Raw genomic sequence first — 57,671 nt, forward strand, 5'->3', positions numbered from 1 at the left:
CTTCACCACACCCGACCCCATCGGTCTGGCCGGCGGCCTGAATCTCTATCAATATGCGCCCAACCCGCTGAGCTGGATTGACCCGCTGGGCCTGATGAAATGCTCCAGCCCACCCAAGGGGCGCAAGGTCAGTCGCACCGTGTATCGGTTCGAGGAACCGGGGCGCATCGGGACCACTTGGCAGGCGCACAAGTGGAATGTGGAGTCCACACACCGCTACACCACCAAAGGCGTCGGCGGGGTGTATGGCGCGAACTCACGGAAAACCGCGCTGGGCGAGGTCACGCACTGGAAGGTCGACCTGTCCAAACGGGTGTTGGTCAGCAAGAAAGTGCAGCTCAATAATGTCTTGGACCTGACCCGCGCCGATGTGCGCAAACAGGTAGGGGTCAGCCTTAAAAGCATCACCGGCTCGAAGTACACCGAGACCCATCAGATCGGCAACTGGGCCAAGGCCAACGGCTATGATGGAATCCTGGCGCCATCGGCACGCAACCCGACCGGCAGCAACTTGATCTCCTTTGCAGGTTTTTGAACATGGAACGACTGGAAAACGAATACCCGGGTGACGCGGACTGGCAGAGCACAGTGGCCTTGTATAAAGAAGACTACCTTGACGACGATGCGCGTGAACTGGCCAAGGCCTTGGGCGGCCATCTCGACATGGCAGTGATACTGCGCGGGAAACGGGGCCTTGAGGAGGGGTTGTGGTGGATCGGGCAAAAGGTTCCGGCACTGGACAACATCACCCCACTGGCATGCCTGGAAAGTCCCACCCTGATAAAACGGTTGAAGACAGCACTGATGCGTATGCCATGACACTCAAGGACACGGCGACTATGGAAAGTTGTGCGTTCAATTCAATCAGGCACGGAAGTGCAGTCCTTGTCTGATGCACTCTGGGCTGCCCGGATGGGCGATGCGCTCTCCCACACCTCGATGATGGCGGACATCCTTGGCGGGGTGCTGGAGGTAGCGGCCAATATCGCGATCACCGCCGTGGCAACCGCTGCGGTGGTTGCCGCCACTGGCATTACCGTTGCGACCGGTGGGCTTGGCTGTTTCCTGCTGGGTGCCGTGGTGGGCACGATTGTCGGCCTGGCCATGAGCAAGACCGGGGCCGACAAAGGCCTGACGAATTTATGCGACACGTTCGCCAACGCGCTGTTTCCGCCCACGGTGCAGGCCAATATTCTTACCGGCTCCACCAACACCCTGACCAACAACATCCCCGCCGCCCGCGCCGCCGGGGCGATCAGTTCCCATGTCGCGCCAGCTGGGACCGAGTTAGAAGAGCCCGCGCCCGAGCCAGAAGCCAGTTACCTGGACATGGCCGGGAGCTTCTTCTCGCAGATGTGGCGCCCTACGGTTGCGACTCCCGCGCCCGGCGCCGTGCCCAAGCCGCTCGACCTGGTGGTGTGCATGAAGCACCCACCGATGCCGCCGCAGTTTCTTGCCGAAGGGTCGGACAAGGTCACGGTCAACGGCCAGCCGGCGGTGCGCAGCGGTGATCGCAGTACCTGCGATGCAACCGTGGTGTCGTCGGGCCTGATTTCTTCCAACGTGACCATTGGCGGTGGTTCGGTGGTGGTGCGGGAAATTCGCAGCGGCAAGACCCCGGGGGTGGGGTTGGCGGTCACGGCGTTGTTGATGCTCAAGGGTGGCAAGGGCAAGTTCTTCAGCAAGTTGCCGTGCATGCTGATCGGCGGAGCCACTTCGATGGCGGTCAGCAGTGCGATGGGGGCGATGGCCAACGCGGCGATGGGTTCGTCGAATCCGGTACATGCGGCGACAGGCGCGAAGGTACTGGGCGACGTCGAAGAGCTGGACTTCGTCTTACCCGGCATCCTGCCGATCGACTGGCAACGCTTCTACAACAGCCGCGACGAACGCTCGGGCAGCCTGTTTGGCGCTGGCTGGAGCGTGCCCTATGAAGTGTGCGTAGAGATCCGTCCGCATCCCGAAGGCGGCGAGACGCTGATCTATACCGACGAGCAGGGACGCCCGATTGACATGGGTTCGATCCCGTTGGGCGGCGCGGTATTCAGCCCCGGTGAAGGGCTCGCCGTGCGGCGACACCTCAATGGGCAGTTGTTGATTGAAAGCGACGACGGCCTCTACCGCTTGTTCGAACCCACTCCGGCCAATCCCTCACTGCTGCGTCTGAGCCAACTGGGCGATCGCAACGACAACCGCATCCATATTGACTATGACGAAGTAGGGCGCCTGGTACGTCTGCGCGATACTTTCGACTTGGTGCAGGTTGAGCTGATACGTGACCAAGACCATCTGACCCAGATTGAGCGCCTGTACCCCGACCAACGCCGCGAAGTGCTCGTCAGTTACGGCTACGACGCGGCCGGCAATCTGGCTGAGGTGCGTGACGCAACCGGCCAGGTGCAACGGCGTTTTGCCTACGACATCGGTCAGCGAATGGTGGAGCATCAATTGCCCACCGGGTTGCGCTGCTTCTATGAATGGGCCTTGATTGAGGATTTGGAATGGCGCGTGGTTCGGCACTGGACCGATGAGGGTGACACTTACCAGTTCGACTATGACTTGAAGGCTGGCCTCACTCGCATCACCGATGGTTTGCAGCGCGTCAGCACTCGCCATTGGAACACTCAGCACCAGATCATTCAGTACCGCGATAACCTCGGTCAGACCTGGCTGTTCGAGTGGAACGACGAACGCCAATTGCTCAGCGCCACCGACCCCCTGGGTGGGCGCTATGAGTACAGCTACGATGAAAGCGGCAACCTGATAGACGAGACCGACCCGCTGGGCCGCAGCGACTCGACTTTGTGGCTGGAACACTGGGCGCTGCCGCTGGTAGAAACCGACGCCGCCGATAACAGTTGGCAGTATCGCTACGACCCGCGCGGCAATTGCATTGCCGAAACCGATCCGCTGGGCAACGTCACGCGCTACCGCTATGACGCTCATGGCCAGCCCGTGGAAATTATTGACGCCACCGGCAAAAGCAAAAAACTGCGCTGGAATCCGTTCGGGCAACTGGCCGAGCACATCGACTGCTCAGGTTATCCAACGCGCTTCAGCTACGACGAGCGGGGGTATTTGCAGGTCATCACCGACGCCCTTGGCGAGCGCACTCAATTTATCTACGACGCTCAGGGGCGCTTGCTCAGTACCCAACTGCCGGACGGCCGCACCGAGCACTATCAGCGCGATGTCAGCGGTCAGTTGGTGGGTTACACCGACCCGGCCGGACACACCACGCTTTACCAACACAACCGCCGTGGCCAAGTGCGCCAACGCACCGACGCACATGGGCGGCAGGTGCAGTTCGGCTATGACAGCTATGGACGGCTGCAAGCGCTAATCAACGAGAACGGCGAACGCTATCGTTTTGCGTGGGACGCCGGGGATCGGCTGACTGAACAGCAAGACCTCGACGGCAGCGCCAAGCACTACAGCTATGACCCGCTGGATAATGTCACGGCGGTGACTGCTGTGCCGGCGCCTTACGGAAACGGGCTGGCCCTGGTGCCCGAAACGCCGCCCGCACCCATCATTCATCGGCTGGAACGTGATGCGGTTGGCCGGCTCATCGCCAAAACCACCGACGATGGCCGTACCGATTACAGCTACGATGCGGTGGACCAGCTCACGGCTGTCACCTTCACCGATTCGCAGGGCAACGCCCAAGCCCTGGGCTTTGCCTACGACGCCCTCGGCCAACTGCTTTGCGAGCAGAGTTCGGCAGGCAACCTGCAACACCACTACGACGAACTTGGCAACCTGATCCAAACCCAACTGCCGGACGGCCGCTGGCTCAACCGCCTGTACTACGGCAGCGGCCACCTGCACCAGGTCAACCTGGACGGCCAGGTCATCAGCGACTTCGAGCGTGACCGCCTGCACCGCGAAGTGCTGCGCACCCAGGGCCAGCTCAGCACCCGCAGCGAATACGACCGCAGCGGCCGCCTGCGTTCACGCCAGCGCCGTCACGCCAGTCAGTCAACCTTGCTGCCCGCTGCGGCGCAAAAACAGTTTGAATACGACCCCGCCGACAACCTGATCGGCAAACTCGACCAACAACCCGCTGCGCAACACCGCCAGTTGCTGCACTACGACGCCACCGGCCGCATCATCGCCAGCCAGGACAGCCTGCACGGCCAGCGTGAAACCTTCGCCTACGACGCCGCAGCCAACTTGCTAGACGGTCCCCAGGCCGGTGCCGGGTTGGTGGTGCATAACAAGCTGCTGACTTATCAGGACAAGCGTTATCGCTACGATGCGTTTGGACGGATGATTGAAAAGCGCAGTGCCAAGCGCGGGTTGCAACGTTTTGCCTACGATGCCGAAAGCCGACTGATCGAAGTGCGTAATGAAAACGGCAGCGTGGTCAGGATGACCTATGACCCGCTGGGTCGACGCATCGAGAAAACTGAGCATGGCAGTGATGGTTATCCGCTGGGAGAAACTCGATTCACCTGGGACGGACTGCGGTTATTGCAGGAGCATAAGCACAGTCAGACCAGTCTTTATGTTTACGACAATGACGGCTATGAACCCCTTGCCCGCGTCGACGGTACTGGTCCGTTGCAGAAGATTCGCTACTACCACAACGACCTGAACGGGTTGCCCGAACAACTGACCGAGGCCGATGGGCACAGCGTCTGGCAGGCGACTTATCGGGTGTGGGGCAACACGCTGGAGGAAGTGCGCGAGCCTTATTACATTGAAGAGCAGAACCTGCGGTTTCAGGGGCAGTATCTGGACCGGGAGACGGGGCTGCATTTCAACACGTTCCGGTTTTATGATCCGGATGTGGGGCGGTTTACAACGCCGGATCCGATAGGTTTACACGGAGGTTTGAATTTCTATGCGTACGCGTCCAATCCGTTCGGTTGGATCGACCCACTCGGCTTGTCCTGCCGTCTGAACTCCGTGGGTAGAACACCAGGCAAAGCCAGCCGTACAGGGAAAGCGGTGATAGCGCGGATGAGAGCCGAAGGGAAAATAGTTGGCTCCGGAAAAAACATGCGGTTCCAGAGCACTGATAAAAAGTGGTACTCGATCAAAGATGCTGATATGGCTCATAAAACCGATGCTGTTAAATATTGGAACAGCAAAGGTGGTTACCACGGAGCTAAAACCAAGGAGGTGAGAGGTTGGATGCGCGATCCTGACAACTATGAGCTGGAATACTATTCCCACAACCGATCAAAAGGCGCACTGCTGACGGACCGGTACAAAGACCCCGGCGACTTTATCGGCCCGGCAGAAAAGCCTAAATATTAGTAAGGATTATGTATGAAAGACTTGGCAGACGAAAATCCAACACTGGCAGACAAAATCATGGCTGTCATGGCGATGGGCAATGATCTCGATGAGCAAAACAAAAAAACTGAAGCGCAGGTCCTGTACCAACAGGCATGGGATTTACTGCCTGAGCCAAAGCTTGAGTGGGCGCCCTTATCCTCGTGGGTTACAGGTTCTTTCTTCAACCTTCACTTCGACAGCGGCGATTTCCAAGCAGCTGAGTCATGGGCACAAAAGACGCTTGATGGCCGAGAGTCAGATATTGATACCGGCCCACTGATAAACGTCGGAATGGTATTTCTCGAATTGGGAAAAAAGGCCGAGGCTTACAAAGCCTTTGATGAGGCTTATGGGTTCGGTCAGGCACGGGCCTTTCAAGAAAGACCAAAGAAATATCTGAATTTCTATTTGGATGAAAAGAAAAAGAGCCATTGATTGCTAGCCTAAACAAAAAATGGGCACCCGATCCAGTCGGCGTGCCCATTTTTCCTACCACCCCGCCCCCTTCGAGACGGCAACGCCATTACGCGTTAACAGTGTCTTTCAGCGATTTGCCCGGCTTGAACGCGACAGTGTTGCTCGCCTTGATTTTCACCGGCTCACCGGTTTGCGGGTTTTTGCCGGTGCGGGCGCCGCGATGGCGTTGCAGGAAGGTGCCGAAGCCAACCAGGGTGACGCTGTCCTTGCGGTGCAGGGCGCCAGTGATTTCTTCGAGAACGGCGTTGAGGACGCGGTTGGCCTGTTCTTTGGTGAGATCCGCTTTTTCAGCGATGGCGGCTGCGAGTTCTGGTTTACGCATAAGTGAAGCCTCTTTGACGGTTTTTTGTTGTTATGTCCGTGCTGCTCATCGTTGGAGCAACGCCCAAAGCGCCGCAGGCTCTACTCTGCGGCAGACGGGAGTGAGGATGGCATGCCCTCGCACGCTCCGCCAGTCTCGCGGCGACCTTTCTAGGGTGAAAAACGTGCTTATTCCGACAGAACGACCGGTATTTACGCCAGCAGTGGCGGAAGTTCTTTGTTGAGGGCAAGTTTTTCCATCACGGCGGTGCCGGTCAGTGCGTAACCCAGCAGGCGACCGCTGGCGTCGCGGCACAGGGCCTTGATGTCGGCACCCTCGCCGTCAACGCTCCACACGCCTTCGGTGCCCCGTGGTGGGGGTGAAACCACCAGCGGGCAGACCGGCGTCTTGACGGTCACTGGCATCGGGCCGTAGCTGACGGCCGTGGCATTGCCGGCCAAGGTCTGGGCCAGGGCGCGGGCGCAACTCATCAGCGGCATCACGTACAGCAGGTTCAAGCCGTCGACTTCGGCGCAGTCGCCCAGAGCGTAGATGTTGGCGTGGGAGGTCTTGAGGTGGCGGTCCACCATGATCCCGCGATTGGTCTGCAAGCCGGCAGCAGCGGCCAAGTCGACACGTGGGCGCAGGCCGATGGCGGAGACCACCAGGTCGCAGGCGATCACTTCACCGTCCGAGAGGTGCGCTTCCAGGCCGCCTGCGGTACGCAGCAGGCGATTGAGCACCGGGCCCAGGTGGAAGCGTGCACCAAGGCCTTCCAGCCCGGCTTGCACCGCCGCGGCCGCTGCCGGGTGCAGCAGGGTCGGCATGACTTGTTCGCACGGCGCCACCAAGTCGATTTCATAACCGCCAAGGATCAGGTCGTTGGCGAATTCGCAGCCGATCAGGCCTGCGCCGAGCAGCAGCACGCGGCGTTTGCCGGCAGCGGCAGCGCGGAAGCGTGCGTAGTCTTCGAGGTCGTTGATCGGGAAAATCAGTTCAGCCGCATCGCCTTCAACCGGTACGCGCACGGTTTCTGCGCCCCAAGCCAGGATCAGGTCGCGGTAGGCCACCGCTTCCTCGCCGATCCACAGGCGCTTGTGGCCGGGGTCGATGCCGCTGACGCGGGTGTGGGTGCGCACTTCGGCCTTGAGTTGCTCGGCCATGGCGCCCGGTTCGGCCATGCTCAGGCCATCGGCTTCCTTGTTCTTGCCAAAGCCGGTGGAGAGCATGGGTTTGGAGTAGGAGCGCCCGTCATCCGCGGTGATCAGCAGCAATGGGGTCTCGCTGTCGAGCTTGCGAAACTCCCGGGCCACGTTGTAACCGGCCAATCCTGTGCCGATGATCACGACAGGTGCGTTCATTCCTTTCTCCTTGTAGTACGGTTCTTAAATTTGCAGATCAGCCGATTTCGATCATTTCGAAATCCATTTTGCCCACGCCGCAGTCCGGGCACAGCCAGTCTTCCGGGACGTCCTGCCACAGGGTGCCCGGAGCGATTCCGTCATCCGGCCAGCCGTCTTTCTCGTCATAGATCAGGCCGCAGACTACACATTGCCACTTCTTCATTACTTGCTTCCTCAGGGTCCAGGCAGTTTGGCCGACGGTCGATGGATCCAGCGTTGCCGTGCGGCTCAGGGCGTTTTGTACTGATCGGGGCAGGCAGATGCAAGCACGATCGACGCAAGGCACCGGTTCAGCGCGGCAAAAGTCCAAGGTGCCATGGTAAGCTCGCCGCCTCTTTTGCTGCCAATACTGACTCACCGTGCCGCACTCAATCGACCTTCCCGATGCTTGCCAGTGGCTGACCCAGAGCCGTTTGATCCCTGCGCCCGCGCCCTTGACCCTCAACTGGCTGTTCAACGAAGACTCGCTCACCCGGCGGCTGACATGGCTGTCGGACGACGGCTTCAGCGTGACGCCACTGTTCGAAGGCTGGCAGCCACTGCGCGATGATGAATGTGCTGCCCTGGCGCTGGCGCCGGCCAGTATCGGCTGGGTGCGTGAAGTGTATTTGCGTGGGCAGGGCCAGCCGTGGGTGTTCGCGCGCAGTGTGGCGGCGCGCAGTGCCTTGCAGGGCGACGGCTTGCACATGGATGAGTTGGGCAGCCGATCACTGGGCGAATTGCTGTTTTGCGACCAGGCCTTCACCCGCCAGGCGATCGAGGTGTGCCATTACCCGCGGCAGTGGTTGCCCACGGCGGACCAGGCCGACGGGCTGTGGGCACGCCGCTCACGCTTTGATCGCGGTGCGCTGAGCGTGCTGGTGGCGGAGATCTTTTTGCCGAGCTTCTGGCACGCGCTGCATGCCCATCCGGAGAACTGCTGATGTATCAACGCCTGCTCAAATCCCTGAACCGCCTTAACCCGAGGGCCTGGGATTTCATTCAGTTGACCCGGATGGACAAACCCATTGGCATCTACCTGCTGCTGTGGCCAACGCTGTGGGCGCTGTGGATTGCCGGCAAGGGTTCGCCGTCCTTTATCAACATCGTGATTTTCGTGTTGGGCGTGGTGCTGACCCGGGCAGGCGGCTGCGTGATCAATGATTGGGCCGACCGCAAGGTCGACGGCCATGTGAAGCGCACCGAGCAGCGCCCGCTGGTGAGCGGCAAGATCAGTTCCAAGGAAGCGCTGGTGTTTTTTGCAGTGCTGATGGGCATCAGTTTCCTGCTGGTGCTGTTGACTAACGCCACCACTATCCTGCTGTCCCTCGGTGGTTTGGCGTTGGCGGCGAGCTACCCGTTCATGAAGCGTTACACCTATTACCCTCAAGTGGTGCTGGGCGCGGCGTTTTCGTGGGGCATGCCGATGGCGTTTACCGCCGAGACCGGCAGCTTGCCCGCCGCTGCCTGGCTGCTGTACATCGCGAACCTGCTCTGGACGGTGGGCTATGACACTTATTACGCGATGACCGACCGTGACGACGACTTGAAGATCGGCGTGAAATCCACCGCCATTCTGTTCGGTGATGCCGATCGCGTGATTATCCTTACCCTGCAGGGCCTGGCGTTGGTGTGCCTGTTGCTGGCCGGTACACGGTTTGAGCTGGGCGGCTGGTTCCACCTGGGGTTGCTGGCGGCGGCTGGATGTTTTGCCTGGGAGTTCTGGTACACCCGCGACAAGGATCGGATGAAGTGCTTCAAAGCGTTTTTGCACAACCACTGGGCGGGGTTGGCGATTTTTGTCGGAATTGTGGCGGACTACGCGTTTCGCTGAGCGCCGTTTTTCGTGGTGATCGAACTGACGCCCTCGACTTGCTCGCGAAGGCGTCAGAAGCACCGCGTGGTCAGGGCTTGATCACATGCCACGCCCCACCCTTGCCATCACCGGTCTTGTCACCGGCCTTTTTATCATCCTTGTAGGTGTAGACCGGCTTGCCGTCATAAGCCCACTGGCTGGTCTGGTCGTCGCGGGTGATCACGGTCCATTTGCCCATGGAGGTATCGGTGGACTCAGCCTTCAGCGGCGGCCAGTTGGTCGCGCACTGGTCCTTGCACACTGACTTGCCGTCAGCATCCTTGTCGAAGGTGTAGAGGGTCATGCCCTTGTGGTCGACCAGCATCCCATCTTTAGTCATCGCCGGCTCCGCCGCGAACGCCAGGGTCGGCAGCGTTAACACGGCCGTTACCAGCAGGGCTTTCCAGGAAATCGTGCTGTAAGTCATCGGAACCTTCCTATTTTGGTTGTCAGGATTCGGACCCACAGCGTAGTCCACAGAGGCGAGAATTGCCCGAGCGACTAAATTACTGTCACACGACTGCAATAATTCCGTTATCTAATGCGGCGCAAGACAGTTAAATGACAAGAGGATTTTTGAGCATGGTTGGCAGGAGCATTCTGATTGTTGACGACGAAGCGCCCATCCGCGAGATGATCGCCGTTGCGTTGGAAATGGCCGGCTATGACTGCCTGGAGGCGGAGAACTCCCAGCAGGCCCATGCCATTATCGTCGACCGCAAGCCGGACTTGATCCTGCTGGACTGGATGCTGCCCGGCACCTCCGGCATCGAGCTGGCCCGCCGTCTCAAGCGTGACGAGCTGACCGGAGACATCCCGATCATCATGCTCACCGCCAAGGGCGAAGAGGACAACAAGATTCAGGGCCTGGAAGTCGGCGCGGATGACTACATCACCAAGCCGTTTTCCCCACGCGAACTGGTCGCTCGTCTGAAAGCCGTATTGCGCCGCGCCGGCCCCACCGATGGCGAAGCGCCGATTGAAGTCGGCGGCCTGTTGCTGGACCCGATCAGCCACCGCGTGACCATCGACGGTACGCCGGCCGAGATGGGCCCTACCGAATATCGCCTGCTGCAGTTTTTCATGACCCACCAGGAGCGCGCCTACACCCGTGGCCAGTTGCTCGACCAAGTGTGGGGCGGCAACGTGTATGTGGAGGAGCGCACCGTGGATGTGCATATCCGCCGCCTGCGCAAGGCCTTGGGCGAAGCCTACGAGAATCTGGTACAAACCGTGCGCGGTACTGGCTATCGGTTTTCCACCAAGGGCTGAGCCTGCCATCTTTTTTAAGAGCCCGACTTAACAGCTGACAAGGACGCATGTTCAAGTGAATCAAAACTGGCATGGCACCCTGATCCGCCACATGCTTTTGCTGATCACCGGCTGCCTGTTGGTAGGCCTGGTCAGTGGTTATTACGGCTGGAGCCTGGCCGTCGGCATCGCCTTGTACCTGGGCTGGACCCTCAAGCAATTGCTGCGTCTGCACGAATGGCTGCGCCAGCACAAACCCGACGAAGCACCACCCGATGGCTACGGTCTATGGGGTGAGGTGTTCGACAGCATCTACCACCTGCAACGCCGCGACCAACGGGTGCGCGGGCGCCTGCAGGCGGTGATCGACCGGGTGCAGGAATCCACCGCCGCGCTCAAAGACGCGGTGATCATGCTCGACAGCGACGGCAACCTGGAATGGTGGAACCGCGCGGCCGAAACCCTGCTGGGCCTCAAGACGCCCCAGGACAGCGGCCAGCCGGTCACCAACTTGGTGCGCCACCCGCGCTTCAAGGAGTACTTCGAACAGGAGAACTACGAAGAAGCTTTGGAAATCCCCTCGCCCACCAATGACCGCGTACGCATCCAGCTGTACCTGACGCGCTACGGCAACAACGAACACCTGATGCTGGTGCGCGACGTGACCCGCATTCACCAGTTGGAACAGATGCGCAAAGACTTCGTCGCCAACGTCTCCCACGAGCTGCGCACGCCTCTGACCGTGATCTGCGGTTACCTGGAGACGCTGCTGGACAACGTCGACGAGATCAACCCGCGCTGGAGCCGGGCCCTGCAGCAGATGCAGCAGCAAGGTTCGCGCATGCAGACGCTGCTCAACGACCTACTCTTGCTGGCTAAGCTTGAGGCAACTGACTACCCGTCGGATAACCATCCGGTGGCGGTGCAAAGCCTGTTGCAGACCATCAAGAACGACGCCCAGGCCCTCTCCGGTCAACGCGGGCAGCAGATCACCCTGGAAGCCGACCCCACCGTGCTGCTCAAAGGCAGCGAAGGCGAGTTGCGCAGCGCGTTTTCCAACCTGGTGTTCAACGCCGTGAAGTACACCCAGGACAAAGGCAATATCCGCATCCGCTGGTGGGCCGACGAACAGGGTGCACACTTGAGCGTGCAGGACTCCGGCATCGGCATCGACGCCAAGCACCTGCCGCGCCTGACTGAGCGTTTCTACCGCGTCGACTCCAGCCGCAACTCCAACACCGGCGGCACCGGGCTCGGCCTGGCGATCGTCAAGCACGTGCTCTTGCGCCACCGCGCCCGCCTGGAAATCAGTAGCGTGCTGGGGCATGGCAGTACGTTTACCTGCCATTTTCCGCCGACGCAGATGACGCGTTCGCGGGTGGTTGGCACAGACGAGTAACTCGAAAACGACGCTGGACTAACTGTGGGAGCGGGCTTGCTCGCGAATGCGGTGGGTCAGCTACGAATGAGTTGACTGAGCCACCGCTTTCGCGAGCAAGCCCGCTCCCACAGGGATATGAGTTGTTTTGGAGATTGTATTCCTTGCCCCGCCCGGCAGTGGGCACTAGGCAAGCGCCCCGTCAGCCGCTACATTGGCCGACTTGCGCCTGCCCTTCAGGCTCACCTGCCACCCTTTATTGAACACGGAACCTGCAAAACCCCATCATGGACCCTTCCCCTGGTATCACCCTCGCTACGCTCTTCGCCGACTTCGGCATGATTCTTTTTGCACTGGTCCTGGTACTGCTCAACGGTTTCTTCGTTGCGGCGGAATTTGCCATGGTCAAACTGCGCTCCACTCGGGTCGAGGCCATCGCCCACACCAACGGCTGGCGCGGGCAGATCCTGCGCACCGTACACAGCCAGCTCGACGCCTACTTGTCGGCCTGCCAGCTGGGTATCACCCTCGCCTCCCTGGGCCTGGGCTGGGTCGGTGAGCCGGCCTTCGCACACATCCTCGAGCCGCTGCTGGGCGCGATGGGCGTCGAGTCCCCGGAAGTCATCAAAGGCGTGTCGTTCTTTGCCGCCTTCTTCGTGATTTCCTACCTGCACATCGTGGTTGGCGAACTGGCGCCCAAGTCCTGGGCAATTCGCAAGCCCGAGCTGCTGTCGCTGTGGACTGCGGTGCCGCTGTACCTGTTCTACTGGGCCATGTACCCGGCGATTTACCTGCTCAACGCCAGCGCCAACGCCATCCTGCGCATCGCCGGCCAAGGCGAGCCTGGCCCGCACCACGAACACCATTACAGCCGCGAAGAACTCAAACTGATCCTGCACTCCAGCCGTGGCCAGGACCCGAGCGACCAAGGCATGCGCGTACTCGCCTCCGCCGTGGAAATGGGCGAGCTGGAAGTGGTGGACTGGGCCAACTCCCGGGAAGACCTGGTGACCCTGGACTTCAACGCCCCGCTCAAGGAAATCCTCGCGCTGTTCCGTCGTCACAAATTCAGCCGTTACCCGGTATATGACGCGGTGCGCAACGAGTTCGTGGGCCTGTTGCACATCAAGGATTTGCTGCTGGAGCTGGCCGCCCTGGACCACATCCCCGAATCCTTCAACCTGGCCGAGCTGACCCGCCCGCTGGAGCGTGTGTCGCGGCATATGCCGTTGTCGCAGTTGCTGGAGCAGTTCCGCAAAGGCGGCGCGCACTTCGCCCTGGTGGAGGAAGCCGATGGCAACATCATCGGCTACCTCACCATGGAGGACGTGCTGGAAGTACTGGTTGGCGATATCCAGGACGAACACCGTAAGGCCGAGCGCGGCATCCTGGCCTATCAACCGGGCAAGCTACTGGTACGCGGCGATACCCCGCTGTTCAAGGTGGAGCGCCTGCTGGGTGTCGACCTGGACCACATCGAAGCCGAAACCCTGGCCGGGCTGATCTACGACACCCTCAAGCGGGTGCCGGAAGAGGAAGAAGTGCTGGAGGTGGAAGGCTTGCGCATCATCATCAAGAAGATGAAAGGGCCGAAAATCGTGTTGGCCAAGGTGCTGCTGCTGGATTGAACCCTCAATTGCCCAACGCGAAGTTGGGCAATGCACCCACTGGCTGGTTGAACTCGTACGGGATCGACACCAGCCCCGCCTCGCTGGCGCGCTGCACCACAAAATGCAGATGCGGCCCGCTGCTGTTGCCGGTATTGCCCGACAACGCCAGCGGGCTTCCCACCGCTACACGCTGCCCTGCCCTGACACTCACCGAACCTTGCTTGAGGTGCAGGTACACGCCCTCGGTGCCGTCATCGTGACGCACCCGCACGAAATTGCCTGAGGCATCACTGCCACGCCCCTCCTGCTCAGTCTCGGTCTTCACCACCACACCGCTGCGCGCCGCAATGATCGGCGTGCCTTCCGGCATGGCGATGTCCATGGCGTAGCGGCTCTTGGCGTCGGTGTGGCTGAAGCTACCGTTGGGGCCTTGGCTCAGGCGGAACGGGCCGCCGCGCCAGGGCAAGGGATAGCGGTAGGCTTGTTGTGAATAACGCGGTTGGGGCGCCAGGGGCATCAGCGGTTTCACGCGTTCGACCCTACGCTCCTGGATCACAAACGCCTGGGCACCCGGGGTTTGCCGGTCACTGAAAAACACCTCGCCATTGGCATCGGTGGATTTGTAGAGGGTCATGGCCTGGGTCGAAGTGACGACCGCTGCCAGCCCGCAGCACAGTAGTAAGCGCATGAGCATGGCGTGAACCTGCCGATATGACTGCACGGGAGATTAGCTAGCGATCGTTACAGTCTGTAGTGAGCGGGCTTGTCCCGCGCTGGGTGGCGAAGCCGCCCTAATGCAGCCACCGCATTTTTTCAGATGAAACGCGTCGTCTGGTTTTGGGGCGGCTTCGCCACCCAGCGCGGGACAAGCCCGCTCACTACAAATCACGCACCCGGCACAAAATGCTTCTGCGCCGTACCGCGTGCAATCAGGCGGGAGATGTAGTCGAGCTTCTGCGCGTCCTGGTCGATAAACCGGAAGGTCAGTTGCAGCCAGTCGCTATCAGGCTTGGGTTCGAAGGCGACGATGGCATGCAGGTAGCCGTTGAGGCGCGCCACTTCAGCGTTGTCGCCTTGTTCCAGGTCGAGCACGGCGCTTTCCAGTACCTGAGGCAGGACTTCGCCGCGACGGACCACCAACAGCGCTTCCTTTATGCTCAACGCCTTGATCACGCATTGTTGGGTGCCACTGGACAGGCGCAACTGACCTTGACCACGACCGCCGGCCGGGGATGCCGCGGCAGGCGCTTGAGCCGCTGGGCTGTTGAGCAGGCCTCGGCTCGGAGCAGGAGCAGCAGCCACTGGTGCCGACTTGACCGCTTCGGGTTTGCCGCCGGTCAGGGCGCTCAGGGAGTCGTTGCCGAAGGCCGAGTTCATCTTGGTGGGTGCGCTGGCGACCAGGGCGTCGAGGCGGCCAACCTTATGCAGCGCCTGCTTGACCTTGCTCAGCAGCTGTTCGTTGGTGAACGGCTTGCTGACGTAGCCGGAAACCCCGGCCTGGATGGCCTGGACCACGTTTTCCTTGTCGCCACGGCTGGTCACCATCACAAATGGCATGGCCTTGAGGTGAGGTTGCTCACGGCACCAGGTCAACAGCTCAAGCCCGGACATCTCCGGCATTTCCCAGTCGCACAGCACCAGGTCGAAGGATTCGCGCATCAGGATGGCCTGGGCCTTTTTACCGTTCACCGCGTCTTCAAGCTTGATCCCGGGGAAGTAGTTGCGCAGGCACTTCTTCACCAGGTCGCGGATAAACGAGGCGTCATCCACCACCAATACACTGACTTTACTCATCGACCCTTCATCCTATAAAAACTTCGGCACGCAAGACGCCTGACTGATGGCATTTTGCCAAAACTCTGCAGTCACGTTCGGACTATCTTTCATCCGAAACGTAATAAATTCAGCTGCCGCAAACGAAAACGCCCGACCAAAGGCCGGGCGTTAATTTCTCGGGCAACCTTACTTATCGTCAGTTACGCCCGGAACATTAGGGATTTGATCGACTGAACCTTCAACTTCGGCCTTCATGCGCTTGAGGCCCATGTGCCGTACGTCGGTGCCGCGCACCAGGTAGATCACCAATTCCGAGATATTGCGCGCGTGGTCGCCGATCCGCTCCAGGGAGCGCAGTACCCAGATAATGCTCAAGACCCGCGAGATAGAGCGCGGGTCTTCCATCATGTAGGTCGCCAGCTCGCGCAGCGCGGTCTTGTACTCGCGGTCAATGACCTTGTCGTACTGGGCCACCGACAGGGCCAGGTCAGCGTCGAAGCGCGCAAACGCGTCGAGTGCATCACGCACCATGTTGCGCACCTGGTCGCCGATATGACGCACTTCCACGTAACCACGCGGTGCTTCGCCTTCTTCGCACAGCTGGATGGCACGGCGGGCGATCTTGGTGGCTTCGTCGCCGATGCGCTCCAGGTCGATCACCGACTTGGAGATGCTGATGATCAAACGCAGGTCGGACGCTGCCGGTTGGCGACGGGCGAGAATGCGCAGGCATTCTTCGTCGATGTTGCGTTCCATCTGGTTGATCTGGTCATCGATCTCCCGCACTTGCTGGGCCAGGCCCGAGTCGGCCTCGATCAGCGCAGTGACGGCGTCGTTGACTTGCTTTTCCACCAGCCCGCCCATCGCCAGGAGGTGGCTGCGCACTTCCTCGAGCTCGGCGTTGAACTGCGCGGAGATGTGGTGGGTAAGGCCTTCTTTGCTAATCATGTTGGCGTCCTTGGAGCGTCCGGTAAGGTGCGGAGAACCGCAGCGTCAGTGCGATGAGAACCACAGCGTCCTAGCCGTAGCGACCGGTGATGTAGTCTTCGGTCTGCTTCTTCGCCGGATTGGTGAACAGGGTATCGGTATCGCCGAATTCCACCAACTTGCCCATGTACATGAACGCGGTGTAGTCGGAAACCCGCGCCGCCTGTTGCATGTTGTGGGTCACGATGACGATGGTGAACTTGGACTTGAGCTCGTAGATCAGCTCTTCAACCTTCAGCGTCGAAATCGGGTCGAGTGCCGAGCAAGGTTCGTCGAGCAGCAGCACTTCCGGTTCCACCGCGATGGTGCGCGCGATCACCAAACGTTGCTGCTGGCCGCCGGACAAGCCGAGTGCCGACTCGTGCAGGCGGTCTTTGACCTCGTCCCACAGCGCCGCGCCCTTGAGTGCCCACTCAACCGCTTCGTCGAGAATGCGCTTCTTGTTGATGCCCTGGATGCGCAGGCCGTAGACCACATTTTCGTAGATGGTCTTGGGGAACGGGTTGGGCTTCTGGAACACCATGCCCACGCGACGACGCAGCTCGGCCACGTCTTCGCCCTTGCGGTAGATGTTGGTGCCGTAGAGGTTGATGGCACCTTCCACGCGGCAACCGTCGACCAGGTCGTTCATGCGGTTGAAGGTGCGCAGCAGCGTCGACTTGCCGCAGCCCGACGGGCCAATGAAGGCGGTCACACGCTGCTTGGGGATGTTCATGCTGACGTCGAACAGCGCCTGCTTTTCACCGTAGTACAGGCTCAGGCCCGGCACTTCGATGGCCACGGTTTCCTGGGCCAGGCTCAGGCTCTGCTTGTCGCGACCCAGGGCAGACATGTTGATGCCGTGGGAATGGGTGTCTTGTTGCATGGGATGCTCCCTGTGCTACCAATTCGTTTCGTTGAACCGCCGGGGCGGTTTACTCAAAAATCTGTGTCTGGCGCTGGCCCCTGTGGGAGCTGGCTTGCCTGCGATGGCATCACCGCGGTGTACCTGCTAAACCCAGTCGCCTGCATCGCAGGCAAGCCAGCTCCCACATTGACCGTGTCCGGCCCGCTTAGCTGTCCAACGCCTTGTATTTTTCGCGCAGGTGGTTACGGATCCACACCGCCGACAAGTTGAGCGTGGCGATCACCAGCACCAGCAACAAGGCGGTGGCGTACACCAGTGGCCGTGCCGCCTCGACGTTAGGGCTCTGGAAGCCGACGTCATAAATATGGAAGCCCAGGTGCATGATCTTCTGGTCCAGGTGCAGGTACGGATAGTTGCCGTCCAGCGGCAGCGACGGGGCCAGCTTCACTACACCGACCAACATCAGCGGCGCCACTTCACCGGCGGCGCGGGCCACGGCGAGGATCATGCCGGTCATCATCGCCGGGCTGGCCATCGGCAGCACGATCTTCCACAGCGTTTCCGCCTTGGTCGCGCCGAGTGCCAAGGAACCTTCACGTACGGTGCGAGGAATCCGCGCAAGGCCTTCTTCGGTGGCCACGATCACCACCGGCACCGCCAGCAGCGCGAGGGTCAACGAAGCCCAAAGCAGGCCCGGCGTACCGAAGGTCGGCGCCGGCAGGGCTTCGGCGAAGAACAGGCGGTCAACCGAGCCACCCAATACATACACGAAGAAGCCCAGGCCGAACACGCCGTAGACGATGGCCGGTACGCCGGCCAGGTTGTTCACAGCGATACGGATGATGCGCGTCAACGTGTTCTGCTTGGCGTATTCACGCAGGTACACCGCCGCCAGCACGCCGAACGGCGTCACGATCATTGCCATGATCAGGGTCATCATCACGGTGCCGAAGATGGCCGGGAAGATCCCGCCTTCGGTGTTGGCCTCCCGCGGGTCATCGCTGAGGAATTCCCAGACCTTGCTGAAGTAGAAGCCGATCTTGGTCATCGTGCCCATGGCGTTAGGCTGGTAGGCGTGCACCACTTTGCCGATGCCGATTTCCACTTCCTTGCCGTTGCCGTCACGGGCGGTCAGCGAGTCGCGGTTGAACTGGGCATGCAGGTCGGCCAAGCGTGCTTCGATGTCTTGGTAACGGGCATTCAGTTCGGCGCGGTCAGCGTCCATGTCGGCTTGGGCGGCGGCGTCGAGCTTGCCTTCCAGCTCCAGTTTGCGACCGTGCAGGCGGATGCGTTCAAGGCCGGCGTTGATCGCGCCAATGTCGGACTTCTCCAGGGTCTTGAGCTGGGCAGCCAGCTTGTTGACGCGGTCGACACGGGCCTGCAGCTCTGGCCACGCAGCTTCGCCTTCGGCGATGACCTTGCCATCCTGTTTGACGTTGACCAGCGTGCCGTAGAAGTTGCCCCACTCACGCCGCTCGATGGTCATCAGGTTCGCAGGCGTGGTCTGGTCCTTGAGCCACTCGCCGACGATCCAGGTGAAGTCGTTGCCGTTCAGGTCGCGGTTGCCGACCTTGATCAGCTCGCGGGTCATGAATTCCGGGCCTTGGTCCGGCACGGGCAGGCCAGCGCTTTTCAGGCGCTCACGCGGTACTTCTTCTTTCTGCACCACTTCGCCGATGACGATGTGATTGGCCTGGCCCGGTACGGTGTAGTTGGCCTGGATCAGGTCGGCTGGCCAGAAGTGGCCCAAACCACGCACCGCAATCACAGCCAGCAAACCAATGGTCATGATGACCGCGATGGACACCGCGCCACCGCTGATCCAGACGCCCGGGGCGCCGCTCTTGAACCATCCATTCAGGGAGTTCTGTTTCACAGACTTCTACCTTTCTTAAAGCGACGAGTATTTCTTGCGCAGACGCTGACGGATCAGCTCGGCGAGGGTGTTCATGATGAAGGTGAACAACAGCAGCACCAGCGCCGAGAGGAACAGCACGCGGTAGTGACTGCCGCCGACTTCCGACTCGGGCATTTCCACCGCGACGTTGGCCGCGAGCGTGCGCAGGCCTTCGAACAGGTTCATTTCCATCACCGGGGTGTTACCGGTGGCCATCAACACGATCATGGTCTCGCCGACAGCGCGGCCCATGCCGATCATCAGCGCCGAGAAGATGCCCGGGCTGGCGGTCAGAATCACCACGCGCGTCATGGTCTGCCACGGGGTGGCGCCCAGGGCCAGGGAGCCCAGGGTCAGGCCGCGCGGCACGCTGAACACAGCGTCTTCGGCGATGGAGTAAATGTTCGGGATCACCGCGAAGCCCATGGCCAAACCGACCACCAGGGCGTTGCGCTGGTCGTAGGTGATGCCTAGGTCGTGAGAGATCCACATACGCATGTCACCGCCAAAGAACCAGGTCTCCAGGTAGGGGCTCATGTACAGCGAGAGCCAACCCACAAACAGGATCACCGGGATCAGGATCGCACTTTCCCAACCATCGGGAACGCGCAGGCGGATCGACTCAGGCAGGCGGCTGAACACGAAGCCGGCGACCAGGATGCCAATCGGCAACAGCATCAGCAGGCTGAAAATCCCCGGTAGATGCCCTTCCACATACGGCGCCAGGAACAGGCCGGCGAAGAAGCCGAGGATCACCGTCGGCATGGCTTCCATCAGCTCGATCACCGGCTTGACCTTGCGGCGCAGGCTCGGAGCCATGAAGTAAGCGGTGTAGATCGCCGCGGCAACGGCGAGCGGCGCAGCCAGCAGCATGGCGTAGAACGCAGCCTTCAAGGTGCCGAAGGTCAGCGGGGCCAGGCTCATCTTGGGTTCGAAGTCGGTGTTGGCGGCGGTCGATTGCCAGACGTATTTAGGCTCGTCGTAGTTTTCGTACCAGACCTTGCTCCACAACGCGCTCCAGGAGACTTCCGGGTGCGGGTTGTCCAGCATCAACGGCTGCAACTTACCGCCGGCTTCCACGATCACGCGGTTGGCGCGGGGCGACAGGCCATACACGCCTTGTCCGTCGACGACCGGGTCAACCAGCAGCGTGCGGTGCGCGGTGCTGTGGAACACGCCAAACTTGCCGGAGGCATCGAGGGCAGTGAAGCCTTTGCGACGCTCTTCAGCGGAAATTTCAACGATAGGCGTGGTGCCCATCTGGAAGGTGCGGATCTGCTTGAGGTGCTGCTCGCCATCCGGGTCACGGGCCATGAACCACTGGGCCAGGCCGCCCTTGGAGTTACCGATGATCAGCGAGATACCACCCACCAACTGAGTGCTGGCGGTGACTTCAGCGTTGCCGTCTTCCAGCAGCTTGTAGCGACCGTTGAGGCTGTTGTCGCGCAGGCTGAATACATCGGCGAGGGCACGGCCGTTAATCACATAGAGCCACTGCTGGCGTGGGTCGATGAAGATCGCCTTCACGGGCTCAGTCATTTGCGGCAGCTCGATACGCTTCTGCTCACTGGTGACTTCGCCGGTCATCATGTTTTCTTCGCGGCTCAGGGACAGCACGTTCAAGTGCGAACCGGCCGAACCGGCGACTACCAAGGTGGAGTCCGTGGCATTGAGGGCGACGTGCTCCAACGGACGGCCGGCGTCATCCAGCACGATCGGGGTTTCACCGTAGGGGTATTCGATTGCAGGCGAAATGGTTTTGTTGCCGTCCGGGTAGGACACCTTATAGGTGTGGCGGAACACCAGGGATTGGCCGTTGGACAAACCCAGGATCACCAGCGGGCTGCCGGGTTGGTCTTCACCGATGGACGCAACGCTGGTGCCGGCGGGCAGCGGCAGGTCGACACGCTTGAGTTCGGCGCCCGTCGCCACATCAAAGAACAGCGCCTGGCCCTTGTCGGAAACCCGCATGGCAACTTGGTTCTGTTCTTCGAGGGAGATCATCAGCGGCTTGCCGGCGTCCTGGATCCAGGCCGGGGTCAGTGCGTCTTCCTTGGTCAATGAGGCGCCCTGGAACAAGGGCGCGACGACATAAGCAAGAAAGAAGAAAATCAGGGTGATGGCGCCGAGGACAGCGAGGCCGCCGACCAGTACATACCAACGGGTCAGTCGGTCCTTGAGCGCGCGAATGCGGCGTTTGCGTTGCAGCTCAGGCGTATTGAAATCAATGCGCTTGGGGGGAGAAGTCGTCGTCATGGTGGAATTGGCCAGATCATTCATGCGCACACCCTAGCGATCCTGTATGACAGAAAGATGACAGTGCAGTGACGCAACAAATCCGCCGCGAAGCATAGCTGGCAGCGGATTGGAAAATTCGGAGGCGGAGCCGGCAGGCCGGCCCCGCAGAGGCAATCAGTTGCCTTCTTTCAGACCCAGGTCAGCCAGTGCCTTGGCGGCGACTTTGGCTGGCAGTGGGATGTAGCCGTCTTTCACTACAACTTCCTGGCCCTGTTTGGACAGCACCAGCTTCACGAACTCAGCTTCCAGCGGAGCCAGAGGCTTGTTCGGGGCTTTGTTGACGTAAACGTAGAGGAAGCGCGACAGCGGGTATTTGCCGTTCAGGGCGTTTTCTTCGCTGTCTTCGATGAACTCAGTGCTGCCTTTCTTGGCCAGGGCCACTGTTTTCACGCTGGCGGTCTTGTAGCCGATGCCCGAGTAACCGATGCCGTTCAGCGAGGAGCTGATCGACTGCACGACCGAAGCCGAGCCTGGTTGTTCGTTCACGTTTGGCTTGTAGTCGCCTTTGCACAGGGCTTCTTCTTTGAAGTAGCCGTAGGTGCCGGACACCGAGTTACGACCGAACAGTTGTACTGGCTTGTTGGCCAGGTCGCCGGTCACGCCCAGGTCACCCCAGGTTTTCACGTCGGCTTTGCCACCGCACAGGCGAGTCGAGGAGAAGATGGCGTCGACTTGTTCCATGGTCAGGTGCTGGATCGGGTTGTCCTTGTGCACGAATACAGCCAAGGCATCCACGGCAACCGGGATAGCGGTTGGCTTGTAGCCGTACTTCTGCTCGAAGGCGGCCAGTTCGGTGTCCTTCATCTTGCGGCTCATCGGGCCCAGGTTGGAGGTGCCTTCAGTCAGCGCAGGTGGCGCAGTAGCGGAGCCGGCAGCTTGAATCTGAATGTTGACGTTCGGGTATTCCTTCTTGTAACCCTCGGCCCACAGGGTCATCAGGTTAGCCAGGGTATCGGAACCAACGCTGGACAAGTTGCCCGACACACCAGTGGTCTTAACGTAAGCCGGGATTGCCGGATCAACACCAGCGGCCACCGCGTTGGCGGTCGCAACGCCAGCAGCGACAAAAGTCATTGCCGCCATCAAACGTTTCAGTTTCATGCCTTGCTCCTAGCAGATAGGGATAATTGGATCGGGGCCAAGTATCAGGAGGCCGTGTGAACACTCTATGTCGGGAATGTGACAGTTAGATGAAAGGCCACTATTGGCAAGGGAGGGGATAAAGCGAGGAACGGCCATCACTCCCACGCAGGCCGTGGGAGCGATCGTTATCAAACAATCAGCGGGCGCGCTTCCACAGATACCCACCCACTACCATCCCCATCACACACAGCGCGGCAACGTAGTAGGCCGGGCCCATCGGGCTTTCTTTCATCAACAGCGATACGGCCAGCGGCGTCAGCCCGCCGAACACGGCGTAGGCCACGTTATAGGAGAACGACAACCCGCTGAAGCGCACCACGGGCGGGAAGGCTTTGACCATCACGTATGGCACCACGCCGATGGTGCCTACGAACAGGCCGGTCAAGGCGTACAGCGGGAACAGCCAGTCCGGGTGGGCCATCAGGCTGTGATACAGCGTCCAGGAAGTCGCCAGTAACAGCGCACATCCGCTGATCAGCACGCGGCCAGCGCCGAAGCGGTCGGCCAGGGCGCCCGAGGCGATGCAGCCCAGGCTCAGGGTGACGATGGCCAGGCTGTTGGCCTGCAGCGCCACGGTCGGGCTGAAGTGATAGACGGTTTGCAGCACGGTCGGGGTCATCAGGATGACCACCACGACGCCGGCGGACAGCAGCCAGGTCAGCAGCATCGACAGCACGATGGCGCCACGGTGGTCGCGCAGCACGGCGCGCAATGGCAGCTCGGCGGCCAGGGTCTTGCGTTGCTGCATCTCCGCGAAAATCGGTGTTTCATGCAGCCACCGGCGCAGGTACACCGACAGCAGGCCGAACACACCGCCGAGCAGGAACGGGATCCGCCAGGCGTAATCCGAGACCTGCTCCGGGCTATAAAGCGTGTTGATGGCGGTGGCCACCAGCGAACCCAGCAAAATGCCGGCGGTCAGGCCGCTGGTCAGGGTGCCGCAGGCATAGCCGATATGGCGTGGTGGTACGTGCTCGGAGACAAACACCCAAGCGCCTGGTACTTCGCCACCAATGGCTGCGCCCTGGATGATGCGCATCAGCAGCAGCAGGACCGGCGCCCACAGGCCGATCTGCGCGTAAGTCGGCAGCAAGCCCATGATCAGGGTCGGCACGGCCATCATGAAGATGCTCAGGGTGAACATCTTCTTGCGGCCCAGCAGGTCACCGAAGTGCGCCATGATGATGCCGCCCAACGGGCGCGCCAGGTAGCCCGCGGCAAAGATGCCGAAGGTTTGCATCATGCGCAGCCATTCAGGCATGTCGACAGGGAAGAAGAGTTTTCCGACCACGGTGGCGAAAAACACGAAAATGATGAAATCATAAAACTCCAACGCCCCGCCCAAGGCAGACAGCGACAGGGTTTTGTAGTCGTTGCGGGTCAGCGGGCGCGAAGGTTGCGCACTGCTTGCGGGCACGGAGGACATGGCAAGGCTTCTCTTATTAGTCAGAACGGCAAGCCCGAGGTGTTGGCAGGGCCGGAGCAGGTTCGGCAAGATAGCAAATCGCCCGGAAAAGCACACCAGAAGCACAGTTGCCACAAAAAGCCCCCATACAGCCGCGAATTGCCGACCAAATGAGCCCCCAGAGGTCGTCGTGGCGCCAGGGTCCCGATATACTCGGCCCTTGCAGGCGCAAGAACCGCAGTCTTGAGGGGCTGCTGTGCCAAAACGTTGTTGGGTGCCGTCCAGCCGATTTGGCAGAGTTTCCCTTTAGTACGCCTTACGAGAAACGCATCACGCGGTGTATGTTGGTGCTGAAACGTTTTTCCATAAGACGGCTATCCACTTGAAATACCCATGAAGCGTCACGGGTCAGAGGCCCTCGGCATGATCGAACTCGAACAAGAAGATCCAATCCCGCAAGGCGATCTCGCCCTGCAAATCACCGCCCTCCCACGTGAAACCAACGGTTTCGGCGATATCTTCGGCGGCTGGCTGGTCGCGCAGATGGACCTGGCCGGTACGGCCATGGCCAGCAAGGTCGCGGGCGGGCGTGTCGCTACCGTGGCGATTGATCGCATGGCGTTCCTTGTGCCGGTTGCGGTGGGCGCGCAGCTTTCCTTCTATACCCAGGCCTTGGAAATCGGCCGCAGCTCGATCCAGATGATGGTCGAAGTGTGGAGCGACGACCCGCTGTCCAGCGAATGGCGCAAGGTCACCGAGGCCGTATTCGTGTTTGTCGCCATCGATGGCAGCGGCCGTACGCGTTCGGTACCGTCACGCGCGCGTTAAACCTCACACGGTTTTGACGGTCAATTGCCCCATTGCCTGCCATTGAAGAGTGTTGCTATGCCTACGCCCCACGTTGAGACCGCGAAAATCGACGAGCTGGATTGCTGGCGCATCCGCCACAACGGCGCCGAACTGATGGTGGCCCAACAGGGTGCACATATCTTCAGTTACGGACGCGACGGCGAGCAGCCGCTGATCTGGCCGAACCCTGACGCGGTGTTCAAGCAAGGCAAAGGCATTCGTACCGGTGTGCCAGTGTGCTGGCCGTGGTTTGGCGTATTCGACCGCAACCCCCAGAGCGTCAAGGCGATGCGTCAAGGCGATCAGCCTGCCGGCGCGCACGGTTTTGCGCGCACGGCACGCTGGGAATTGGCCGGCACCGAGCTTGAAGGCGAGGCATTGCGTGTTGACCTGGTGCTGCCAGTACCTACGGGCGGCTTCCCTGGCTGGCCCCATCTAGTCGACCTGAGGCTGAGCCTGCTGCTCGACGACCAACTGCATATCCGCCTCACCAGCCACAACCGTGGCACTCACACCGTGACCTTCAGCCAGGCGCTGCACACCTATTTCGCCGTGAGCGATGTGCGCAACGTGCAGGTCGAAGGGCTGGACGGATCGGCGTATATCGATACCGCCGACGGCTGGAGCACAAAACAGCAATTCGGGCTGCTGCACTTCACCGGCGAGACCGACCGAATCTACCTGGATACACCAGCGCAGTTGAGCATCATCGATAACGACTGGCAGCGCCGCATCCAGCTCACCAGCCAGGGTTCGAAGTCGACCGTGATCTGGAACCCCTGGACCGAGCGCGCCAAGGCCTTTGATGACATGGCTGACGATGGCTGGCAAGGCATGCTCTGCATCGAGACGGCGAATGTGCTGGATGACGTGGTAAGCCTGGCACCTGGTGAAAGCCATACTCTGGGCGTGAGCATCGCCGGTATAGCCCTGTAAACGCCGATCAAAATGTGGGAGCTGGCTTGCCTGCGACGCAGACGACTCGGTGGGACAGTGGCACCGAGCCGATGCTATCGCAGGCAAGCCAGCTCCCACACTGATTGGTGTTGAGCCTTAGAGATCCGACTCCTTCACGACCCGCACCTTCCCCGCATCGAGCGCATAAGCCGCATCCGCCAAATCATTGTTGACCTTCTCCACCTTCAACGTGCCCGTCACCCACAGCGGCGTATAGATATCATCCAGCTTCAGCCCTTTGGGATAACGCACCAGCACCAACTGGTTAGGCGGCGGTGGCGGCACGTGGATGCATGCGCCCGGGTACGGCACCAGGAAGAACAGCGTGCTGCGGCCCTTGGCGTCGGTTTCCAACGGCACCGGGTAACCGCCGATGCGGATGTTCTTGCCGTTCATGGCCGCCACGGTCTTGGTGGAATACATCACCGCCGGCAAGCCTTTGCTTTGTTTCAAGCCGCCTTTGTCGGTAAAGGTGCCTTGGGCTTCGGGCGAGTTGTGGTCGATCTCGGGCATGGCTTCGAGGGCTTTTTGATCCGACAGCGGCATCAGGTCGAGCCAGTCGGTTTCCGGCAGTTCGCCGGCGTGTGCCAGGCCAGGGCCCAGCAAGAGGAGAGTCAATAGAAGACGGCGCATGGAGAAGCTCGGCAAGTACAAGTGCCGAGCATTCTAGCCCTCTGCGCCTGCGCAGCGCAGAGGACTTTGTCGGCTGATTACTTTCTTTTGATCAGGCCGTAGATCACCAGCAGCACGATGGCGCCGACCAAGGCACCGAGGAAGCCTGCGCCTTGACCCGCCTGGTAGATACCCAGTGCCTGACCACCGTAGGTAGCGGCCAGGGAGCCGGCGATACCCAACAGGATGGTCATGATCCAGCCCATGCTGTCGTCGCCAGGCTTGAGGAAACGCGCGAGCAGACCGACGATCAAGCCGATGAAGATGGTTCCGATGATACCCATGGCATTTCCCTCTGATTGAATGTGAGTCATGCCAAAGCCTAGCCAGGCTTTAGCATCCTGCAATCAGAGAGACGACGATGACCAATGGTTCCCGCCGCCCCTCGGCTTATTGCTCGGCGATCAGCGCTTCGACCTTGAGGATCTGCGCTTGCAGCGTCGCGCGGTCCTTGCTGCGCAGGTTGGCGTGACCGACCTTGCGCCCGGCCTTGAAGGCTTTGCCGTAGTGATGCAGGTGGCAGTCATCGATCGCAATCACACGCTCAACCGGCGGTACCACACCGATGAAGTTGAGCATGGCGCTTTCGCCGACCTTGGCCGTGGAACCCAGCGGCAAGCCCGCAACCGCCCGCAGGTGGTTTTCGAACTGGCTGCACTCGGCACCTTCGGTGGTCCAGTGCCCGGAGTTGTGCACGCGCGGGGCGATTTCGTTGGCCTTCAGGCCACCGTCGACTTCAAAGAACTCGAACGCCATCACGCCCACATAGTCCAGTTGCTTGAGCACACGGCTGGAATAATCTTCGGCCAGTGCCTGCAACGGGTGATCGGTGCTGGCCACGGACAGCTTGAGAATGCCGCTGTCGTGGGTGTTGTGCACCAACGGGTAAAAGCGGGTTTCGCCATCACGGGCACGCACAGCGATCAGCGAGACTTCGCCGGTGAACGGCACGAAGCCTTCCAACAGGCACGCGACGCTGCCCAATTCGGCAAAGGTACCGACCACATCGGCGGCAGTGCGCAGGACTTTCTGGCCCTTGCCGTCATAACCCAGGGTGCGGGTTTTCAGCACGGCCGGCAGGCCGATGTTGGCGACAGCGGCGTCCAGGTCTGCCTGGGACTGGATGTCGGCGAAGGCCGGGGTCGGAATGCCCAGGTCCTTGAACATGCTTTTCTCGAACCAGCGGTCGCGGGCAATGCGCAAGGCTTCTGCGCTCGGATAGACCGGCACGAACTGCGACAGGAACGCTACGGTTTCAGCCGGGACGCTTTCGAACTCGAAGGTCACCAGATCGACTTCGTCGGCCAGCTGACGCAGGTGGTCCGGGTCGCTGTAGTCAGCCCGCAGGTGTTCACCCAAGGCGGACGCGCAGGCGTCCGGCGCCGGGTCCAGGAAAGCGAAGTTCATCCCCAGCGGGGTGCCCGCCAAGGCCAGCATGCGGCCCAGTTGGCCGCCACCGATTACACCGATTTTCATCGTCAACAACCTCAGGCGATACGTGGGTCTGGATTGTCCAGCACGCTGTCTGTCTGCTCAGCGCGGAATTTTTTCAGCACCGCGTGGAACTGCGGGTGCTTGGCGCCCAGGATGCTGGCGGACAGCAAAGCGGCGTTGATCGCGCCGGCCTTGCCGATCGCCAGGGTCGCCACCGGAATGCCGGCTGGCATCTGCACGATGGACAACAGCGAATCCACGCCCGAGAGCATCGCCGACTGCACCGGCACACCAAGTACCGGCAGGTGCGTCTTGGCCGCGCACATGCCTGGCAAGTGCGCTGCACCGCCGGCACCGGCGATGATCACCTCGATGCCACGGGATTCTGCTTCATCGGCATACTGGAACAGCAAATCCGGGGTGCGGTGGGCGGAGACCACCTTCACTTCGTACGGAATGCCGAGTTTTTCCAGCATATCGGCGGTGTGGCTAAGGGTGGACCAATCGGACTTGGAGCCCATGATCACGCCAACCAATGCACTCATCGTCGTGCCTCTTCTCTCTGGGCGCCCGCGGGCGCGTCAAAAAACAACAAGCCACGCGGGAAATCCGGCGTGGCTTGTTGTACGAAATTGGGCCGGTTGGACCGGCCGAAGGCCGCGCAGTATACCGTAATAATTAAGATAAACAGCCCCTTGGATGACCATCTGTCTAGCGGCGCAAAGTGGCGGTTTTATTGACTTATGAGTCAGTCCAAGGCGCTGGAGAATCATGTGGGAGCAAGCCCGCTCCCACATTTGATGTTCGTCGCTCTCAGGTGCCTTGCGCCGCGCCACCTTCCAACTTGCGCCACAACAACCGCACGTTCGCCTTGCGCACCAACGCACAGCGATACAAACGAATCTCCAGCGGCACGTGCCATTGCGGCCCGCCGCACACCACCAATTCCCCGCGCGCCAGTTCAGCGCGCACGCTGAGCTGCGGCACCCAGGCGATACCCAACCCTTCCAAGGCCATGCTTTTGAGGCTGTCCGCCATGGCGGTTTCGTAAACCGTGGTAAAGCGCAGCGCACGCTGGCGCAGCAGCAAGTGCACCGAACGCCCGAGAAACGCACCGGCGCTGTAGGCCAGCAACGGCACGCTGCCCTCGCCTTCCAGGTCAAACAACGGTTTGCCGTCGGCATCGGCGGCGCACACCGGGAGCATTTCGGTGTTGCCCAAGTGCAGCGACGGGAAGATTTCGGCATCCATTTGCATGGCGGCATCGGGGTCGTAGAACGCCAGCATCAGGTCGCAGCCGCCCTCGCGAAGGGCGTGCACGGCGTCACCAACGTTAGTGGCGACTAACCGCGTGGCGATGTTCAGGCCTTCGTTGCGCAGTTGCGCGATCCAACGTGGGAAGAAACCCAATGCCAGGGAGTGAGCGGCCGCCACTTGCATGACCTCTCCCTGCCCGCCTTCCAGGTGATGCAAATGGCGCAGCACTTCACCGAGCTGCTCGACCACTGTGCGCGCGGTGACCAGGAACAACTGCCCCGCCGCCGTCAGCTCCACGGGGGTGCGGGAGCGGTTGACCAAGGTCAGGCCCAGCGCGGCTTCCAGGCTGCGGATGCGTCGGCTGAACGCCGGCTGGGTGACGAAGCGCCGTTCTGCCGCCTGGGAAAAACTGCGCGTTGCCGCCAGGGCGCTGAAGTCTTCCAGCCATTTGCTCTCAAGGTTCATCACTTCCTCCCACGGGTACGCACCATTTTGGCACACACGCCCGCCATCATAGCTGGGTCACACGCGCATTATGCCGTTTGTGCATAGGCCAGTGTTTAACAGCATTGGCCCAAAAACGTCTACACGCCTAGCATTCGCAGCGTTCCGGCCTGTTCCGGGTCCCTATCGAGATGATTTCCGTCATGTCCTCCGCTGCATCATTCCGCACAGAAAAAGACCTGCTTGGCGTACTCGAAGTACCTGCCCAAGCGTATTACGGCATCCAGACCCTGCGAGCGGTGAATAACTTCCGCCTCTCGGGCGTTCCGATTTCGCATTACCCGAAATTGGTGGTCGGCCTGGCAATGGTCAAGCAAGCAGCCGCTGACGCCAACCGCGAGTTGGGCCAGCTCAGCGAAGCCAAGCACGCTGCCATCAGCGAAGCCTGTGCCCGCCTGATCCGCGGCGATTTCCACGAAGAGTTCGTGGTGGACATGATTCAAGGCGGCGCCGGCACTTCAACCAACATGAATGCCAACGAAGTCATCGCCAACATCGCGTTGGAGGCCATGGGCCACAACAAGGGCGAATACCAGTATCTGCACCCGAACAACGACGTGAACATGGCGCAGTCGACCAACGACGCCTACCCGACCGCGATCCGCCTGGGTCTGCTGCTGGGCCATGACGCGCTGCTGGCCAGCCTCGACAGCCTGATCCAGGCGTTCGCTGCCAAGGGCGTCGAGTTCAGCCACGTGCTGAAAATGGGCCGCACCCAATTGCAAGACGCCGTGCCAATGACCCTCGGCCAGGAATTCCGCGCCTTCGCAACCACCCTGGGTGAAGACCTCGCACGCCTGAAAACCCTGGCACCGGAGCTGTTGACCGAAGTGAACCTGGGCGGCACCGCCATCGGTACCGGCATCAACGCCGACCCGCGCTACCAGGCCCTGGCGGTACAACGCTTGGCCGTGATCAGCGGCCAGCCGGTCGTACCGGCCGCCGACCTGATAGAAGCCACCTCCGACATGGGCGCGTTCGTGCTGTTCTCCGGCATGCTCAAGCGTACCGCAGTAAAACTGTCGAAGATTTGCAACGACCTGCGCCTCCTGTCCAGCGGCCCACGTACCGGCATCAACGAAATCAACCTGCCGGCACGCCAGCCAGGCAGCTCGATCATGCCCGGCAAGGTCAACCCGGTCATTCCGGAAGCCGTTAACCAGGTCGCGTTCCAAGTCATCGGCAACGACCTGGCGCTGACCATGGCAGCCGAAGGCGGCCAACTGCAACTGAACGTGATGGAGCCGCTGATCGCCTTCAAGATCTTCGACTCGATCCGCCTGCTGCAACGCGCCATGGACATGCTGCGCGAGCACTGCATCGTCGGCATCACCGCCAACGAAGCCCGCTGTCGCGAAATGGTGGAGCATTCTATCGGCCTGGTCACCGCGCTGAACCCTTACATCGGCTACGAAAACGCTACCCGCATCGCACGTATCGCCCTTGAAAGCGGGCGTGGCGTGCTGGAACTGGTGCGCGAAGAAGGCTTGCTCGACGACGCCATGCTCGACGACATCCTGCGCCCCGAAAACATGATTGCCCCACGTTTGGTCCCGTTGAAGGCCTAAGCGTTTGTTGCACCGCTCACCAGGTTGAGGGACTAGACACCTCTCACCTTTTGAGGGCCTGAAGGCTCGTTCTTCAGGCCCTTTTTTTTGCCTTGAGGTTGCGAAATGACGCCCATAAAAACTCCAATATCGCCCTGCAAACCCACCTTGACCGCCACTGCGTGGCTGAAACCTTTAATCAGCCCGAGCAGACGAATCACGTTCGCCTAGGTATAGTGCCGCCCCTCTCGCGTCTGCGGCCGTCGGTAACGAGGCCCTCAAACAGCGCGAAACCGCATGAATAACAACCCGCAAAAGGATTGGGGTCGAACTGTCGCGCACTGCCTGGTGCGATGCGACGGCGTTGAACCGTCCTGCGTTTGCCATTAGAAAAATCAGCGAGGAACACTCCATGCTCGAAGTCATCAACGACTTCCTCTCAGGGAAAGTACTGATCGTGCTCATTGTCGGGCTCGGCGGTTATTTCACGATTCGCTCGCGTTTCGTTCAATTGCGTCACTTCTTCCACATGTTTTCGGTGTTTAAAGACAGCCTCAAGAGCAGCTCGGGCCAGCTCAGCTCGTTCCAGGCGCTGATGCTCAGCCTGGCCGGCCGTGTGGGTGCCGGTAACATTGCCGGTGTCGGCATTGCCGTGACCCTGGGTGGCCCGGGCGCCGTGTTCTGGATGTGGGTCACCGCGTTGGTGGGCATGTCGTCGAGTTTCATCGAGTGCTCCCTCGGCCAGCTGTACAAACGCACCGACGCCGAAGGCACCTACCGTGGCGGCCCGGCTTACTACATCCAGCACGGCCTGCAAAAACGCTGGTTGGGGATGGTCATGGCGTTCCTGCTGTTGGTGACGTTCGGCTTTGCCTTCAACGGCCTGCAAGCGCACGCCGTGACGCACTCGCTGAACAACGCCTTTGGCCTGGACACCACCTACACCGGCCTGGCGCTGGCAGTATTGCTGGGCCTGGTGTTCATCGGCGGGATCAAGCGCATCGCTTCGATCGCCGACCTGCTGGTGCCAGTCAAGACCTTGGTCTACATCGCGGTAACCCTGTACGTGATCGTGCTGCAATTCGACCACGTGCCAGCCATGCTCGCGACCATCGTCAAGAGTGCCTTCGGCCTCGACCAAGCCTTCGGTGGCCTGGTGGGCAGCGCGATCATCATGGGTGTGAAACGCGGCGTGTTCGCCAACGAAGCCGGCTTGGGCAGTGCGCCTAACGTGGCGGCGGTGGCTTCCGTGGAACACCCGATTGCCCAAGGCGTGGTCCAGGCGTTCAGCGTGTTCCTCGACACCTTCGTGATCTGCACCTGTACGGCATTGCTGATCCTGCTTTCCGGTTTCTACACCCCAGGTTTTGAAGGCGACGGCATTGCCCTGACCCAGAACTCCCTGGCAGCCGTGGTCGGCGATTGGGGCCGCATGTTCATCTCGGTGGCCCTGGCGTTGTTCGTGTTCACCTCGATCATGTACAACTACTATCTGGGCGAGAGCAACCTGCGCTTTTTGGTCGGCAACAACCGCAAGGTGTTGATGGGCTATCGCGCGCTGGTGCTGGTGCTGATTTTCTGGGGTTCCATCGAAAACCTCGGCACCGTGTTCGCCTTCGCCGACATCACCATGACGATGCTGGCGTTCGTTAACCTGTTCGCCCTGGCGTTCCTGTTCAAGATCGCCATGCGCATCTTGAATGACTACGACAACCAGCGCGCGGCGGGCATCAAGACCCCGGTGTTCGATTCCAGCCAGTTCCCTGACCTGGACCTGGACCGCAAGGCCTGGCCGGCCAACCCGGTGAAGTCCGAGCCAGCGGCTCAAGCGTCGGCTGAACTGAACGCTCAACCGCAACGCTAAGCCTAGAGAGATGACACGCCGCCCGGCCTTGGGCATGCTCTGGGCCCGGCGGCGTTTTTCGTTCAGGAGAATCTTCGATGCAATCAGCCAACAACGTGATGGTGCTCTACACCGGCGGCACCATCGGCATGCAGGCCAGCGCCAACGGCCTGGCCCCGGCATCCGGTTTCGAAGCGCGCATGCGCGAGCAACTGGCCGACGCGCAGGTGCCGACGTGGCGCTTTCTGGAAATGTCACCGCTGATCGACAGCGCCAATATGACCCCCGCCTACTGGCAGCGCCTGCGCACCGCCGTCGTTGAGGCCGTGGACGCAGGCTGCGATGCCGTATTGATCCTGCACGGTACCGACACCCTGGCCTACAGTGCGGCGGCCATGAGCTTCCAACTGCTGGGCCTGCCGGCACCGGTGGTGTTCACCGGCTCGATGCTGCCCGCCGGCGTGCCCGACAGTGATGCCTGGGAAAACGTCAGCGGCGCGCTGCAAGCCTTGGGCAAAGGCTTGGCGCCAGGTGTGCACTTGTACTTCCATGGCGCGCTGATGGACCCGACGCGCTGCGCGAAGATCCGCAGCTTCGGGCGCCATCCCTTCGCCGCCTTGCAACGCCAGGGCGGTGTGCCGCGCGCCACCGCCTTGCCTGCTGCGTTGGACTATCGCCAAGCCAAGGGCCTCGCCACGGTCGGCGTACTGCCGCTGGTGCCGGGTATCGACGCGGCGGTGCTGGACGCAGTGATCGGCAGCGGCATTCAGGCGTTGATCCTGGAGTGCTTCGGCAGCGGCACCGGGCCAAGCGATAACCCTGGGTTCCTCGCCAGCCTCCAGCGTGCGCAGGACCAGGGAGTGGTGGTGGTTGCGGTCACTCAATGCCATGAAGGCGGCGTGGAACTGGATGTCTACGAAGCCGGCAGCCGTTTGCGCGGCGTGGGCGTGCTGTCCGGTGGCGGCATGACCCGCGAAGCGGCCTTCGGCAAGCTCAATGCACTGATCGGCAGCGGTTTGTCGTCCGACGAGACTCGAAGCCTGGTGGAAACCAACCTGTGCGGCGAACTGGGCTGACCCGCCGCCGTACATAAACACCGCCAAGCCTGGCCGAGCGATTTCTAGCATGACAGCACCCGAGGCACGACCTCGGGCGTTGCCATCACTCGCTCACCAGGACTTGCCATGCCCGCCGCCAGCTCCACCGCCCCTCAACGGCACAACGCCGCCGCCCTGCTCACCCAACTGTCCATCGGCCCCGCCTTTCGCGAAGTCGCCGCCCTGCTGCTGCGCGAACAATTGCAGGAACGCTACCCGCACCTGGACATCAACCCCGACATTGCCATGGTCGGCACGGCCACCTGGAAAATCGTCGAAGACCAGGTGCTCACCGGCCCCACCCACTACCATGCACTGACCGATATCCTCGAACGCCAAGCGGTGTCGGGGGTGCCTGCCCTGTACATCGAAGGCGAACATTTCCTCACGCAACAACCCATCGTCGAGCCGGCGTTGCACCTGCCGGTGCGCATCCAGGACATCGCAAGGATCCTCAACCTGCTGGCACCAGTGATGCTGCGGGCCTATCAGCAGCGGCAACTGGATTTCTGGAACCAGCCCACCGGCAGCAGCGCCGCTCACTGGTATGAGCTGGCCGACACGCTGCGCAGCGTGTGGAACGTGGAGCAGGCACCGGGCTGGAGCAAGGACGATTGCCTGATCGCGCGCCAGGTGTCCCTCGCGCCAGACCTGGCCTATCGAAAAAGCCAAAACTCCTACGCCACCCGCGCCTATGTGCTGGACATCGATGGCGTGGACCCCGACGGCACCGCGCACCACCTGGACGATCACTTGATCACGGTGCTGATCGGCAAACAGCAGGAACAGGAAATCATCCTCTCCTATTCGCCGTTGCTCGGCTATCACCGCTACACCTCGCTGGCCAAGTTGGGCGGGCAAGTCCTCGACTGGGTGGATCCGTCCAAGAACCACACGAAAATCCAGTGGCGCCTGGTCGAACCCGATGGGGACTTTTTCGACTACCTGGCCTGCGAACTGGTGACGCTCCAGATCAAGGCCATCGGCGCCATCGACTTTGCCACCCTGCTGGACGATGCCAGCGATGCGCCGCTTGCCGCGCCGCCCAGCACCGAGCTTGCGGGCAAGGGCCCAGGTCCGCAGTGGTTCCAGCAGGCCTTGCCGGCGTGGCTCAGCGTGGCGCCCACCTCGGACCTGATCGCTTATTCGCGGCATATGAAGGACCTCGCGGCCCTCAATAACCGCAATGCAGGGGCGTCTTATCAGGATGGCATCGTGCCGATCCGCCAATACGCTCAGGAGCAGCTTCAGGCACAGATGCTCAAGGAGCATCCCGACGCCACCCACCTGATGCTCGACCGCTTTGACATCGTGGTGCAACGCCCGGTGATGTGGGGCACATTCGTGGTGCCTGGACAGATTGAAACTTCAGTGTTCAGCCTTGTGGACCTGGCCCTGCAAAACCTTATCGCCCTGCCCTGGGGCTCCCGCGCACTGCGCCCGAAAGGCGGCCAGGACCTGCCCGACTGGCTGACCATTGAGTATGTGAAAAACCTGATCACCCAAGTCGATATCGGTCGCACTTACCCGGCCCTGATCAAAACCACACTGCTCGACGACCCGCAGGTCAGCGCCCAGCGCCAGCAGCTCTACAGCCAGCACTTGCGCGTGCAACTGCCGTTGCTGGCACTGCAATGCAAGATCCGCGGGGAAGCCGGGATCGACGAGCGTGGCTACCGCTACGTGGTCGCGGTGATGGCAGACGAGGTGGCCGACCGCCAGGTGGATGGCTATCCGATCGTCATACGGCCACTGGCTTTTTCCCCCACGCGGCGGCTGGATAACTCGCAGGATGTGGTGGCGGATATGTTCGTGATCGCCCCGCAGGACCCTTCAGCCGGGCCCTGCCTGTTGTACCGGCCGCTGCTGGACCAACCCCTGAGCCAATACCCTTCACCCAGCAACTTGCTGTATGCCATCCAGCAATCCACCAGCCTGCGCGAATCGGTGCTGGCGTGGTTGCCTGACGACGTGCGCAGTGACTACGCCCGCTATGTGTTTCCCGGCGCATTGCCGTCGCCTTGGGCGGTGGTGGACTTCCTGGTAGACCCACTCAAGGCCTGGACCATGGGCGGGCCGATCGTTTTAGGCGAGCCGCCGCTCAATGGCGAGCCGTTCGCCGCCTTGTTCAAGGCCAACGCCAATGCCTTGGTAGAGCTGGCAGACCGGCAGTCGGTGTCCAATGTCGAGGCGCGCTGGGCCAGCTTCAAACACGCTGGCTGGTTGATCTTCAATAGCACCTTGCCGTTTCTCGGCGGTGCGGTGGGCGCCGCCGCGTGGATCTGGCAGATCATGGAGCAGTTGCAGGCGGTTGCCGATGCGCAGCAGCAACCGGATGAACAAGCCGCCTGGGCCGCCTTCACCGATCTGCTGCTGAACCTCGGCGTGGCGATCGCGTTGCACTGTGTGAGCCGTAACGCGCCACGCCGCACTGGTAAGGCGAGCACGCCCCATGCGCCACCCCGCTCGTTGCTCAAACCCGTACCGGCGGTGGTCAAGCTGGCGACTGTCGCCCCCGAGCAACTGGCCGAAAACCATACGCGCCCGGTGCACACCAGCGGCGCGGTGAACCGCTCGCCTGCGCGCCTGGGCATCGTACTCGACAGCTTCAAGGTGGAAAAACCCGCCGCCCTGGGCGACCCCATCAGCACCACCGGTCCCCTCCAGCATCTGTGCCAGATCGGTCACGACTACTATGCCCTGGTGGGTGCGCGCTGGTTCCAGGTGCGCGTCGATGAAAACGACAGCGTGATTATCGTCGACCCCAAGCGCCCTGGTCGCACCGGACCGCCGCTGATCAGCAACCGCCTGGGTGCCTGGTTTGTCGATACGCGCCTGCGCCTGCGCGGTGGCGGCCCCAAGCGCTTGATCAGCAAAGCCCAGACCCTCGCGCAAAAGCGCGCCGAGGTGTTGCGCAAACAGTTGAGCGATTTCGAGGCCGAGAAGAAAAAGGCCCAGGATGAATTGCAGCAGGCACACAGGGCCATGTCAGAGCCCGGCCCTTCCACATCGACCGCCGCCAAGCGGCGCCAATACCTGCAAAAACTGCACACCCAGAGCGAAGACTACGAAAGTGCCTTGCAGAACCTCAAAGAGCTGAACCTGCATGCGCCATTACCGGACTACCCGCAAAAAGCCCTCAACTACGTCAAGGCCCAGACCGAACTGACCAGCGCCGGCATCCGCGAAACCATGACCGAGTTCACCCCCGCGCTGCGGTCGGTGCTGGACCTGATTGAACGCCAGGCCGACGAGCCTCAGGATCGCTACATTGAAGAAGCCCAGCGCATGAATACCCTGAGCCAGGAAATGCTCACGCACTTGGAATACATGCAGACCCGCTTCACTGAACTGCAGAAACTGGCCAAGGACGGCACCCGGCTGATCAGTACGACCCAGGGCACTTTGCCGGCCTACAGTGTCGATGATCTAAAAGCCCTGCAAGTGACCATGGCGCGCAACCTGTGCCTGCCCAAAGATACCCTTGCCAGCCTGCCGGAAGCCTGGCAGACCATCGACCAGATTGTCGACAGCGCCGATGTGGCCCTGCAATGCCTGCGCGACACCTTGCGCGAACACAGCGACAGCCGCCTCGATGAACGCATCGACACCTTGAGCAGCCTGGTGGAACAGTTCCAGTTGCTTGATGAGCGCCTGACGGACTTCACCGAGCAATACGCCGATCACGCCATCCAGGCCCCCGTCCAAGGCCTGCGCGAGCAATTTGCCGCGTTCAACCGGCGTGCGATCAGCAACCTGGCCTTGCTCAGTGCCGAACGCACTATCCTGAAAAACCGCCCCACGCCGCTCCCGACCCCGCCCCGGCCGCAGAAAAAGTTCATCCGCACCCGCTACAGTGGCTTGCTGATCGGTGAACCGCGCCTATCGGATGTCGGGCAGGAAACCGGCCTGGTGGATATTCGCTCGCCGCTGACGCATAAAGTGGTCGCGACCTACCATGAAAAAAACCAGGGCATATGGGTCGAGCGCCTGAAAACACCCCACCACAGTCCACCGGTGGTGGATTTGCTACAGAGCATCGTCAACGGCCAGGACCTGCTCGACACGCTGCCCGCTTTCCTGCAACGCGCCGAAACCCATGCCGCCCAGGCAGACCGCACACCCATCGGCATCGAACACCTGTATCACCACCGCGCCCTGCAACTGGAAAAGGCCATGGCCGCCATCGACACGGCGTTGACCCGCAGCAATGCGACAGGCAGCTCGAACCTGTCGGCCAGCACGGTTAACAAAGCGCTGAACGCGGCGGCTGAAAATCTCTACCGGCAAAGCAACGTGCACGTGGAAAAACTGCTCAAGCAGCGCCCGCCGACGGTGGCGGCGGTGCAATGGCTCAAAAGCCATAACGCGATCAGCATCAAGAAAACCCAGACTCGTCGCCGCGTGAAAAGCCTGCGTCCGGACTACCTGGACGAGTACACCATCAGCGAACGCGGCACCCAGCAAGTGCTTTGGTATGCACACTTTCACTACAGCACCAGCTGGATTCCGGCCAAGGCATACCTCAGTGCGCGCCTCAAAACCGTGGAGGAACACCGCGTGGGCCTCGCTGCCGACAGTCCAACGCGCCTGAACAATGCACAGAAAACCGCGTTCTACCGCAGCGAGATCAGCCTGGAACAGGCACGCCAGCTGTTTTTCGAGAACACCGAGCTGGCGACTCAACCCTGACCGGCAACCCGCGTCAGGGCACGCGGCACACAACTTGCTCCATTGCCCCCTATACCCCGGCGCCGAGTTCCTATGCTGCATTCACACCTGACCACCCTCAATGCCGTCTCGCTGGTGCTGGCGACCTTCAAGGACCTGGGCTTGCCCAGCGAGGCTCTGCTCGCCGGCAGCGGCATAGGCACCGCAGACTTGAGCCACGCCGACACGCGCATCACCACCTTCCAGGAGATGCAGGTGTGCGCCAACGCCGTGGCGCGCAAACGTGACATTGGCCTGGATCTGGGCCGGCGCATGCATGTGTCAGCCTACGGCATGCTCGGTTACGCCCTGCTCACCTGTGCCACCTTCGGTGACGCTTTGAGGTTGGCGCTACGCTACCCGGCGCTGTTGGGAACACTTTTCGAACTGAGCCTGGAGGCGGATGGGGAATGTATCTGGCTGACCGCCAGCGACTACCGGGAAAACCCGGCCCTGACCGCGTTCAACGTGGAACTGTGCCTGGTGTCGCTCAAGGTGATCTGCGATGACCTGCTAGGAAGGCCCCTGCCGTTGCTGGGCGCACGTTTTGAGTATGCGGCGCCGAACTACCAGGCCCGTTACGCCGAATCATTCGATTGCCGGCTGCAGTTCAATGGGCCGTCCAATGCCTTTGCCTTCAACCGAAGCTGGCTCAATCAACCGCTGCCCCTGGCCGACACCGTCACCCATCGCGCCATGGCTGAGCGTTGCCGTAAACAGAACACCGAATTCACCGGGCGCCAAGCCTGGCTCGGGCGCGTGCGCCACCTACTCGGCGCGCAACTGCATGCGGCGCCGGGCCTGGAAGGGCTGGCCGGGCAGATGAACTGCTCACCACGCACCCTGCGCCGACACTTGCGCGCCCTCGGGTGCAGCTACCAGGAACTGCTCGACGAACTGCGCTTCGAGCGCGCCAAGCAATGGCTGGGGGAGGATCAACTGCCGATCTGGCGCATCGCCGAGCAACTGGGTTTCAGTGAGACCGCAAGCTTTCGCCACGCCTTCGTGCGCTGGAGCGGCGTGGCCCCGAGTCACTTCCGCCCTTGATCAGCGCACGGGCGCACAAGCAAGGGGCGAATAACGGACACACCCGTTGGCCACTTCGATCCCCTTTTGGCCGCTCCTGCCGTTCTCTGGAAGCCCGCGCCCCGCAACACTGCCAGCATCCCACTGAGCCTGCGGAGAACAACAACAATGCTGACGATCTATTCCGACGATCACCATTTGCACCACGGCCGCTGTGAACTGATGGATGGACAACTGATGCCCTGTTTCGAGATGCCGTCGCGTGCCGACCACGTGTTACAACGGGTCAAGGACCGCGAACTCGGCCCGGTGCAGGCGCCGCAGGATTTCGGCCTGGCGCCGCTGCAACGTATCCACAGCCGCGACTACCTGGAATTTTTCAAAGGTGCCTGGGCGCGCTGGACTGAATTCGCCACCGACGGCGATCTGCTGCCGTATACCTGGCCAGCCCGTACGTTGCGCCGGGTATTGCCGACCAGCCTGCACGGCCAACTGGGTTACTACAGCTTCGACGGCGGCGCACCGATCACCGCCGGCACCTGGCAAGCGGCGTACAGCGCGGCGCAGGTGGCGCTGACCGCGCAACAGGCAATCCAGCAAGGCGCACACAGTGCCTTTGCGCTGTGCCGCCCGCCGGGGCATCACGCCGCCAGCGATTTGATGGGCGGTTATTGCTACCTCAACAACGCCGCCATCGCGGCCCAGGCATTTCTCGACCAGGGCCACAAGAAGGTCGCAATCATTGACGTGGACTACCATCACGGCAACGGCACCCAATCGATTTTCTATGAGCGCAGCGACGTGCTGTTCACCTCGATCCACGGCCACCCGGAAGCGGAATTTCCGTTCTTCCTCGGCTATGCCGACGAGCTGGGCGAAGGCGCGGGAGAAGGCTTCAACTTCAACTATCCGCTGCCTGCCGGTTCGGGTTGGGATCAATGGAGCGCGGCGCTGGACGAGGCCTGTAAGGAAACCGAACGCTATGACGCCGACGTCATCGTGGTGTCTCTGGGCGTAGACACGTTCAAGGACGATCCGATCTCCCAGTTCAAACTCGACAGCCCAGACTATTTGGCCATGGGCCGGCGCCTGGCTCGCCTTGGCAAACCCACGCTGTTCGTGATGGAAGGCGGCTACGCGGTGGAAGAAATCGGCATCAACGCCGTCAACGTGCTCGAAGGTTTCGAACAAGGAGCTACCCGATGAAGCTGCTCACTACCCTCGCCTTATGCGCCACGCTCTTGAGCGGCGCGGCCCTGGCCGAAGAAAAAACCCTCAAGGTCTACAACTGGTTCGACTACATCACCCCCAAGGCGCTTGAGGATTTCAAGGCGCAGAACCCGACCATCAAACTGGTCTACGACATCTTCGACACCAACGAAGCCCTGGAAGCCAAGCTGCTCACCGGCAACTCCGGCTATGACGTGGTAGTGCCGTCCAACGTGTTCCTGGCCAAGCAGATCGAAGCCGGTGTGTTCCAGCCCCTCGACCGCAGCCAGTTACCCAACTGGAACCACCTCGACCCCAAGCTGATGAAGCTGATCGAAGCCAACGACCCCGGCAACAAATTCGCCGTGCCCTACATGTACGGCACCATCCTGATCGGCTTCAACCCCGACAAGGTCAAGGCCGCATTGGGGCCGAACGCACCGGTAGACAGTTGGGACCTGATCTTCAAGGAAGAAAACATCAGCAAGCTCAAGCAATGCGGCGTAGCCTTTCTCGATTCGCCCTCGGAGATCCTGCCACTGGCCTTGCAGCACCTGGGCCTGGACCCCAACAGCAGCAACCCCAAGGACTACGTCAAGGCTGAAGCGCTGCTGATGAAGATCCGCCCCTACATCACCTACTTCCACTCCTCCAAGTACATGGCCGATATCGCCAACGGCGACATCTGCGTGGCCGTGGGTTACTCGGGCAGCTTCTCCCAGGCCGCCAACCGCGCCAAGGAAGCCAAGAATGGTGTGACGGTGGACATGCGCCTGCCTAAAGAAGGCGCGCCGATCTGGTTCGACATGCTCGCTATCCCCAAGGGCGCGCAAAACCCGCAGGACGCCTACACCTTTATCAACTACCTGCTGCAACCCCAGGTGATCGCGCCGGTGAGCGATTTCGTGGGCTACCCCAACCCGAACAAGGATGCGACCGAGTTGGTCGACCCGGCGATTCGCAACAACGCAAACCTGTACCCCACCGAGGCGGCGATGGCCACGCTGTACACCCTCAAACCGCTGGGGCGTGATGCCGAACGCGCGCGGACGCGGGCCTGGACCAAGATCAAATCGGGCACCTGATCAGCATCGCCAGGCCTGGCGCAACCGCGCCAGTGCCGCGGCGATATCGGCTTCGGACACCGCGGCAAACCCCAACACCAGACCAGCGCGTTGGTCCGCAGGCGTGGTCGACTGCGCCAGCCAGTAGCTGCTCAAGCCGTTGACCTCGACATCCACCGCGTGTGCCTGCGCCAGCAATTGCTGCTCGCGGGCCAAGCTGTCGACACGCACCGTCATATGCAGCCCCGCCGCAACGCTGGGCAGTTCTCCCACACCGGGCAGGCCGCTGGGCCAACCCGCCAACAACACATTGCGCCGGCTCAACGCGGCCCGGCGCATGCGGCGAATGTGCCGCTGGAAATGCCCGGCCGCCATGAATTCAGCCATCACCGCCTGGGTGCTGACCTCGGAGTGGCGCATGTCGACGGCGCGGCGCCGGGCGAAGGCGTCTACCAACGCCGGTGGCAATACGAGGTAACCGAGGCGCAACGCCGGAAAGGCCACTTTGCCAAAGGTGCCGACGTAGAGCACCCGCCCGTTGCGGTCCAAGGCGGCCAACGGCGAGAGCGGCGCGCCACTGTAGCGATACTCTCCGTCGTAATCGTCTTCGATGATCCAGCCATCCGTGCGTTCGGCCCAGGCCAGCAATTCCAGGCGCCGCGCCAGGCTCATTACCACGCCCAACGGATACTGATGTGAAGGCGTGACATAGGCCACACGGCAATCCTGCAAGCGGTTGAGCACCTGGCAATCGATGCCCTCGCCGTCCACGGGCACACCGTGCAGCTTCCCGCCGGCCAGGGCGAACGCATGCCCTGCGGCGCGGTAGCCGGGGTTTTCCACCGCCACGCCATCGCCGGGCTCCACCAGCAGCTGTGCACAAAGGCTGATTGCCTGCTGCGCGCCACTGGTGATCACAATTTGTTCAGCTGAACACTGCATGCCCCGTGAACTGCGCAGGTACGCGGCGATCAGGCCACGCAAGCGGTCGTCTCCCGCCGGATCGCCATAACAGAGTTTTGCCAAGTCGGGCTTGCGCCAGAAAGCCCCATTCAGCTTGGCCCATACCTCAAATGGAAACAGATCGAATGCTGGAACACCGACCCGAAACGCCCGTGGCGGCCCGGGAGGCGGCGCCGGTAAATGGTGAGTTTGCACACGCCCCAAAGCGGGCCTGTGGATAACTTCACTGGCGGAATTAACCGGCAAATCCAACCAATTTGTGGATAAGGCTGGGGATAAGCCTGTTGAAAACCCTGTGGATACTTTTGTGGATAGTTTTTTTGCCGTAGGCAATTGAGCGACGTAAGTGCCATCGCCTACTCGGCTTTCAATAAACCCTTCTGCGTACAGCTGATCGTAGGCGCGCACCACGCTATTGCGCGAGATCGACAGTGCAGCCGCCAAGTCACGACTGGCGGGAAGGCGCGTGCCGCTGACCAATCGCCCGTCCAGCACGCGTTGACGCAGCGCTTCATACAGCTGGCGCGTCAGCCCTTGACGGCGATCCAGCTCGATACCGGCAGGGTTGAACGACAACGGCGGCGTAATGGGCGGCATATTGGACCTATGAAATTAGCGCTAGATGGCTCTTACAACGAACCATTAGCCTGCCTAGGATGCAGGCATTCGCCAAGGAAAATTTCTATGTATACGCCCCGTGCCTTTGCCCTCGAAGACTTGTCCGAATTGCAGCAATTGATCCAGCACACCCGCTTGGCGCAGTTGGTGACCGTAGGCGAGCAAGGCCTGCAAGCCAGCCATTTGCCGCTGCTGCTCAACCCCGATGAAGGCCCTGATGGCACACTCTACGGGCACCTGGCTAAGGCCAACCCGCAATGGAAGGACCTGCAAAACGGCAGCGAAGCCCTGGTGATCTTCGCCGGCGCCGAGGCGTATATCAGCCCGTCGTTTTACCCGGCCAAGGCCGAGCACGGCAAAGTCGTGCCCACCTGGAATTACATCGCCGTGCATGCCTACGGCAGGGCCGAGGTGTTTACCGATGCCGAGCGTTTGCTTGGGGTGGTCAGTGCATTGACCGATCGCCATGAAGGCAGCCGCGCTCAGCCGTGGAAAGTCAGCGACGCCCCGGCCGACTACATTGAAGGCATGCTCAAGGCCATTGTCGGCTTTGCGTTGCCGATCGAGCGCCTGATCGGTAAACGCAAACTCAGCCAGAACCGCAGCGCCGCCGACATCGCCGACGTGCGCGAGGGTCTGGCCGCCAGCGTCGACGTACGCGACCAGACCCTCGCCCGCTTTATCCCCCAAGGAGTCCCAGAATGAGTCAGATCGACATCCGCCAGGTCACCGCCGCTGACCATGGCGCCTGGCTGCCACTGTGGCAGGCGTACCTGAAGTTCTACAACACCGAACTGCCGGACGCCGTCAGCCAAAGCACCTGGCAGCGCCTGATCGACGCCAACGAGCCGACCTATTCCGCACTGGCCTGGCAGGACGGCAAGGCGGTGGGCATGGTCAACTTCATCTACCACCGCTCCAATTGGAGCATCGAAAACGCCTGCTACCTGCAAGACCTGCTCGTAGACCCCGCTCAACGGGGCACCGGCGTGGGCCGCAAGCTGATCGAGTTTGTCTACGCCACCGCCAAGGCTGACGGCTGCTGTAAGGTTCACTGGCTCACCCACGAGACCAACGCCACCGCGATCCAGCTGTACGAACGCATCGCCGAACGCCCTGGTTTCATCCAATTTCGCAAATGTCTTTAAGGAGCGCAGCATGTCCACTTCCCTCGCCGACTGGAAAGGCGTCCCGGCGCCTACCGTGCAACTGCTTGAAGGGCGTTTTATCCGCCTGGAAAAACTCGACCCGGCGCGCCATGGCGATGACGTGTGGCAAGCCCTTGAAGGCCCCGGTGCCGATCCCAAGCTGTGGGACTATTTACCCTACGGGCCTTTTCCTGAGCGCAGTGCGTTCAATGACTGGTTGAACAACCACGCTCAACACAACGAGCCGTACTTCTTCAGCGTGGTCGACCTCAAGACGGGTCAGGTGCAAGGCATCCTCAGCCTGATGTCCATCGTCCCGGCCCAGGGCCGTATCGAAATCGGCCACGTCACCTTTGGCGCGCCGATGCAGCGCTCACCGAGAAGCACCGAAGCGGTATACCTGCTGGCCAAGTATGCGTTCGAGCAGGGCTATCGTCGGCTGGAATGGAAGTGCAATAACGGCAACGCCCGCTCCAAGTACGCCGCAGAGCGCTTGGGGTTCAGTTTTGAAGGGGTGTTCCGCCAGCACATGGTGGTCAAGGGGCAGAACCGGGATACCGCATGGTATTCGATCATCGATACCGAATGGCCGGCGATTGGGGCGGGGTTTGAGGCCTGGTTGTCCGAGACTAACCAGACAGATTCAGGCCAGGTGAAAAGCCTGGCGCAGTGCCGGGCTTAATACCTACAGGCACTACAAGATAAAGGTGGGAGCTGGCTTGCCTGCGATGGCGGTGGATCAATGGACACATCCATTGCTGAAACACCGCTATCGCAGCATAAGTGTCTACACATTTTCACTGTGATAGTGCGTAGCAGCTGTCGAGCCCCAGCGAGGCTGCGTTTGCGGCCTGTCTGACACACCGCGGACGCAGCCTCGCCGGGGCTCGACAGCTGCTACGCCAGGGTATGACTAAAGATATGTAGATACCTATGGCTATCGCAGGCAAGCCAGCTCCCACACTTTTGATCTGTGTTGTCTTAACTACCCCAGCTTCTGGGCCAACACCGCAATGTGCTCAGGCCCGATCCCGCAGCATCCGCCCAAATGGCTGGCACCGCGAGCCTGCCAGTCCGCTGCCCAATGCAGGTAACCCGGCGGGTCCAGGTCCTCACGCAATGGGTCAAGACCATCGTTGGCCGTAGCTTCCTTGGGCTGCGGCGGGAAGGCATTGGCGTAGGCGCCCACCTCAATCTGCACGCCCAGGCGCTCGAACGTCTGGCGCGCTGCGTCAATGGCATCACCGATCACTTCCGGCTGGCTGCAGTTGAACAACAGCACTTGCACACCCAACTGCGCCGCGGCTTCGGCCGCATCCGCCACCGGTTCGCCGGAGCGCAGGCGCGGTACGTCGTCGGTGTCTTCGTCCTTGAGGGTAAACGACAGCCAGAACGGTTTGCCGTCCTCGGGTAAACCGGCGTGGATCGCACGGGCTTCAACGATCGAGCTCTGGGTTTCCGCCAGCCACACGTCAACAAAAGGCGCGAGACCTCGCACCAACGGTGTCAGCAATTCGGATACGCGCTGGGGCTCGAACAGGTCGGGGCGATACGAACCAAACAGCGGCGGCAGCGAACCTGCCACGCGCACGGCCTTGCCGGATGCGTCTACGGCTCGCCTTGCCAGCTCACCGGCAAGCGCCGCCAGGGCTTCGCCCTCCTCGGCAAACCGCGCCTCGCCGATATGGAACGGCACCACCGCGTAGCTGTTGCTGGTGATCACGTTGGCACCACTCTGAATGTACGCCGCATGCACCGCCTCCACCGCTTGGGGCGCTTCGCTCAAGGCCAACGCTGACCACTCCGGCTGCCGGAACGGCGCGCCACGGCGTTGCAGTTCACGGCCCATGCCGCCATCAAGAATTACTGTTGCTGTGGCCATATGCTTTTTACTCATAAGCTTATGAAAATAACTCACTATGAGAGTCGTTCTTATAACTATTTAATACGTCCAATCCGTTTCATAACAACTCTTTTTTCATTCAGGTACCGATCCATGAAATTGAAACCGCTGCTGGCCTTGGGCCTGACGATGCTGGCCGCTTCAACGCAAGCCTTTGGCGGTGCCACGCTGGACCGTATTGAGAAGAAAAAAGAACTGGTGGGCGTGCTGATGGAAAGCTACCCGCCGTTCTCGTTCCTGAATGAGCAAAACCAACTCGATGGCTTCGACGTCGACGTGGCCAAGGCCGTGGCGCAAAAACTCGGTGTGAAGCTGCGCCTGGAGACGCCCTCCTGGGACGTGATCGCGGCCGGCCGCTGGAGTGGCCGCTACGACATCTGCATCTGCTCCATGACCCCGAGCAAGGCCCGCGCCGAAGTGTTCGACTTCCCGGTGGAGTACTACGCCTCGCCGGCGGTGATCGTGGTCAACGCCAAGGATGATCGCATCCACAGCGCCAAGGACCTGAGCGGCAAGAAAGTCGGCCTGACCAGCGCCTCCAGCTATGAAAGCTACCTGAACAAAAACCTGGTGATTGAAGGCGCCGAAGACACACAGTTGCAGTATCCATTCGACAACGTACAGATCGCGCCCTACGACACCGACAACGTAGCCTTCCAAGACCTCGGCCTGGGCGCCGGCGTGCGCCTGGATGCAATCCTCACCAACCTGGTCACCGCTCAACCGCGCCTGACCGAGGACAAGCGCTTCAAGCTGGCCGGCGAGCCGCTGTACTCCGAGCCCAACTCGGTCGCCATCGAAAAAGGCGACGCTGAATGGGACGCCAAGGTGCGTGAAGTCTTTGCCCAGTTGAAACAGGACGGCACCCTGAGCAAGCTGTCGCAAAAATGGATCGGCGCCGACATCAGCCAATGACTGCGTTTCCCACACCTCCCAAGCTCAAGGAGTCGCGGCTGCAGCGGCTCTTCGGCTTTCGCACGCGGCTTTACCTGACCTGGGCCGCGCTGTTCTGCCTGTTCGCCAGTTTCTTCCTGAGCTTTGACCTGAAGTTCTCGATCATCCTCGACAAGCTGCCCAACCTGGTGGGCGTGCACCTGGCGCCCAACGGCTTCCTGCAAGGCGCGGCGCTGACGCTGTTCTTGTGCCTGTGCTCGATCGGGATATCGTCGGTGCTGGGGTTTGTCACCGCACTGGGACGCTTGTCGAAAAGCGCCGTGGCCTTTGGCATCGCCAGTTTTTATGCATCGTTCTTTCGCGGCACGCCGCTGCTGATCCAGATCCTGCTGATCTACCTCGGCCTGCCGCAACTGGGCCTGGTGCCGGGCGCCATCGTCGCCGGGATCATCGCGTTGTCGCTGAACTACGGCGCTTACTTGAGCGAAATCTTCCGCGCCGGCATCCTCGGTGTCGCCCACGGTCAGCGTGAAGCGGCACTCGCCCTGGGCATGCGTGACAGCGTGATCTTCTGGCACGTCACCCTGCCCCAGGCCATGCGCACCATCATTCCGCCGACCACCAACCAGTTCATCTCGATGCTCAAGGACTCGTCCCTGATCTCGGTGATGGGCGTGTGGGAGGTCATGTTCCTGGCGCAGTCCTATGGCCGCTCGAGCTATCGCTATATCGAGATGCTGACCACGGCGGCGATTATTTACTGGGTGCTGTCGCTGGGCCTGGAGCTGATCCAGGCGCGGATGGAACGGCATTATGGCAAGGGGTATGTGCGCCGTAGTTAAGCTCCAAAAGCTGCATTAACATGCATATTGGTGTGCTTTTAGGAGCGTGATTACGCAATAAAATGCAGACGTCTCTTATCGCCGACCGATAGCGACAACTCCCGCGCACCGCGACTCCGTGGCCTGACAGTTATCCCTCCTTCACGTCGCTAAATTCCCCGCCTCATTCACCAAGAGGTTGGGAATTCATGCCCACTACACTCCGCAGAATCGTACTTGCCTTCAGCCTTATCGCTACGGCCAACCTTCAGCATGCACAGGCGCGCGGCGATATCGAATACATGCCGTACTGGTATCAACCCTACGACGCACCGGCTTTTGAGTCGTTCGGCCTTCCCGAAGTTGAAGCGGCGCCCATCGACGGCTATCTAACTGGACAAGCGACCACCCACAATGGCCGGCAGGTGGCGAAGGTGCTCGAGCCTGCACTGACTCGCCTGCTGGAGTCCGGCGAGCTGAGCTCCGAGCAAATCAAGGCCCTGGAAAAACTCAACGCCGAACTCGCGCAGAAACCCGGTGCGTTCGGCGCGGCGCTTGAGCAACTGGCCGGCAGTCAAAACGCGAACCTGGCGGCAGCAACCCAGAACACCACCCAGCAACTCAGCAGCCGAGTGCTCTCGACCCTGCGCGAATTGCCCACCGACTCTGACGGCCACTTCTGGGTAAAAAACCTTGGCAGCGAAGGCAGTCTCGACAGCCAGCGCGGTACTGCCGGTCTGAATACGGCCAACCAAGGCGTTTTAATGGGCGCAGATTGGTCGGTCGACCCTGCGTGGCGCGTCGGTGTGCTAGGGGCAAAGTCCAGCAGCCATTTCGATACGCAGCGCTTTAACGCAGACCTGGACAGCTGGCATCTGGGCGGTTACGCCGTGCGCCAGGACGGCCCGTTGGCGTTACGCTTGGGGGCGATCTACAGCAGCCATGCGGGGCAGAACAAACGTGGCGTGGATATCCTGGGTTACAAGGACACGCTCAAGGGCAGCTACACCGCCAACAGCCAGAATGTCTTCGGCGAAATGGGCTACCAACTGGGCAGTGGCGACATCAGCATCGAGCCGTTTGCTGGCCTTGGCTACCAGCGCTACAGCCGTGACAGTTTCAAGGAACACGGCGGTCCGGCCGCGCTGAACGTCGATGCGCAAACCCAACAGAACCTGAGCAGCACCTTTGGTCTGCGCCTGGCCAAACTGTTCCGGTTCGACAACCAGATGACCCTCACACCCCATCTGAGTACGCACTGGAAACACCTCTATGGCGACGTCGACAGCCAGGTGCGCCAGTCCTTTCGCCACGACGGCATTGACGGTTTCACCCTTCAGGGCACGTCCCTCGACCGCAACAGCCTGAACCTGCAGGCTGGGCTCGATCTGGCACTCTCAGCCAACCACACCGTCGGCCTGGCCTACAGCGCGGAAAACGGCACTCAAAGCAGCAGCCAAGGCTTGATAGGCCAGTGGCGGATACGTTTCTAAGCAAACTACAGGCGAAAAAAAAGGGGAGCACCTGCCCCCCCCGAGGATTAAACGGTCGTGTCGAAGGCTGTGTCAGCCTTCGATTTCAATCAGGATTTCGCCAGGGTTGACCCGGTCGCCCTTGGCGACATGAACGGCGGTCACCTTGCCGGCAATCGCTGCCTGCACTTCGGTTTCCATCTTCATGGCTTCGGTAATCAGTACAGCCTGGCCGGCCTTGACCACGTCGCCTTCCTTGACCAGCACGTCGACGATATTGCCCGGCATCGCGGTGCTGACATGGCCTGGCTCGGTGGCCTGCTTGCGCTTGCTGCTGCCTCCGCTGACAAACTCGTTGAGCGGTTCGAACACCACTTCTTCGGGCATGCCGTCGATGGACAGGTAGAAGTGGCGCTTGCCTTCGGCCTTCACGCCGACACCGGTGATGTCGACGCGGTAGCTCTCGCCGTGCACGTCGATGACGAACTCGGTCGGTACGCCTTCGCCACCGGCACGGGCCACGCCGCCCGCTTCAGGAATCGGCAACAGTACTTCCGGCGCCAGGGTGCCGGCGTCGCGCTCTTCGAGGAACTTGCGGCCGATGTCCGGGAACATGGCGTAGGTCAGCACGTCTTCTTCGGACTTGGCCAGCGCGCCGATTTCGCCACGCAGCTTGGTCATTTCCGGCTTGAGCAAATCGGCCGGGCGTACGTCGATCACCTCTTCGCTGCCGATGGCCTGGCGGCGCAGTTTCTCATTCACGGTGCCCGGCGCCTTGCCGTAGCCGCCTTGCAGGTAGAGCTTCACTTCGTTGGTGATGGTCTTGTAGCGCTCGCCGGCCAACACGTTGAAGAACGCCTGGGTGCCGACGATCTGCGAAGTCGGGGTCACCAGCGGCGGGAAGCCAAGGTCTTCACGCACACGCGGGATTTCGGCCAGCACTTCGCTCATGCGGTTGAGGGCGCCCTGCTCTTTCAACTGGTTGGCCAGGTTGGAAATCATACCGCCTGGCACTTGGTTGACTTGCACACGGGTGTCGACGGCGGTGAATTCGCTTTCGAACTGGTGGTATTTCTTGCGCACGGCGTAGAAGTACAGGCCGATCTCTTGCAGCAGTTCCAGGCTCAAGCCGGTGTCGAACTCACTGCCTTTAAGGGCGGCGACCATCGACTCAGTGCCCGGATGGCTGGTGCCCCAGGCAAAGCTGGAAATGGCGGTGTCGATGTGGTCGGCACCGTTCTCGATGGCCTTGAGTTGGCACATCGCGGCCAAACCAGCCGTGTCGTGGGAGTGGATAAAGATCGGCAGGTTCTGTTCGGCTTTCAGCGCCTTGACCAGTTCGCCGGTGGCGTACGGGGTCAACAGGCCGGCCATGTCCTTGATCGCAATCGAGTCGCAGCCCATGGATTCGAGCTGTTTGGCCTGGGCCACAAACGCTTCGACAGTGTGCACCGGGCTGGTGGTGTAGGCGATAGTGCCCTGGGCATGTTTGCCGGCGGCCTTCACCGCTTCGATGGCCACGCGCAGGTTACGCACGTCGTTCATGGCGTCGAAAATACGGAACACGTCGATGCCATTTACGGCGGCCTTGGCCACGAACGCTCTTACAACGTCATCGCTGTAATGGCGATAGCCCAGTAGGTTCTGGCCACGCAGCAGCATTTGCAGGCGTGTGTTGGGCAACGCGGCACGCAGTTTGCGCAGGCGCTCCCACGGGTCTTCTTTGAGGAAACGTACGCAAGCGTCGAAGGTCGCGCCGCCCCAGACTTCCAGGGACCAGTAGCCGACTTTGTCGAGCTTGTCGCAGATCGGCAGCATGTCATCGGTGCGCATGCGGGTCGCCAGCAACGATTGGTGGGCGTCGCGCAGGATGGTGTCGGTGACAAAGATTTTCTTGCTCATTCTTATATTCCTCACAGGCCTGCGTGGGCGGCGATGGCGGCAGCGATGGCCAGGGCCAGCTCTTCGGGTTTGCGCTTGATCGAGTAGTTGGTCAGTTCAGGGTGGGCTTCAACGAAGCTGGTATTGAACTGGCCGCTGCGGAATTCCGGGTTGCGCAGGATTTCCTGGTAGTAGGCGGCGGTGGTCTTCACGCCTTGCAGGCGCATGTCGTCCAGGGCACGCAGGCCGCGGTCCATGGCTTCTTCCCAGGTCAACGCCCACACCACCAGTTTCAGGCACATGGAGTCGTAGAACGGTGGGATGGTGTAGCCGGTGTAGATCGCCGTGTCGGTGCGCACGCCAGGACCGCCGGGGGCGTAGTAACGGGTGATCTTGCCGAAGCTTGGGAGGAAGTTGTTCTTCGGGTCTTCGGCGTTGATGCGGAACTGCAACGCGAAACCCCGGTGCTGGATGTCTTCCTGTTTCACCGACAGCGGCAGGCCCGAGGCGATACGGATTTGTTCGCGGACGATGTCGATCCCGGTGATTTCTTCGGTGATGGTGTGTTCCACCTGCACCCGGGTGTTCATCTCCATGAAGTACACCTCGCCCTCGGCGAGCAGGAACTCCACGGTGCCGGCGTTCTCGTAACCCACGGCCTTGGCCGCGCGCACCGACAGGTCGCCGATGTAGGCGCGCTGTTCCGGGGTCAACTGAGGGCTTGGGGCGATTTCGATGAGCTTCTGGTTGCGACGCTGGATCGAGCAATCGCGCTCGAACAGGTGCACCACGTTGCCAAAGCTGTCACCGAGGATCTGCGCTTCGATGTGCTTGGGATTGACGATGCATTTTTCCAGGAACACTTCCGCCGAGCCGAACGCCTTGGTGGCTTCGGAGATGACACGGGGGAAGGCCTGTTCAAGTTCTTCGCGGCTGTTGCAACGACGGATACCACGACCGCCACCACCGGAGGTGGCCTTGAGCATCACCGGGTAACCAATACGGTCGCCTTCAGTCAGGGCTTCGGCGATGTCGGCGACGTTGCCTTCGGTGCCGGGCGTGACCGGTACGCCAGCCTTGATCATGCTGCGGCGCGCTTCGGTCTTGTCGCCCATGCGGCGGATCACTTCAGCGGACGGGCCGATGAATTTGATCCCGCGTTCGGCACAGATATCCGCCAGTTCGGCGTTCTCCGATAGGAAGCCATAGCCGGGATGCAGCGCATCACAACCGGTTTCCACCGCCAGGTTCACCAGCTTGCGCGGGTTCAGGTAACCGGCCAGTGGCTCGGCACCAATGCTGTGGGCTTCGTCGGCACGCTTGACGTGCAACGCATGGCGGTCGGCGTCGGAGTAGACCGCGACCGAGCGAATGCCCATCTCGGCGCAGGCACGCACGATTCGTACGGCAATTTCACCACGGTTGGCGATCAGGATCTTTTTTATCACTTGGAAATTCCCTTGAGCCGATTGCTGCGTTCTTCGACCCACTGAAGCTGGGTCGGCGCGTGACCAAATGTTTCATGACAGTCGCGAGACACACACTAAGCCCGTGGAGGGATTAACAAAAATCAATAATTATTGGGTCACGCATAAGTAAAGACTTATAGTTGTGCCGCCGGCTTGGGATGAGGAGAGCGAAACATGCGTAAGTCATTGATGCGACTGACATTGCGTCAGCTGCAGATCTTTCATGAAGTGTGTGATTTGCGCTCTTACAGCCGCGCCGCCGAGGAAATGTCCCTCACACAGCCCGCCGTGAGCCTACAAATTCGTCAGCTTGAGGAGCTGATCGGCCAGCCGCTGTTCGATTATGTCGGCAAAAAACTCTACATGACCGAGGCCGCTGAAGCGCTGCAACGGGCCAGTCGCGATATCTTCGGACGGCTGGAGAACCTCGATATGCAGCTGTCGGACATGCAGGGCTCGCTGCAGGGCCAACTGAAGCTGGCCGTGGAATCCAGCGCCAAATACTTTGTGCCGCATTTGTTTGCTGCCTTTAAGCGCCAGCACCCTGAGGTGCAGTTGCACCTGACGGTGGTCAACCGTGCCCAGGTGATCCGCCGGCTGTCGGACAACCGCGACGATCTGGTGATCATGTCCATGGTGCCCCAGGACATGGGCCTGGAATTCCTGCCCTTCCTCAACAACCCGATTGTCGCCGTGGCGCCCCTCGACCATCCATTGAGCCTGCAAGGCCCATTGCGCCTGCAAGATCTGGAACCTTACACGCTGCTGCTGCGTGAACCGGGTTCCGGCACGCGGATGGCTTGCGAAGAGTACTTCAAGGAGAAACGCGTGCACTTCACCCAGACGGTGGAGGTAGCCTCGGCCGAGGCGCAGCGCGAATGTGTATGCGCGGGATTGGGCGTGGCCTTGCTGACGCGCCACGCGGTCAACATGGAACTGGCCACCGGCGGGCTCAAGGAGCTGCCGGTGGAAGAGCTGCCGCTGTACCGCAGTTGGTGCCTGGTGCAAGCCAAAGCCAAGCGCCTGTCACCGGTGGCCCATGCGTTCCTGGGCTTTATCCGCAGCGAACGGGTGCAGATCAGCGCACTGGCTGAGCGCTTCGCTGGGCAGCCGCGGGTGCCTGCCAGTGGAGTTCCGGGTAGTCACTGATGCTCTGGAGCAATTGGCGCTCCTCGCAACGGTCTTCGATTGCGCGACGGAACGCCATGCGGCGTTGGTCTTCCTGCTGACGACGGGTCTTTACGGTGCTGTTGCTGTCTTCGTAGGGCCGGGCCATTTGGAGTCTCCCAATGCGAGTGCGGGGAGTACAGGATGGGCGCAGGGGATGACGGTTTAGCGGCGCGGGGGTTACAGGACGATGAATCTTCTAAAGCTGACGCAAATCCACTGTGGGAGCAGGCAAGCCAGCTCCCACATTTGACCGAGTGTGACTTTGAATCAATCGTCGAGGGCTTTGACCGACTTAGGCGACAGGCGAAGGCTACGCAAGCTGCGCTTAACACTCTTGAGGTGGTTGACCAGGCTCGGCCCACGCGCCATGGCCACGCCCATTGCCAACACATCAATCACCACCAAGTGGGCGATACGTGAGGTCAGCGGCGTATAAATCTCAGTGTCTTCATGCACGTCGATTGCCAGGTTGACCGTAGACAGTTCCGCCAACGGCGTCTGGCTCGGGCACAGGGTGATCAGGGTCGCACCGCTTTCACGCACCAGGTTGGCGGTGATCAGCAGGTCTTTGGAGCGGCCTGACTGGGAAATACAGATGGCGACGTCGGTAGGCTTCAAGGTCACCGCCGACATCGCCTGCATATGCGGGTCACTGTAGGCGGCGGCGGTGAGCAGCAGGCGGAAGAATTTGTGTTGGGCGTCAGCGGCCACTGCGCCCGAAGCACCAAAACCGTAGAACTCGACACGCTGGGCCTGGGACATAGCGGTCACGGCCTTTTGCAACTCCACCGGGTCAAGCTTCTCGCGCACTTCCATCAGGGTGTGCAGGGTGGTGTCGAAGATTTTCAGGCTGTAGTCGGCGACGGAATCGTCTTCGTGAATCGCAAATTGCCCGAAGCTGGCACCGGCGGCCAAACTTTGGGCCAGCTTGAGTTTCAAGTCCTGGAACCCGGAGCAACCGATGGCGCGGCAGAAGCGCACGATGGTCGGCTCGCTGATGCCCACGCTGTGGGCCAGGTCAGCCATGGAACTGTGCATCACAGCCGCAGGGTCAAGCAGCACGTGATCGGCAACCTTGAGTTCCGATTTGCGTAACAGGTGGCGCGACTGGGCGATATGTTGCAACAGGTTCAAAGGGCAGGACTCTTGTTATGGGCAGGGCCAAGGATGTAGCAAGCTTGTAGTTATACTACAAGAATTGTCGTTTTGCCCGTCCGAAGCATCACTAAATCGCCCTGCTCCCCTTTGAATCTAAGGGCGGCCAAGTTGTAGCCACAGGGGCGGCCTTGGCGTCACTCAGGAAAATCTGCATTTTTCCGTAACAAATCTGCCAACCCTTCGGCCTGCATCGGCCGGCTGATCAAATAGCCCTGCACTTCGTCACAACGCTCCCCGCGCAGAAAATCCAGCTGCTGTTGATCTTCCACACCTTCGGCCACCACTTTGAGCGCCAACCCGTGGGCCATCGCAATGATTGCCCGGGTGATGGCCGCGTCCTCACGCCCCTGGCCAAGCCCACGGATAAAGCTCTGGTCGATCTTCACGTAGTCCACCGGGATGCGCTTGAGGTAGCTGAGGGACGAATAACCGGTGCCGAAATCATCAATGGCCAACTTCACGCCCAGGTCGCGCAGTTGCTGGAAGGTCGCGATGATGTGTTCAACGCTGTCGAGCAACTGGCTTTCGGTCAGCTCCAGCTCGAGGTATTGCGGGTCCAGCCCGGTTTCTTCAAGCACCTGGCGCACCAGGCTGACCACCTTGCCCTGGCGCAACTGATGCACCGACAGGTTCACCGACACGCGGATCGGCGCCAGACCCTGACGCTGCCATTCACAGGCTTGCCAGCAGGCCTCGCGCAGCACGAATTCACCCAGTGGCACGATCAGGCCGGTTTCTTCGGCCAGGCCGATAAAGTCCCCCGGCGGCACCATGCCCCACTGCGGATGCTCCCAGCGGATCAACGCTTCGGCAGCATTCAGCTTACCGGTGGCCAGGCACAGTTTCGGTTGGTAGAACACCGTGAGCTGGCGCTCCTCGATGGCCTTGCGCAGGTGGTTTTCCAGCTGTAAGCGCTCCAGGGTGCTGGCTTGCAGGCTGTCGGTGTAGAACTGGAAATTATTACCGCCCAGATGCTTGGCGTGCTGCATCGCCATGTTCGATTGGCTGACCAGCGCGGAAATTTCACGCGCATTGTCCGGCAACAGGCTGACACCCATCGAAGCACTCACTACCAGCTCATGCCCGTCCACCGTCACCGGCACGCGCAGCTTGGCCAGCAGTCGTGTGGCGACTCGCGCCAGGCTCGACAGGTTGCCATAAGCGTCGAACAACACGGCGAACTCGTCCCCGGACAGGCGTGCGATGGTGTCGGCCTCGGGCAAGGCGTTGATCAGGCGGCGCGCCATTTTCTGCAGCAATTGGTCGGCGACTTCATGGCCCAAACTGTCATTGAGCAGTTTGAAGCGGTCCAGGTTGATATGCAGCAGCGCCAGGCTGCGCCCGCCCTGACGCACGCGCTGATGAGCCTCGCGCAGCCGTTCGCGGAACAGCGAGCGGTTGGCCAGGCCGGTCAATTCGTCATAGTGGGTGAGGTAGCGCATGCGCTCTTCGGACTCACGCCTGGCCGAGAGATCGGCGAAGAAGCCCACGATATGGCTGACTTTCCCCCGGACATCGCGCACCACGTTCAATTGCAGCCACTGCGGGTACAGCTCGCCGTTCTTGCGCGTTTCCACCAGCTCGCCCTGCCAGGTGCCGTGGCTGAGCAGCGCCTGGCGGATCACCGGGAAGTGGCGGCGGGCATCGCGGCTGCTGGGCAGCTCCACGACATTGCGACCGATCATGTCGTCGGTTTCAAAACCGGTCACACGACTGAATGCCTGGTTGACGGCGACCAGCTTGTAGTCTGGGTCAAGAATCACGATCCCTTCGCTGGCCGCCTCGAACACGGTCGACGCCAAGCGCTGTTGCTCCTCCAGGGCCTTGCCGGCGCTGATATCGCGGCGCGTGCCAAGCATGCGCGTGACCCGCCCGCTGGCCGTGCGCTCCACGGCACGGCCACGGTCTTCGATCCATACCCAGTGCCCATCGCCGTGGCGCACGCGGTATTCCACCTGGTAGTCCTCGCTGCGGCCCTTAAGGTGTTCCACCAGGGCGCGCTTGAGCAGCGGCAGGTCTTCGGGATGCAGGCGCGGCTTGAGATGGCCGAGCATCGCCGTGACGTACTCCGGCTCCAGACCGAACAATTCCTTGAGCTGGGTGTGGTGG

At 61.1% G+C, this 57,671-nt stretch carries 50 protein-coding genes (2 of these 50 only partly in view); 25 read left to right on the forward strand and 25 right to left on the reverse strand.

The window, feature by feature from the left end; translation table 11 throughout:
• The 4 genes from BFP95_RS11710 to BFP95_RS11725 all read left to right on the forward strand — a co-directional run.
• Positions 1–535, forward strand: partial view of an RHS repeat-associated core domain-containing protein gene (locus BFP95_RS11710; RefSeq protein WP_065910117.1) — the 3' end only. 3,896 nt of this gene lie to the left of the window's left edge; 535 of the gene's 4,431 nt are visible here — the last part of the coding sequence; its start codon lies beyond the left edge, outside the window; its stop codon occupies positions 533–535.
• A gap of 2 nt (positions 536–537) precedes the next feature.
• Positions 538–819: a hypothetical protein gene (locus BFP95_RS11715; protein WP_065880299.1), complete on the forward strand. Its 282-nt coding sequence runs from the start codon at positions 538–540 to the stop codon at positions 817–819.
• Positions 820–885: 66 nt separating this feature from the next.
• Positions 886–5,268 (forward strand): RHS repeat-associated core domain-containing protein, encoded by a 4,383-nt coding sequence (locus BFP95_RS11720; protein WP_139115308.1) that lies wholly within the window; start codon positions 886–888, stop codon positions 5,266–5,268.
• 12 nt (positions 5,269–5,280) lie between these two features.
• Positions 5,281–5,724, forward strand: a complete 444-nt coding sequence (locus tag BFP95_RS11725) for a hypothetical protein (RefSeq protein WP_065875504.1) — start codon at positions 5,281–5,283, stop codon at positions 5,722–5,724.
• 88 nt (positions 5,725–5,812) lie between these two features.
• On the opposite strand, the gene BFP95_RS11730 is transcribed toward BFP95_RS11725, so the two are convergent.
• From BFP95_RS11730 to BFP95_RS11740, 3 genes are all read right to left on the reverse strand, one after another.
• Positions 5,813–6,088, reverse strand: a complete 276-nt coding sequence (locus tag BFP95_RS11730; protein WP_003176958.1) for an HU family DNA-binding protein — start codon at positions 6,086–6,088, stop codon at positions 5,813–5,815.
• A 191-nt stretch (positions 6,089–6,279) separates the two neighbouring features.
• Positions 6,280–7,428 carry an NAD(P)/FAD-dependent oxidoreductase gene (locus BFP95_RS11735; RefSeq protein ID WP_065875505.1) on the reverse strand — a complete coding sequence of 383 codons (1,149 nt, stop codon included), beginning with the start codon at positions 7,426–7,428 and terminating at the stop codon, positions 6,280–6,282.
• A gap of 37 nt (positions 7,429–7,465) precedes the next feature.
• Entirely contained in the window at positions 7,466–7,633 is a 168-nt protein-coding gene (locus BFP95_RS11740; protein WP_003213373.1) for a rubredoxin, read from the reverse strand.
• A 196-nt stretch (positions 7,634–7,829) separates the two neighbouring features.
• Here BFP95_RS11740 and BFP95_RS11745 point away from each other — a divergent pair, with 196 nt between their 5' ends.
• A complete protein-coding gene (locus BFP95_RS11745; RefSeq protein ID WP_065875506.1) occupies positions 7,830–8,393 on the forward strand; it encodes a chorismate--pyruvate lyase family protein in 564 nt (187 codons plus the stop codon).
• Positions 8,393–9,283: a 4-hydroxybenzoate octaprenyltransferase gene (gene ubiA, locus BFP95_RS11750; RefSeq protein WP_065875507.1), complete on the forward strand. Its 891-nt coding sequence runs from the start codon at positions 8,393–8,395 to the stop codon at positions 9,281–9,283. Before BFP95_RS11745 ends, ubiA begins: the two co-directional genes overlap by 1 nt.
• Positions 9,284–9,353: 70 nt before the next feature.
• On the opposite strand, the gene BFP95_RS11755 is transcribed toward ubiA, so the two are convergent.
• A complete protein-coding gene (locus tag BFP95_RS11755; protein ID WP_065875508.1) occupies positions 9,354–9,731 on the reverse strand; it encodes a COG4315 family predicted lipoprotein in 378 nt (125 codons plus the stop codon).
• A 155-nt stretch (positions 9,732–9,886) separates the two neighbouring features.
• Between BFP95_RS11755 and phoB the strand changes: the two genes are divergently transcribed.
• The 3 genes from phoB (at position 9,887) to BFP95_RS11770 (ending at position 13,561) form a co-directional block, all read left to right on the forward strand.
• Positions 9,887–10,576 (forward strand): phosphate regulon transcriptional regulator PhoB, encoded by a 690-nt coding sequence (gene phoB / locus BFP95_RS11760; RefSeq protein ID WP_010207570.1) that lies wholly within the window; start codon positions 9,887–9,889, stop codon positions 10,574–10,576.
• 55 nt (positions 10,577–10,631) lie between these two features.
• Positions 10,632–11,954 (forward strand): phosphate regulon sensor histidine kinase PhoR, encoded by a 1,323-nt coding sequence (phoR, locus tag BFP95_RS11765; RefSeq protein WP_065880300.1) that lies wholly within the window; start codon positions 10,632–10,634, stop codon positions 11,952–11,954.
• 266 nt (positions 11,955–12,220) lie between these two features.
• Positions 12,221–13,561, forward strand: a complete 1,341-nt coding sequence (locus BFP95_RS11770) for a hemolysin family protein (protein WP_065875510.1) — start codon at positions 12,221–12,223, stop codon at positions 13,559–13,561.
• A gap of 4 nt (positions 13,562–13,565) precedes the next feature.
• Here the strand turns inward: BFP95_RS11770 and BFP95_RS11775 are convergent, their stop codons facing one another.
• The 8 genes from BFP95_RS11775 to BFP95_RS11810 all read right to left on the reverse strand — a co-directional run bounded on the left by BFP95_RS11775 (position 13,566) and on the right by BFP95_RS11810 (position 23,917).
• Entirely contained in the window at positions 13,566–14,237 is a 672-nt protein-coding gene (locus BFP95_RS11775; protein ID WP_065875511.1) for a M23 family metallopeptidase, read from the reverse strand.
• A 191-nt stretch (positions 14,238–14,428) separates the two neighbouring features.
• Positions 14,429–15,337, reverse strand: a complete 909-nt coding sequence (locus BFP95_RS11780; RefSeq protein ID WP_065875512.1) for a response regulator — start codon at positions 15,335–15,337, stop codon at positions 14,429–14,431.
• Positions 15,338–15,505: 168 nt separating this feature from the next.
• Positions 15,506–16,267, reverse strand: coding sequence for a phosphate signaling complex protein PhoU (gene phoU, locus BFP95_RS11785; protein WP_049710891.1), 762 nt, complete (start codon positions 16,265–16,267; stop codon positions 15,506–15,508).
• A gap of 70 nt (positions 16,268–16,337) precedes the next feature.
• Positions 16,338–17,171 (reverse strand): phosphate ABC transporter ATP-binding protein PstB, encoded by an 834-nt coding sequence (gene pstB, locus BFP95_RS11790; protein ID WP_049710890.1) that lies wholly within the window; start codon positions 17,169–17,171, stop codon positions 16,338–16,340.
• A gap of 187 nt (positions 17,172–17,358) precedes the next feature.
• On the reverse strand, positions 17,359–19,029 hold the full coding sequence (pstA, locus tag BFP95_RS11795; protein ID WP_065880302.1) for a phosphate ABC transporter permease PstA: 1,671 nt from the start codon (positions 19,027–19,029) through the stop codon (positions 17,359–17,361).
• A 15-nt stretch (positions 19,030–19,044) separates the two neighbouring features.
• Positions 19,045–21,078, reverse strand: coding sequence for an ABC transporter permease subunit (locus tag BFP95_RS11800; RefSeq protein ID WP_175403037.1), 2,034 nt, complete (start codon positions 21,076–21,078; stop codon positions 19,045–19,047).
• A gap of 384 nt (positions 21,079–21,462) precedes the next feature.
• On the reverse strand, positions 21,463–22,449 hold the full coding sequence (locus tag BFP95_RS11805) for a phosphate ABC transporter substrate-binding protein PstS (RefSeq protein ID WP_049710887.1): 987 nt from the start codon (positions 22,447–22,449) through the stop codon (positions 21,463–21,465).
• A 178-nt stretch (positions 22,450–22,627) separates the two neighbouring features.
• Positions 22,628–23,917, reverse strand: coding sequence for an MFS transporter (locus tag BFP95_RS11810; RefSeq protein ID WP_065875515.1), 1,290 nt, complete (start codon positions 23,915–23,917; stop codon positions 22,628–22,630).
• A 402-nt stretch (positions 23,918–24,319) separates the two neighbouring features.
• Here BFP95_RS11810 and BFP95_RS11815 point away from each other — a divergent pair, with 402 nt between their 5' ends.
• Together BFP95_RS11815 and BFP95_RS11820 are read left to right on the forward strand one after the other, a co-directional pair.
• A complete protein-coding gene (locus tag BFP95_RS11815) occupies positions 24,320–24,724 on the forward strand; it encodes an acyl-CoA thioesterase (protein WP_003176975.1) in 405 nt (134 codons plus the stop codon).
• A 57-nt stretch (positions 24,725–24,781) separates the two neighbouring features.
• Positions 24,782–25,681, forward strand: a complete 900-nt coding sequence (locus BFP95_RS11820) for a D-hexose-6-phosphate mutarotase (protein WP_065910119.1) — start codon at positions 24,782–24,784, stop codon at positions 25,679–25,681.
• 117 nt (positions 25,682–25,798) lie between these two features.
• On the opposite strand, the gene BFP95_RS11825 is transcribed toward BFP95_RS11820, so the two are convergent.
• The 5 genes from BFP95_RS11825 to BFP95_RS11845 all read right to left on the reverse strand — a co-directional run bounded on the left by BFP95_RS11825 (position 25,799) and on the right by BFP95_RS11845 (position 29,530).
• Positions 25,799–26,335 carry a DUF3299 domain-containing protein gene (locus tag BFP95_RS11825; protein WP_010207590.1) on the reverse strand — a complete coding sequence of 179 codons (537 nt, stop codon included), beginning with the start codon at positions 26,333–26,335 and terminating at the stop codon, positions 25,799–25,801.
• 77 nt (positions 26,336–26,412) lie between these two features.
• Positions 26,413–26,658, reverse strand: coding sequence for a GlsB/YeaQ/YmgE family stress response membrane protein (locus tag BFP95_RS11830; RefSeq protein ID WP_003231726.1), 246 nt, complete (start codon positions 26,656–26,658; stop codon positions 26,413–26,415).
• A 106-nt stretch (positions 26,659–26,764) separates the two neighbouring features.
• Positions 26,765–27,850 carry a 5-(carboxyamino)imidazole ribonucleotide synthase gene (locus tag BFP95_RS11835; protein ID WP_065875518.1) on the reverse strand — a complete coding sequence of 362 codons (1,086 nt, stop codon included), beginning with the start codon at positions 27,848–27,850 and terminating at the stop codon, positions 26,765–26,767.
• Positions 27,851–27,861: 11 nt separating this feature from the next.
• Positions 27,862–28,353, reverse strand: coding sequence for a 5-(carboxyamino)imidazole ribonucleotide mutase (purE, locus tag BFP95_RS11840; protein WP_003176980.1), 492 nt, complete (start codon positions 28,351–28,353; stop codon positions 27,862–27,864).
• Between the two features lie 268 nt (positions 28,354–28,621).
• Positions 28,622–29,530: a LysR substrate-binding domain-containing protein gene (locus BFP95_RS11845; RefSeq protein ID WP_065875519.1), complete on the reverse strand. Its 909-nt coding sequence runs from the start codon at positions 29,528–29,530 to the stop codon at positions 28,622–28,624.
• Between the two features lie 182 nt (positions 29,531–29,712).
• Here BFP95_RS11845 and aspA point away from each other — a divergent pair, with 182 nt between their 5' ends.
• A complete protein-coding gene (gene aspA, locus BFP95_RS11850) occupies positions 29,713–31,137 on the forward strand; it encodes an aspartate ammonia-lyase (protein WP_065910120.1) in 1,425 nt (474 codons plus the stop codon).
• Between the two features lie 32 nt (positions 31,138–31,169).
• On the opposite strand, the gene BFP95_RS29780 is transcribed toward aspA, so the two are convergent.
• Positions 31,170–31,337: a hypothetical protein gene (locus tag BFP95_RS29780; protein ID WP_175405973.1), complete on the reverse strand. Its 168-nt coding sequence runs from the start codon at positions 31,335–31,337 to the stop codon at positions 31,170–31,172.
• Positions 31,338–31,528: 191 nt separating this feature from the next.
• On the opposite strand from BFP95_RS29780, the gene BFP95_RS11855 reads away from it, so the two are divergent.
• The 6 genes from BFP95_RS11855 to BFP95_RS11880 all read left to right on the forward strand — a co-directional run bounded on the left by BFP95_RS11855 (position 31,529) and on the right by BFP95_RS11880 (position 42,086).
• Complete coding sequence (locus BFP95_RS11855; RefSeq protein ID WP_065875520.1) at positions 31,529–32,980, forward strand: alanine/glycine:cation symporter family protein; 1,452 nt, start codon at positions 31,529–31,531, stop codon at positions 32,978–32,980.
• 77 nt (positions 32,981–33,057) lie between these two features.
• On the forward strand, positions 33,058–34,035 hold the full coding sequence (locus BFP95_RS11860) for an asparaginase (RefSeq protein WP_065875521.1): 978 nt from the start codon (positions 33,058–33,060) through the stop codon (positions 34,033–34,035).
• Positions 34,036–34,143: 108 nt separating this feature from the next.
• Positions 34,144–38,748, forward strand: a complete 4,605-nt coding sequence (locus BFP95_RS11865; RefSeq protein ID WP_065910122.1) for a hypothetical protein — start codon at positions 34,144–34,146, stop codon at positions 38,746–38,748.
• Positions 38,749–38,820: 72 nt separating this feature from the next.
• Entirely contained in the window at positions 38,821–39,813 is a 993-nt protein-coding gene (locus BFP95_RS11870; RefSeq protein WP_065875523.1) for an AraC family transcriptional regulator, read from the forward strand.
• A gap of 147 nt (positions 39,814–39,960) precedes the next feature.
• Positions 39,961–40,998, forward strand: a complete 1,038-nt coding sequence (locus tag BFP95_RS11875; RefSeq protein WP_065880308.1) for a histone deacetylase family protein — start codon at positions 39,961–39,963, stop codon at positions 40,996–40,998.
• A complete protein-coding gene (locus tag BFP95_RS11880; RefSeq protein ID WP_065910124.1) occupies positions 40,995–42,086 on the forward strand; it encodes a polyamine ABC transporter substrate-binding protein in 1,092 nt (363 codons plus the stop codon). Before BFP95_RS11875 ends, BFP95_RS11880 begins: the two co-directional genes overlap by 4 nt.
• Here the strand turns inward: BFP95_RS11880 and BFP95_RS11885 are convergent, their stop codons facing one another.
• Positions 42,087–43,625 carry a MocR-like pyridoxine biosynthesis transcription factor PdxR gene (locus BFP95_RS11885; protein ID WP_065880310.1) on the reverse strand — a complete coding sequence of 513 codons (1,539 nt, stop codon included), beginning with the start codon at positions 43,623–43,625 and terminating at the stop codon, positions 42,087–42,089.
• An 87-nt stretch (positions 43,626–43,712) separates the two neighbouring features.
• Between BFP95_RS11885 and BFP95_RS11890 the strand changes: the two genes are divergently transcribed.
• From BFP95_RS11890 to BFP95_RS11900, 3 genes are read left to right on the forward strand one after another with little or no spacing between them, the layout of a single operon-like run.
• Positions 43,713–44,351: an FMN-binding negative transcriptional regulator gene (locus BFP95_RS11890; RefSeq protein WP_065910127.1), complete on the forward strand. Its 639-nt coding sequence runs from the start codon at positions 43,713–43,715 to the stop codon at positions 44,349–44,351.
• Positions 44,348–44,794, forward strand: coding sequence for a GNAT family N-acetyltransferase (locus BFP95_RS11895; protein WP_065910129.1), 447 nt, complete (start codon positions 44,348–44,350; stop codon positions 44,792–44,794). The genes BFP95_RS11890 and BFP95_RS11895 overlap by 4 nt, the downstream gene beginning before the upstream one ends.
• A 10-nt stretch (positions 44,795–44,804) precedes the next feature.
• A complete protein-coding gene (locus BFP95_RS11900) occupies positions 44,805–45,476 on the forward strand; it encodes a GNAT family N-acetyltransferase (RefSeq protein ID WP_065880311.1) in 672 nt (223 codons plus the stop codon).
• A 303-nt stretch (positions 45,477–45,779) separates the two neighbouring features.
• Here BFP95_RS11900 and BFP95_RS11905 read toward each other — a convergent pair whose 3' ends face one another.
• Positions 45,780–46,676 (reverse strand): homocysteine S-methyltransferase family protein, encoded by an 897-nt coding sequence (locus tag BFP95_RS11905; RefSeq protein WP_065880312.1) that lies wholly within the window; start codon positions 46,674–46,676, stop codon positions 45,780–45,782.
• 114 nt (positions 46,677–46,790) lie between these two features.
• Between BFP95_RS11905 and BFP95_RS11910 the strand changes: the two genes are divergently transcribed.
• The 3 genes from BFP95_RS11910 (at position 46,791) to BFP95_RS11920 (ending at position 49,905) form a co-directional block, all read left to right on the forward strand.
• Positions 46,791–47,612, forward strand: a complete 822-nt coding sequence (locus BFP95_RS11910) for an ABC transporter substrate-binding protein (protein ID WP_065880313.1) — start codon at positions 46,791–46,793, stop codon at positions 47,610–47,612.
• Positions 47,609–48,433, forward strand: coding sequence for an amino acid ABC transporter permease (locus BFP95_RS11915; RefSeq protein WP_065875532.1), 825 nt, complete (start codon positions 47,609–47,611; stop codon positions 48,431–48,433). The genes BFP95_RS11910 and BFP95_RS11915 overlap by 4 nt, the downstream gene beginning before the upstream one ends.
• 188 nt (positions 48,434–48,621) lie before the next feature.
• Entirely contained in the window at positions 48,622–49,905 is a 1,284-nt protein-coding gene (locus tag BFP95_RS11920) for an autotransporter outer membrane beta-barrel domain-containing protein (RefSeq protein ID WP_065910131.1), read from the forward strand.
• Between the two features lie 72 nt (positions 49,906–49,977).
• On the opposite strand, the gene oadA is transcribed toward BFP95_RS11920, so the two are convergent.
• Together oadA and BFP95_RS11930 are read right to left on the reverse strand one after the other, a co-directional pair.
• Positions 49,978–51,786: a sodium-extruding oxaloacetate decarboxylase subunit alpha gene (gene oadA, locus BFP95_RS11925; RefSeq protein WP_065875534.1), complete on the reverse strand. Its 1,809-nt coding sequence runs from the start codon at positions 51,784–51,786 to the stop codon at positions 49,978–49,980.
• 11 nt (positions 51,787–51,797) lie between these two features.
• Positions 51,798–53,213, reverse strand: a complete 1,416-nt coding sequence (locus BFP95_RS11930; RefSeq protein ID WP_049710865.1) for an acetyl-CoA carboxylase biotin carboxylase subunit — start codon at positions 53,211–53,213, stop codon at positions 51,798–51,800.
• A 195-nt stretch (positions 53,214–53,408) separates the two neighbouring features.
• Between BFP95_RS11930 and BFP95_RS11935 the strand changes: the two genes are divergently transcribed.
• Positions 53,409–54,383, forward strand: a complete 975-nt coding sequence (locus tag BFP95_RS11935) for a LysR family transcriptional regulator (protein WP_065875535.1) — start codon at positions 53,409–53,411, stop codon at positions 54,381–54,383.
• Here the strand turns inward: BFP95_RS11935 and BFP95_RS30030 are convergent.
• From BFP95_RS30030 to BFP95_RS11945, 3 genes are all read right to left on the reverse strand, one after another.
• A complete protein-coding gene (locus tag BFP95_RS30030) occupies positions 54,313–54,510 on the reverse strand; it encodes a PA3496 family putative envelope integrity protein (RefSeq protein ID WP_083224219.1) in 198 nt (65 codons plus the stop codon). The genes BFP95_RS11935 and BFP95_RS30030 overlap by 71 nt on opposite strands.
• A gap of 161 nt (positions 54,511–54,671) precedes the next feature.
• Positions 54,672–55,538, reverse strand: coding sequence for a transcriptional regulator HexR (hexR, locus tag BFP95_RS11940; RefSeq protein WP_010168370.1), 867 nt, complete (start codon positions 55,536–55,538; stop codon positions 54,672–54,674).
• A 158-nt stretch (positions 55,539–55,696) separates the two neighbouring features.
• Positions 55,697–57,671: the 3' portion of an EAL domain-containing protein gene (locus BFP95_RS11945; protein ID WP_065880316.1), read on the reverse strand. 902 nt of this gene lie beyond the right edge of the window; 1,975 of the gene's 2,877 nt are visible here — the last part of the coding sequence; the start codon falls outside the window, past its right edge; the stop codon is at positions 55,697–55,699.

The sequence above is a fragment of the Pseudomonas sp. 58 R 12 genome, from assembly GCF_900005865.1.
Classification (GTDB): domain Bacteria; phylum Pseudomonadota; class Gammaproteobacteria; order Pseudomonadales; family Pseudomonadaceae; genus Aquipseudomonas; species Aquipseudomonas tritici.

What these genes read in the sequence shown, in the direction of transcription:
- BFP95_RS11715 (WP_065880299.1), top strand. Translation starts at nt 538, where the DNA reads ATGGAACGACTGGAAAACGAATACCCGGGTGACGCGGACTGGCAGAGC.
- BFP95_RS11725 (WP_065875504.1), top strand. Translation starts at nt 5,281, where the DNA reads ATGAAAGACTTGGCAGACGAAAATCCAACACTGGCAGACAAAATCATG.
- BFP95_RS11730 (WP_003176958.1), bottom strand. Translation starts at nt 6,088, where the DNA reads ATGCGTAAACCAGAACTCGCAGCCGCCATCGCTGAAAAAGCGGATCTC.
- BFP95_RS11735 (WP_065875505.1), bottom strand. Translation starts at nt 7,428, where the DNA reads ATGAACGCACCTGTCGTGATCATCGGCACAGGATTGGCCGGTTACAAC.
- BFP95_RS11740 (WP_003213373.1), bottom strand. Translation starts at nt 7,633, where the DNA reads ATGAAGAAGTGGCAATGTGTAGTCTGCGGCCTGATCTATGACGAGAAA.
- ubiA (WP_065875507.1), top strand. Translation starts at nt 8,393, where the DNA reads ATGTATCAACGCCTGCTCAAATCCCTGAACCGCCTTAACCCGAGGGCC.
- BFP95_RS11755 (WP_065875508.1), bottom strand. Translation starts at nt 9,731, where the DNA reads ATGACTTACAGCACGATTTCCTGGAAAGCCCTGCTGGTAACGGCCGTG.
- phoB (WP_010207570.1), top strand. Translation starts at nt 9,887, where the DNA reads ATGGTTGGCAGGAGCATTCTGATTGTTGACGACGAAGCGCCCATCCGC.
- BFP95_RS11770 (WP_065875510.1), top strand. Translation starts at nt 12,221, where the DNA reads ATGGACCCTTCCCCTGGTATCACCCTCGCTACGCTCTTCGCCGACTTC.
- BFP95_RS11775 (WP_065875511.1), bottom strand. Translation starts at nt 14,237, where the DNA reads ATGCTCATGCGCTTACTACTGTGCTGCGGGCTGGCAGCGGTCGTCACT.
- BFP95_RS11780 (WP_065875512.1), bottom strand. Translation starts at nt 15,337, where the DNA reads ATGAGTAAAGTCAGTGTATTGGTGGTGGATGACGCCTCGTTTATCCGC.
- phoU (WP_049710891.1), bottom strand. Translation starts at nt 16,267, where the DNA reads ATGATTAGCAAAGAAGGCCTTACCCACCACATCTCCGCGCAGTTCAAC.
- pstB (WP_049710890.1), bottom strand. Translation starts at nt 17,171, where the DNA reads ATGCAACAAGACACCCATTCCCACGGCATCAACATGTCTGCCCTGGGT.
- BFP95_RS11805 (WP_049710887.1), bottom strand. Translation starts at nt 22,449, where the DNA reads ATGAAACTGAAACGTTTGATGGCGGCAATGACTTTTGTCGCTGCTGGC.
- BFP95_RS11810 (WP_065875515.1), bottom strand. Translation starts at nt 23,917, where the DNA reads ATGTCCTCCGTGCCCGCAAGCAGTGCGCAACCTTCGCGCCCGCTGACC.
- BFP95_RS11815 (WP_003176975.1), top strand. Translation starts at nt 24,320, where the DNA reads ATGATCGAACTCGAACAAGAAGATCCAATCCCGCAAGGCGATCTCGCC.
- BFP95_RS11820 (WP_065910119.1), top strand. Translation starts at nt 24,782, where the DNA reads ATGCCTACGCCCCACGTTGAGACCGCGAAAATCGACGAGCTGGATTGC.
- BFP95_RS11825 (WP_010207590.1), bottom strand. Translation starts at nt 26,335, where the DNA reads ATGCGCCGTCTTCTATTGACTCTCCTCTTGCTGGGCCCTGGCCTGGCA.
- BFP95_RS11830 (WP_003231726.1), bottom strand. Translation starts at nt 26,658, where the DNA reads ATGGGTATCATCGGAACCATCTTCATCGGCTTGATCGTCGGTCTGCTC.
- BFP95_RS11835 (WP_065875518.1), bottom strand. Translation starts at nt 27,850, where the DNA reads ATGAAAATCGGTGTAATCGGTGGCGGCCAACTGGGCCGCATGCTGGCC.
- purE (WP_003176980.1), bottom strand. Translation starts at nt 28,353, where the DNA reads ATGAGTGCATTGGTTGGCGTGATCATGGGCTCCAAGTCCGATTGGTCC.
- BFP95_RS11845 (WP_065875519.1), bottom strand. Translation starts at nt 29,530, where the DNA reads ATGAACCTTGAGAGCAAATGGCTGGAAGACTTCAGCGCCCTGGCGGCA.
- aspA (WP_065910120.1), top strand. Translation starts at nt 29,713, where the DNA reads ATGTCCTCCGCTGCATCATTCCGCACAGAAAAAGACCTGCTTGGCGTA.
- BFP95_RS11855 (WP_065875520.1), top strand. Translation starts at nt 31,529, where the DNA reads ATGCTCGAAGTCATCAACGACTTCCTCTCAGGGAAAGTACTGATCGTG.
- BFP95_RS11860 (WP_065875521.1), top strand. Translation starts at nt 33,058, where the DNA reads ATGCAATCAGCCAACAACGTGATGGTGCTCTACACCGGCGGCACCATC.
- BFP95_RS11865 (WP_065910122.1), top strand. Translation starts at nt 34,144, where the DNA reads ATGCCCGCCGCCAGCTCCACCGCCCCTCAACGGCACAACGCCGCCGCC.
- BFP95_RS11870 (WP_065875523.1), top strand. Translation starts at nt 38,821, where the DNA reads ATGCTGCATTCACACCTGACCACCCTCAATGCCGTCTCGCTGGTGCTG.
- BFP95_RS11875 (WP_065880308.1), top strand. Translation starts at nt 39,961, where the DNA reads ATGCTGACGATCTATTCCGACGATCACCATTTGCACCACGGCCGCTGT.
- BFP95_RS11880 (WP_065910124.1), top strand. Translation starts at nt 40,995, where the DNA reads ATGAAGCTGCTCACTACCCTCGCCTTATGCGCCACGCTCTTGAGCGGC.
- BFP95_RS11885 (WP_065880310.1), bottom strand. Translation starts at nt 43,625, where the DNA reads ATGCCGCCCATTACGCCGCCGTTGTCGTTCAACCCTGCCGGTATCGAG.
- BFP95_RS11890 (WP_065910127.1), top strand. Translation starts at nt 43,713, where the DNA reads ATGTATACGCCCCGTGCCTTTGCCCTCGAAGACTTGTCCGAATTGCAG.
- BFP95_RS11895 (WP_065910129.1), top strand. Translation starts at nt 44,348, where the DNA reads ATGAGTCAGATCGACATCCGCCAGGTCACCGCCGCTGACCATGGCGCC.
- BFP95_RS11900 (WP_065880311.1), top strand. Translation starts at nt 44,805, where the DNA reads ATGTCCACTTCCCTCGCCGACTGGAAAGGCGTCCCGGCGCCTACCGTG.
- BFP95_RS11905 (WP_065880312.1), bottom strand. Translation starts at nt 46,676, where the DNA reads ATGGCCACAGCAACAGTAATTCTTGATGGCGGCATGGGCCGTGAACTG.
- BFP95_RS11910 (WP_065880313.1), top strand. Translation starts at nt 46,791, where the DNA reads ATGAAATTGAAACCGCTGCTGGCCTTGGGCCTGACGATGCTGGCCGCT.
- BFP95_RS11915 (WP_065875532.1), top strand. Translation starts at nt 47,609, where the DNA reads ATGACTGCGTTTCCCACACCTCCCAAGCTCAAGGAGTCGCGGCTGCAG.
- BFP95_RS11920 (WP_065910131.1), top strand. Translation starts at nt 48,622, where the DNA reads ATGCCCACTACACTCCGCAGAATCGTACTTGCCTTCAGCCTTATCGCT.
- oadA (WP_065875534.1), bottom strand. Translation starts at nt 51,786, where the DNA reads ATGAGCAAGAAAATCTTTGTCACCGACACCATCCTGCGCGACGCCCAC.
- BFP95_RS11935 (WP_065875535.1), top strand. Translation starts at nt 53,409, where the DNA reads ATGCGTAAGTCATTGATGCGACTGACATTGCGTCAGCTGCAGATCTTT.
- BFP95_RS30030 (WP_083224219.1), bottom strand. Translation starts at nt 54,510, where the DNA reads ATGGCCCGGCCCTACGAAGACAGCAACAGCACCGTAAAGACCCGTCGT.